At 60.9% G+C, this 54,001-nt stretch carries 50 protein-coding genes and 6 tRNA genes (1 of these 56 only partly in view); 28 read left to right on the plus strand and 28 right to left on the minus strand.

The window, feature by feature from the left end:
- The 7 genes from PRZ01_RS14130 to pbpG form a co-directional block, all read left to right on the plus strand.
- A protein-coding gene (locus PRZ01_RS14130; RefSeq protein WP_273597444.1) for an acetolactate synthase 3 catalytic subunit crosses the window boundary here: on the plus strand, positions 1–1,742 show its 3' portion. 52 nt of this gene lie to the left of the window's left edge; only the last 1,742 of its 1,794 coding nucleotides appear in the window; the start codon falls outside the window, past its left edge; the stop codon is at positions 1,740–1,742.
- A 165-nt stretch (positions 1,743–1,907) separates the two neighbouring features.
- Positions 1,908–2,399 carry an acetolactate synthase small subunit gene (ilvN, locus tag PRZ01_RS14135; RefSeq protein WP_273597445.1) on the plus strand — a complete coding sequence of 164 codons (492 nt, stop codon included), beginning with the start codon at positions 1,908–1,910 and terminating at the stop codon, positions 2,397–2,399.
- A gap of 57 nt (positions 2,400–2,456) precedes the next feature.
- Entirely contained in the window at positions 2,457–3,473 is a 1,017-nt protein-coding gene (gene ilvC, locus PRZ01_RS14140; protein WP_273597446.1) for a ketol-acid reductoisomerase, read from the plus strand.
- A gap of 97 nt (positions 3,474–3,570) precedes the next feature.
- Positions 3,571–4,410, plus strand: a complete 840-nt coding sequence (gene pssA / locus PRZ01_RS14145) for a CDP-diacylglycerol--serine O-phosphatidyltransferase (RefSeq protein WP_273597447.1) — start codon at positions 3,571–3,573, stop codon at positions 4,408–4,410.
- Between the two features lie 203 nt (positions 4,411–4,613).
- On the plus strand, positions 4,614–6,335 hold the full coding sequence (gene leuA / locus PRZ01_RS14150) for a 2-isopropylmalate synthase (RefSeq protein WP_273597448.1): 1,722 nt from the start codon (positions 4,614–4,616) through the stop codon (positions 6,333–6,335).
- Positions 6,336–6,378: 43 nt separating this feature from the next.
- A complete protein-coding gene (locus PRZ01_RS14155; RefSeq protein ID WP_273597449.1) occupies positions 6,379–7,920 on the plus strand; it encodes a 2-isopropylmalate synthase in 1,542 nt (513 codons plus the stop codon).
- A 162-nt stretch (positions 7,921–8,082) separates the two neighbouring features.
- On the plus strand, positions 8,083–9,192 hold the full coding sequence (pbpG, locus tag PRZ01_RS14160; protein ID WP_276598319.1) for a D-alanyl-D-alanine endopeptidase: 1,110 nt from the start codon (positions 8,083–8,085) through the stop codon (positions 9,190–9,192).
- Between the two features lie 87 nt (positions 9,193–9,279).
- Here pbpG and PRZ01_RS14165 read toward each other — a convergent pair whose 3' ends face one another.
- A complete protein-coding gene (locus PRZ01_RS14165) occupies positions 9,280–10,050 on the minus strand; it encodes an IclR family transcriptional regulator (RefSeq protein ID WP_273597450.1) in 771 nt (256 codons plus the stop codon).
- 147 nt (positions 10,051–10,197) lie between these two features.
- Here PRZ01_RS14165 and PRZ01_RS14170 point away from each other — a divergent pair, with 147 nt between their 5' ends.
- On the plus strand, positions 10,198–11,292 hold the full coding sequence (locus PRZ01_RS14170; protein WP_273597451.1) for a TIGR03790 family protein: 1,095 nt from the start codon (positions 10,198–10,200) through the stop codon (positions 11,290–11,292).
- Positions 11,293–11,320: 28 nt separating this feature from the next.
- Here the strand turns inward: PRZ01_RS14170 and hpnE are convergent, their stop codons facing one another.
- The 3 genes from hpnE to hpnC are packed head-to-tail and all read right to left on the minus strand — an operon-like array spanning position 11,321 to position 14,318.
- Positions 11,321–12,592, minus strand: coding sequence for a hydroxysqualene dehydroxylase HpnE (gene hpnE / locus PRZ01_RS14175; protein WP_338111474.1), 1,272 nt, complete (start codon positions 12,590–12,592; stop codon positions 11,321–11,323).
- Positions 12,589–13,437 (minus strand): presqualene diphosphate synthase HpnD, encoded by an 849-nt coding sequence (hpnD, locus tag PRZ01_RS14180; RefSeq protein ID WP_273597453.1) that lies wholly within the window; start codon positions 13,435–13,437, stop codon positions 12,589–12,591. The genes hpnE and hpnD overlap by 4 nt, the downstream gene beginning before the upstream one ends.
- Positions 13,434–14,318 (minus strand): squalene synthase HpnC, encoded by an 885-nt coding sequence (gene hpnC, locus PRZ01_RS14185; RefSeq protein WP_273597454.1) that lies wholly within the window; start codon positions 14,316–14,318, stop codon positions 13,434–13,436. The genes hpnD and hpnC overlap by 4 nt, the downstream gene beginning before the upstream one ends.
- A gap of 228 nt (positions 14,319–14,546) precedes the next feature.
- Here hpnC and PRZ01_RS14190 point away from each other — a divergent pair, with 228 nt between their 5' ends.
- The 12 genes from PRZ01_RS14190 to PRZ01_RS14245 all read left to right on the plus strand — a co-directional run bounded on the left by PRZ01_RS14190 (position 14,547) and on the right by PRZ01_RS14245 (position 26,046).
- Positions 14,547–15,656 carry an efflux RND transporter periplasmic adaptor subunit gene (locus PRZ01_RS14190; RefSeq protein WP_273597455.1) on the plus strand — a complete coding sequence of 370 codons (1,110 nt, stop codon included), beginning with the start codon at positions 14,547–14,549 and terminating at the stop codon, positions 15,654–15,656.
- Between the two features lie 13 nt (positions 15,657–15,669).
- Positions 15,670–18,828: an efflux RND transporter permease subunit gene (locus tag PRZ01_RS14195; protein WP_273597456.1), complete on the plus strand. Its 3,159-nt coding sequence runs from the start codon at positions 15,670–15,672 to the stop codon at positions 18,826–18,828.
- 201 nt (positions 18,829–19,029) lie between these two features.
- Positions 19,030–19,116, plus strand: a tRNA-Leu gene (locus tag PRZ01_RS14200).
- A 23-nt stretch (positions 19,117–19,139) separates the two neighbouring features.
- Positions 19,140–20,453 carry a trigger factor gene (tig, locus tag PRZ01_RS14205; protein ID WP_273597457.1) on the plus strand — a complete coding sequence of 438 codons (1,314 nt, stop codon included), beginning with the start codon at positions 19,140–19,142 and terminating at the stop codon, positions 20,451–20,453.
- A 160-nt stretch (positions 20,454–20,613) separates the two neighbouring features.
- Positions 20,614–21,222, plus strand: coding sequence for an ATP-dependent Clp endopeptidase proteolytic subunit ClpP (clpP, locus tag PRZ01_RS14210; RefSeq protein ID WP_273597458.1), 609 nt, complete (start codon positions 20,614–20,616; stop codon positions 21,220–21,222).
- Positions 21,223–21,370: 148 nt separating this feature from the next.
- Complete coding sequence (clpX, locus tag PRZ01_RS14215; RefSeq protein ID WP_273597459.1) at positions 21,371–22,639, plus strand: ATP-dependent Clp protease ATP-binding subunit ClpX; 1,269 nt, start codon at positions 21,371–21,373, stop codon at positions 22,637–22,639.
- 159 nt (positions 22,640–22,798) lie between these two features.
- The gene (lon, locus tag PRZ01_RS14220) at positions 22,799–25,207 is read left to right on the plus strand and encodes an endopeptidase La (protein WP_273597460.1); all 2,409 of its coding nucleotides are present in this window, start codon (positions 22,799–22,801) and stop codon (positions 25,205–25,207) included.
- Positions 25,208–25,375: 168 nt separating this feature from the next.
- Positions 25,376–25,451 (plus strand) — tRNA-Gly (locus PRZ01_RS14225).
- Between the two features lie 73 nt (positions 25,452–25,524).
- Positions 25,525–25,598 (plus strand) — tRNA-Cys (locus PRZ01_RS14230).
- Positions 25,599–25,608: 10 nt separating this feature from the next.
- Positions 25,609–25,684: transfer RNA gene (locus PRZ01_RS14235), tRNA-Gly, on the plus strand.
- 60 nt (positions 25,685–25,744) lie between these two features.
- Positions 25,745–25,820, plus strand: a tRNA-Gly gene (locus tag PRZ01_RS14240).
- 139 nt (positions 25,821–25,959) lie between these two features.
- Positions 25,960–26,046, plus strand: a tRNA-Leu gene (locus PRZ01_RS14245).
- Between the two features lie 31 nt (positions 26,047–26,077).
- On the opposite strand, the gene PRZ01_RS14250 is transcribed toward PRZ01_RS14245, so the two are convergent.
- Positions 26,078–27,103: an AraC family transcriptional regulator gene (locus PRZ01_RS14250; RefSeq protein WP_273597461.1), complete on the minus strand. Its 1,026-nt coding sequence runs from the start codon at positions 27,101–27,103 to the stop codon at positions 26,078–26,080.
- A 340-nt stretch (positions 27,104–27,443) separates the two neighbouring features.
- Between PRZ01_RS14250 and PRZ01_RS14255 the strand changes: the two genes are divergently transcribed.
- The 6 genes from PRZ01_RS14255 to PRZ01_RS14280 are packed head-to-tail and all read left to right on the plus strand — an operon-like array spanning position 27,444 to position 32,666.
- A complete protein-coding gene (locus tag PRZ01_RS14255) occupies positions 27,444–28,628 on the plus strand; it encodes a lipid-transfer protein (RefSeq protein WP_273597462.1) in 1,185 nt (394 codons plus the stop codon).
- Positions 28,629–28,661: 33 nt separating this feature from the next.
- Complete coding sequence (locus PRZ01_RS14260; RefSeq protein WP_273597463.1) at positions 28,662–29,102, plus strand: MaoC family dehydratase N-terminal domain-containing protein; 441 nt, start codon at positions 28,662–28,664, stop codon at positions 29,100–29,102.
- 21 nt (positions 29,103–29,123) lie between these two features.
- The gene (locus PRZ01_RS14265; RefSeq protein ID WP_409993856.1) at positions 29,124–29,546 is read left to right on the plus strand and encodes a MaoC/PaaZ C-terminal domain-containing protein; all 423 of its coding nucleotides are present in this window, start codon (positions 29,124–29,126) and stop codon (positions 29,544–29,546) included.
- A 33-nt stretch (positions 29,547–29,579) separates the two neighbouring features.
- On the plus strand, positions 29,580–30,410 hold the full coding sequence (locus PRZ01_RS14270; RefSeq protein WP_273597464.1) for an SDR family NAD(P)-dependent oxidoreductase: 831 nt from the start codon (positions 29,580–29,582) through the stop codon (positions 30,408–30,410).
- Positions 30,411–30,459: 49 nt separating this feature from the next.
- Complete coding sequence (locus PRZ01_RS14275; protein WP_273597465.1) at positions 30,460–31,623, plus strand: acyl-CoA dehydrogenase family protein; 1,164 nt, start codon at positions 30,460–30,462, stop codon at positions 31,621–31,623.
- The gene (locus PRZ01_RS14280; RefSeq protein WP_273597466.1) at positions 31,620–32,666 is read left to right on the plus strand and encodes a CaiB/BaiF CoA transferase family protein; all 1,047 of its coding nucleotides are present in this window, start codon (positions 31,620–31,622) and stop codon (positions 32,664–32,666) included. Before PRZ01_RS14275 ends, PRZ01_RS14280 begins: the two co-directional genes overlap by 4 nt.
- Here PRZ01_RS14280 and fliR read toward each other — a convergent pair.
- The 13 genes from fliR to fliF all read right to left on the minus strand — a co-directional run bounded on the left by fliR (position 32,663) and on the right by fliF (position 44,529).
- A complete protein-coding gene (fliR, locus tag PRZ01_RS14285) occupies positions 32,663–33,427 on the minus strand; it encodes a flagellar biosynthetic protein FliR (RefSeq protein ID WP_273597467.1) in 765 nt (254 codons plus the stop codon). The genes PRZ01_RS14280 and fliR overlap by 4 nt on opposite strands.
- A gap of 4 nt (positions 33,428–33,431) precedes the next feature.
- Positions 33,432–33,701 (minus strand): flagellar biosynthesis protein FliQ, encoded by a 270-nt coding sequence (fliQ, locus tag PRZ01_RS14290; protein ID WP_273597468.1) that lies wholly within the window; start codon positions 33,699–33,701, stop codon positions 33,432–33,434.
- A 100-nt stretch (positions 33,702–33,801) separates the two neighbouring features.
- On the minus strand, positions 33,802–34,524 hold the full coding sequence (gene fliP / locus PRZ01_RS14295) for a flagellar type III secretion system pore protein FliP (RefSeq protein WP_273597495.1): 723 nt from the start codon (positions 34,522–34,524) through the stop codon (positions 33,802–33,804).
- A 34-nt stretch (positions 34,525–34,558) separates the two neighbouring features.
- Positions 34,559–34,945: a flagellar biosynthetic protein FliO gene (fliO, locus tag PRZ01_RS14300; RefSeq protein WP_273597469.1), complete on the minus strand. Its 387-nt coding sequence runs from the start codon at positions 34,943–34,945 to the stop codon at positions 34,559–34,561.
- 169 nt (positions 34,946–35,114) lie between these two features.
- On the minus strand, positions 35,115–35,552 hold the full coding sequence (gene fliN, locus PRZ01_RS14305) for a flagellar motor switch protein FliN (RefSeq protein WP_273597470.1): 438 nt from the start codon (positions 35,550–35,552) through the stop codon (positions 35,115–35,117).
- Entirely contained in the window at positions 35,542–36,546 is a 1,005-nt protein-coding gene (gene fliM / locus PRZ01_RS14310; RefSeq protein WP_273597471.1) for a flagellar motor switch protein FliM, read from the minus strand. The genes fliN and fliM overlap by 11 nt, the downstream gene beginning before the upstream one ends.
- Positions 36,547–36,577: 31 nt before the next feature.
- Complete coding sequence (locus PRZ01_RS14315; protein ID WP_273597472.1) at positions 36,578–37,189, minus strand: flagellar basal body-associated FliL family protein; 612 nt, start codon at positions 37,187–37,189, stop codon at positions 36,578–36,580.
- A gap of 186 nt (positions 37,190–37,375) precedes the next feature.
- On the minus strand, positions 37,376–38,914 hold the full coding sequence (locus tag PRZ01_RS14320; RefSeq protein WP_273597473.1) for a flagellar hook-length control protein FliK: 1,539 nt from the start codon (positions 38,912–38,914) through the stop codon (positions 37,376–37,378).
- A gap of 10 nt (positions 38,915–38,924) precedes the next feature.
- Positions 38,925–39,395: a flagellar export protein FliJ gene (gene fliJ / locus PRZ01_RS14325; RefSeq protein ID WP_273597474.1), complete on the minus strand. Its 471-nt coding sequence runs from the start codon at positions 39,393–39,395 to the stop codon at positions 38,925–38,927.
- 70 nt (positions 39,396–39,465) lie between these two features.
- A complete protein-coding gene (gene fliI / locus PRZ01_RS14330; RefSeq protein ID WP_409993857.1) occupies positions 39,466–40,962 on the minus strand; it encodes a flagellar protein export ATPase FliI in 1,497 nt (498 codons plus the stop codon).
- The gene (locus PRZ01_RS14335) at positions 40,959–41,771 is read right to left on the minus strand and encodes a FliH/SctL family protein (protein WP_273597475.1); all 813 of its coding nucleotides are present in this window, start codon (positions 41,769–41,771) and stop codon (positions 40,959–40,961) included. The genes fliI and PRZ01_RS14335 overlap by 4 nt, the downstream gene beginning before the upstream one ends.
- Before the next feature lie 27 nt (positions 41,772–41,798).
- A complete protein-coding gene (gene fliG / locus PRZ01_RS14340) occupies positions 41,799–42,794 on the minus strand; it encodes a flagellar motor switch protein FliG (protein ID WP_273597476.1) in 996 nt (331 codons plus the stop codon).
- A 28-nt stretch (positions 42,795–42,822) separates the two neighbouring features.
- Positions 42,823–44,529 (minus strand): flagellar basal-body MS-ring/collar protein FliF, encoded by a 1,707-nt coding sequence (gene fliF / locus PRZ01_RS14345; protein ID WP_273597477.1) that lies wholly within the window; start codon positions 44,527–44,529, stop codon positions 42,823–42,825.
- A 302-nt stretch (positions 44,530–44,831) separates the two neighbouring features.
- Here fliF and fliE point away from each other — a divergent pair, with 302 nt between their 5' ends.
- Complete coding sequence (fliE, locus tag PRZ01_RS14350) at positions 44,832–45,155, plus strand: flagellar hook-basal body complex protein FliE (protein ID WP_273597478.1); 324 nt, start codon at positions 44,832–44,834, stop codon at positions 45,153–45,155.
- Between the two features lie 92 nt (positions 45,156–45,247).
- Here the strand turns inward: fliE and PRZ01_RS14355 are convergent, their stop codons facing one another.
- From PRZ01_RS14355 to PRZ01_RS14400, 10 genes are all read right to left on the minus strand, one after another.
- On the minus strand, positions 45,248–45,637 hold the full coding sequence (locus tag PRZ01_RS14355) for a type II toxin-antitoxin system VapC family toxin (protein WP_273597479.1): 390 nt from the start codon (positions 45,635–45,637) through the stop codon (positions 45,248–45,250).
- Positions 45,634–45,879: a type II toxin-antitoxin system Phd/YefM family antitoxin gene (locus PRZ01_RS14360; protein ID WP_273597480.1), complete on the minus strand. Its 246-nt coding sequence runs from the start codon at positions 45,877–45,879 to the stop codon at positions 45,634–45,636. Before PRZ01_RS14360 ends, PRZ01_RS14355 begins: the two co-directional genes overlap by 4 nt.
- Positions 45,880–46,002: 123 nt before the next feature.
- Positions 46,003–46,545 (minus strand): prepilin-type N-terminal cleavage/methylation domain-containing protein, encoded by a 543-nt coding sequence (locus PRZ01_RS14365; RefSeq protein ID WP_273597481.1) that lies wholly within the window; start codon positions 46,543–46,545, stop codon positions 46,003–46,005.
- A 16-nt stretch (positions 46,546–46,561) separates the two neighbouring features.
- The gene (locus tag PRZ01_RS14370; protein WP_273597482.1) at positions 46,562–47,335 is read right to left on the minus strand and encodes a flagellar brake protein; all 774 of its coding nucleotides are present in this window, start codon (positions 47,333–47,335) and stop codon (positions 46,562–46,564) included.
- 48 nt (positions 47,336–47,383) lie between these two features.
- Positions 47,384–47,683: a flagellar protein FliT gene (locus tag PRZ01_RS14375; RefSeq protein ID WP_273597483.1), complete on the minus strand. Its 300-nt coding sequence runs from the start codon at positions 47,681–47,683 to the stop codon at positions 47,384–47,386.
- A 49-nt stretch (positions 47,684–47,732) separates the two neighbouring features.
- Entirely contained in the window at positions 47,733–48,167 is a 435-nt protein-coding gene (fliS, locus tag PRZ01_RS14380) for a flagellar export chaperone FliS (protein WP_273597484.1), read from the minus strand.
- A gap of 235 nt (positions 48,168–48,402) precedes the next feature.
- Positions 48,403–49,836, minus strand: coding sequence for a flagellar filament capping protein FliD (fliD, locus tag PRZ01_RS14385; RefSeq protein ID WP_273597485.1), 1,434 nt, complete (start codon positions 49,834–49,836; stop codon positions 48,403–48,405).
- Between the two features lie 144 nt (positions 49,837–49,980).
- Positions 49,981–50,826: a flagellin N-terminal helical domain-containing protein gene (locus tag PRZ01_RS14390; protein ID WP_273597486.1), complete on the minus strand. Its 846-nt coding sequence runs from the start codon at positions 50,824–50,826 to the stop codon at positions 49,981–49,983.
- Positions 50,827–51,154: 328 nt separating this feature from the next.
- Positions 51,155–51,997 carry a flagellin N-terminal helical domain-containing protein gene (locus PRZ01_RS14395; protein WP_273597487.1) on the minus strand — a complete coding sequence of 281 codons (843 nt, stop codon included), beginning with the start codon at positions 51,995–51,997 and terminating at the stop codon, positions 51,155–51,157.
- 382 nt (positions 51,998–52,379) lie between these two features.
- On the minus strand, positions 52,380–53,216 hold the full coding sequence (locus PRZ01_RS14400; protein WP_273597488.1) for a flagellin N-terminal helical domain-containing protein: 837 nt from the start codon (positions 53,214–53,216) through the stop codon (positions 52,380–52,382).
- Between the two features lie 571 nt (positions 53,217–53,787).
- Between PRZ01_RS14400 and PRZ01_RS14405 the strand changes: the two genes are divergently transcribed.
- On the plus strand, positions 53,788–54,001 hold a 214-nt coding region (locus tag PRZ01_RS14405), incomplete at its 3' end, for a hypothetical protein (protein ID WP_273597489.1).

Here is a 54,001-nt window from a genome sequence, read left to right on the forward strand (position 1 = left end):
ATACCCCCCCCAATTTTTCGACCTCTGCTGAGCTGAACGGCTCGGATGTGCTGGTTCGTTGTCTGCAGTCCGAGGGTGTCAAATACCTTTGGGGCTATCCAGGTGGCGCAGTCTTGTACATCTACGACGCCTTGTTCAAGCAGGAGACGATCCAGCACGTTCTGGTGCGTCACGAGCAAGCTGCTGTGCATGCGGCGGATGGCTATGCCCGCGCCACTGGCGATGTGGGTGTGGCCCTGGTCACCTCGGGTCCGGGTGTCACCAATGCCATCACCGGCATCGCGACGGCCTATATGGACTCGATCCCCATGGTGATCGTGACGGGTCAGGTGCCAACGCCAGCCATCGGCCTGGATGCCTTCCAGGAATGCGACACCGTGGGCATCACCCGCCCCATCGTCAAGCACAACTTCCTGGTGAAGGATGTGCGCGATCTGGCGATGACCATGAAAAAGGCATTCCACATCGCCCGTACTGGCCGTCCTGGCCCTGTGGTGGTGGACATCCCCAAAGACATTTCGATGGCGAAGTTGCCCAACTTCAGCTATCCACAACACGTGGAGATGCGCTCGTACAACCCGGTGCGCAAGGGCCATTCCGGCCAGATCCGCAAGGCGGTGCAGTTGCTGTTGCAAGCCAAGCGCCCTTATATCTATTCGGGTGGCGGTGTCATTCTGGGTGAAGCTTGCGCCGAGTTGCGTGAACTGGCGCACCTGCTGGGCTATCCCATCACCAACACCTTGATGGGCCTGGGTGCCATGCCGGCCAGCGACCCGAAGTTCCTGGGTATGTTGGGCATGCACGGCACGTACGAAGCCAATATGACCATGCAGAACTGCGATGTTCTGCTGGCCGTGGGCGCGCGTTTCGACGACCGCGTGATTGGCAATCCGGCGCACTTCGCGTCCGTGGAGCGCAAGATCATTCACGTGGACATCGACCCGTCGTCCATCTCCAAGCGTGTGCGCGTGGACATCCCCATCGTGGGCGATGTCAAAGACGTGCTGCAAGAGTTGATCTTCCAGATCAAGGAAGCGCAAGCCAAGCCTGACAGCAACAGCATCAACGCCTGGTGGAGCCAGATCAATGAATGGCGCCGTAAGGACTGCCTGGCCATCAAGCCTTCCACCGAAGTGATCAAGCCGCAGATGGTGGTTGACACCCTGTGGAACCTCACCAAGGACCGTGATACTTACATCACCTCCGATGTGGGTCAGCACCAGATGTGGGCCGCGCAGTATTACCGCTTCGAGGAGCCGCGCCGCTGGATCAACTCCGGCGGTTTGGGCACCATGGGCGTGGGCCTGCCTTATGCCATGGGCATCAAGCTGGCCAAGCCGGAGTCCGATGTGTTCTGCGTGACGGGCGAAGGCTCGATCCAGATGTGCATCCAGGAGTTGTCCACCTGCCAGCAGTACAAGACGCCGGTGAAGATCGTCGCCTTGAACAACCGCTATCTCGGCATGGTACGTCAGTGGCAAGAGCTGGACTATGGCGGCCGTTACTCCCATAGCTATATGGAAGCTTTGCCCGACTTCGTCAAACTGGCCGAGGCCTATGGCCATGTCGGTTTGCTGGTGACGCGTCCCGAGGATGTAGAAGGGGCGCTGAAAGAGGCGATCCGCCTGAAAGATCGCACGGTGTTTTTGGACATCCGCACCGATCCTACCGAGAACGTCTGGCCCATGGTCCAGGCGGGCAAGGGCATTTCAGAGATGCGGCTGGGCTCCGAGGACCTCTGACGCTGGGCAGTCAGGCGGAGGTCGCAGCGTTACCGCGCGCGGCCGACGGCTTGATCAAGCAGCGGCAGAGCCTGGATCAACCCCTTCATCATTTTTCAATCGAAGAGCGTGGCCAAGCGCCGTCAGTTACCGCTGGCGGCTTGAAGAGCGCGCAGGACGAACACCATGAAACACATCATTGCATTGTTGATCGAGAACGAGCCGGGCGCGCTGTCGCGTGTGGTGGCCTTGTTCTCGGCTCGGGGCTACAACATTGAGAGCCTGACGGTGGCGCCGACTGAAGACGCCTCGCTCTCACGCATGACCATTGTCACCACCGGTTCCGACGAAGTGATTGAACAGATCACCAAGCACCTGAACCGCCTGATCGAAGTGGTCAAGGTGGTGGACCTCACCGAAGGCAACTTCACCGAGCGCGAGCTCATGTTGATCAAGGTGCGTGCTGTGGGTAAGGAGCGCGAAGAAATGAAGCGCACCGCCGACATCTTCCGCGGCCGCATCATCGACGTGACGGAAAAGACCTACACCATCGAGCTGACGGGCGACTCTTCCAAGCTCGACGCTTTCATCGATTCCATCGACCGAGCCTCGATTCTGGAGACCGTGCGTACGGGTTCCAGCGGCATCGGCCGTGGCGAGCGCATCTTGCGCCTCTGAACTTCTTTCCTACCCAATAACCTCAACGGTTTCACCGATTTACCCCTGGAGCATGACATGAACGTTTATTACGACAAGGACGCTGACCTGAGCCTGATCAAGGGCAAGAATGTCACCATCATCGGCTACGGCTCACAAGGCCATGCCCACGCACAGAACCTGAATGACAGCGGCGTCAAGGTCACCGTCGGTCTGCGCCGCAGCGGTGCTTCCTGGGCCAAGGCCGAGAACGCCGGCCTGAAGGTCGCTGAGATCGCCGATGCGGTCAAGGCTGCTGACGTGGTCATGATCTTGTTGCCCGACGAGCAAATCGCCGAGGTCTACAAGAACGAAGTCGAGCCCAATATCAAGCAAGGCGCCTCGCTGGCCTTTGCCCACGGTTTCAATGTGCATTACGGCCAAGTCACGCCCCGCGCTGACCTGGACGTCTGGATGGTGGCACCCAAGGCCCCCGGCCACACCGTGCGCGGCACTTACACGCAAGGTGGCGGTGTGCCGCACCTGATCGCCGTCTACGCCGACAAGACCGGCAAGGCGCGTGATCTGGCCTTGAGCTACGCCTCGGCCAACGGTGGCGGCAAGGCTGGCATCATCGAGACCAACTTCCGTGAAGAAACCGAAACCGACCTGTTCGGCGAGCAAGCCGTGCTGTGCGGCGGTGCCGTTGAGCTGATCAAGGCGGGTTTCGAAACGCTGACCGAAGCCGGTTATGCGCCCGAAATGGCCTACTTCGAGTGCCTGCACGAGTTGAAGCTGATCGTCGACCTGATCTATGAAGGCGGCATCGCCAACATGAACTACTCGATCTCCAACAACGCCGAGTATGGTGAGTACGTGACCGGCCCGCGCGTCGTGACCGAAGACACCAAGAATGCCATGCGTCAGTGCCTGAAGGACATCCAGACCGGCGAGTACGCCAAGAGCTTCATCCTGGAAAACAAGGCCGGCGCTCCCACGCTGCTGAGCCGCCGCCGCCTGACCGCTGAGCATCCCATCGAGCAAGTCGGTGAGAAGCTGCGCGCCATGATGCCTTGGATCCGCAAGAACCGCCTGGTGGACCAGTCCAAGAACTAATGCTTGAACTGATCGGTCTTTGATCGATCCCGAAAGCCGCGTGAGCCGCAAGGCCGCGCGGCTTTTTCAATGGTTTCGTGCTGTATCCTTGCGCCCCATGACTGACCCCAAGAACCCTCTCGTCGAATCAGACGACGACATTGAATTTCGCGAGCCGGTGCGCCCGCGCCGCAAGGGCATCTACATCCTGCCCAATCTGTTCACGCTGGCTGCCTTGTTCAGTGGCTTCTATGCCATCGTCATGGCCATGAATGGCCGCTTCGAGCAATCGGCCTACGGTATTTTCAGCGCCATGGTGCTGGACAGCCTGGACGGCCGCGTGGCACGCATGACGCACACGCAAAGCACCTTTGGCGAGCAGATGGACAGCTTGTCTGACATGGTGTCTTTCGGCGCCGCGCCGGCCTTGATCATGTACATCTGGGGCCTGCAGGGCCTGGGCAAGTGGGGCTGGTTTGCCTCCTTTGTCTATTGCGCTGCGGCGGCCTTGCGCCTGGCTCGCTTCAACACCAATCTTGCGGTGGTTGACAAGCGTTTCTTCCAGGGCGTACCCAGTCCAGCGGCAGCGGCCATTCTTGCCGGTTTGGTGTGGGTGATGGACGACGCAGGCTACAAAGACGTGTACACCCATTTGAATCAGGCTTGGTTGGCCTTTGGCGTCACGCTGTACGCCGGTTTAACCATGGTGACCAATGTGCCGTTCTACAGCTTCAAGGATGTAAGCTTCAAACGTTCGGTGCCTTTCATCGTGATTGTGGCAATCGCCTTGCTGATTGCGGTGATCAATATCGACCCGCCGCGGGTGCTGTTCTTCCTCTTCTGTGTCTATGGTTTGTCGGGTTATGCCGTGTACATCTACAAGAAGGTCAAGGGCCGGCCGGTCAGCGTGATTGCGACTTCCACCGACGAGCCTGACGAGAAGGGTTTGCACCATTGAAGAGGGTGCCAACTCTCATGCTATATTCGAGACTATGAATGCTTTGAACGTGCTCGGTCTACTACTAGGAACCCAACGGGTTCACTGATCGCGCACGTCCATCCAACGTTTGATCTTGTCGGCCCGTATGCAACCTGCAGCGGGCCTTTTTTGTTTTTTCAGCGTCTGTGGGTTGCAAATTTAAATCACCTGGAACCCTCACCATGTTGAAGCAAGCACAGACCAAGTACCGCGCCTTTGCACCCGTCGCCTTGTCCCAGCGGACCTGGCCCGACGCCCAACTGACCCAGGCACCGCAATGGCTTAGCACCGATTTGCGCGACGGCAATCAGGCCTTGATTGAGCCGATGGACCCGCAGCGTAAGCTGCGCATGTTCCAGATGCTGGTCAAGATTGGATTCAAAGAGATCGAGGTTGGATTCCCGTCGGCCTCGCAGGCGGATTTTGACTTCGTGCGCCTGCTTATCGAGCAAGATTTGATTCCGGCGGATGTGAGCATCCAGGTGTTGACGCAGGCACGTCAGCCTTTGATTGAGCGCACTTTTGAGTCCCTGCGCGGTGCCCGCCGTGTCATCGTCCACCTTTACAACGCGGTTGCGCCCGTGATGCGCCGCGTGGTGCTGGGCTTGGACGAAGACCAGATCGTTGATTTGGCGGTCCGTCACACGCGCATGGTGAAGGAATTGGCCGCGGCGCAAACCGGCACCGAATTCGTCTTTCAATATTCGCCCGAGATGTTCTCCGGCACCGAGTTGGTCTTCTCCAAGCGCGTGGTTGACGCCGTGACTGAAGCCTGGGGCGCGACACCTGAGCGCAAGTGCATCATCAACCTGCCTGCCACTGTGGAGCATTCAACGCCGAATATCTTCGCCGACATGATCGAGTGGATGCATCGGTATCTTGCGCGTCGTGATGCGATTGTTCTGTCGGTGCATCCCCACAATGACCGTGGCACGGGCACGGCAGCGGGCGAGTTCGCCCTGATGGCTGGCGCGGATCGCATCGAAGGCTGCTTGTTTGGCAATGGCGAGCGCACCGGCAATGTTGACTTGGTCAACATCGCCTTGAATCTGTACACGCAAGGGGTTCATCCGCAGCTGGATTTTTCAGACATCGACGAGGTGCGCCGCTGCGTCGAGCATTGCAACCAACTCAGCGTGCACCCGCGCCATCCGTATGTGGGTGATCTGGTCTACACATCCTTCTCGGGCTCCCACCAGGATGCGATCAAAAAGGCTTTTGCCGCCCGCAAGGAGGGCGAGATTTGGGATATGCCCTATCTGCCCATTGACCCCAAGGACCTGGGGCGCAGCTATGACGCGGTGATTCGCGTCAACAGCCAGTCAGGCAAGGGGGGGATTTCTTATCTGCTGGAGGCCGAATATGGCATCGAACTGCCGCGCCGTTTGCAGATCGAATTCAGCCAGGTGGTGCAGGCGGTCATGGACGATGCCGGCAAAGAGCTGTCAGCCGCCGATCTGTGGGGTATTTTTGAGAACGAATACGGGCTTGCCGAAGCGCAAGCCGGCGCGCCCGTTCAGGCAGCCGTGTCGGAACACAGCGGCGGCCAAGTCGCCGTGCATGCGTTGGTGCAGATCGGCGGGGCTCGCTTGGACGTTCGCGGCCAGGGCATCGGCCCGATCGATGCTTTTGTCGATGGCCTGAGCCGCCATTTGTCCGACGACCTGCGGGTACTTGATTACCACGAGCACGCCATTGGCAGCGGCGCGAATGCCCGCGCTGCGGCCTATCTGGAGTTGCGCGTTGGCGAAACCCAGACCTTGTTCGGCGTGGGCCTGGATGCGAACATCGTGTCCGCCTCGCTCAAGGCCATTGTCTCTGGCCTGAATCGTGCCACCCGGCAGGGGCGCCTGACGCTGCGGGCGAAACCGGTAGAGTCCGCGGCGCCGGTGGCAGCGGTCTGAAGACTGAAACCCGATCCTTGAAAAGATAAAGAGAGAGTCCCTCATGAGCCAGCAACTGATCATTTTTGACACCACCTTGCGCGACGGCGAGCAAAGCCCCGGCGCCTCTATGACCAAGGATGAAAAACTGCGCATTGCCCGCCAACTTGAGCGGCTGCGCGTTGATGTGATCGAGGCAGGTTTTGCGGCATCCAGCAATGGCGATTTCGAGGCCGTCAAGGCGATTGCTGATGCCGTGCGCGAGAGCACCATTTGCTCCCTGGCGCGTGCCAACGACCGCGACATCTCCCGCGCGGCCGAGGCCTTGAAAGGCGCTGCCCGCTCGCGCATCCACACCTTCATCGCCACCAGTGAACTCCATATGGAGAAAAAGCTGCGCATGACCCGCGAGCAGGTGCTGGAGCAAGCCATTCAGGCTGTGCGATTCGCCCGCAACCTGACTGACGATGTTGAGTTCTCGCCCGAAGACGGCTACCGCTCGGACCCGGAGTTCTTGGCGCAAGTGGTTGAGGCCGTCATCAAGGCTGGCGCGCGCACCATCAACATCCCCGACACCGTGGGCTATGCCATCCCGGAGCTGTACGGCAACTTCATCAAAACCTTGCGCGAGCGGGTGCCCAACTCTGACCAAGCCATCTGGTCAGTGCACTGCCATAACGACTTGGGCATGGCGGTGGCGAACTCCCTGGCCGGCGTGCAGATTGGCGGCGCCCGCCAGATCGAATGCACCATCAACGGCCTGGGCGAGCGTGCCGGCAATTGCTCGCTCGAAGAAGTCGTGATGGCGGTCAAGACCCGCCGCGACTACTTTGGGCTGGATCTCAATATCGACGCCACCCAGATCGTGCCGGCCTCGCGCATGGTCTCTCAAACCACTGGTTTCGTGGTGCAGCCCAACAAGGCGGTGGTGGGTGCCAACGCCTTCGCCCACGCTTCAGGCATTCACCAAGACGGCGTACTCAAGGCGCGCGATACCTATGAAATCATGCGTGCCGAAGACGTGGGCTGGGCGGCCAACAAGATCGTGCTGGGCAAGCTGAGCGGGCGCAATGCCTTCAAGCAGCGTTTGCAAGAGTTGGGCATTTCGCTGGAGTCTGAGGCGGAAGTCAACGCCGCCTTTGTGCGCTTCAAAGACCTGGCTGACCGCAAGAACGAAATCTTTGACGAAGATATTCTGGCCCTGGTGATGGACGAATCGGTCACCACCGAGCATGAGCACTATCGCCTGGTGGCCTTGTCTCAGCGCTCGGAAACCGGGGAGCGCCCGCACGCGCAGGTGGTTTTTGCCGCCGGCGACGTGGAGCACCGCACCGAGAGCGAGGGCAACGGCCCCGTTGACGCTGTGTTGAAGGCGATCGAGTCCGCGGCTCAAAGTGGTGTCGAGATGCTGCTCTATTCGGTCAATGCCATCACCAGTGGCAGCACAGAATCACAAGGCGAAGTGACAGTTCGCTTGCAACTCGCCGGACGAGTGGTGAATGGCGTGGGTGCCGACCCCGATATCGTGGTCGCGTCAGCCAAAGCCTATCTGAGCGCGTTAAACAAGTTGCACAGCAAGATCGAACGCGTTGCCGCGCAAGGCTGAGTGGCCGCATCCCGCACCGAAAACCGGTGTTTTGGCTTGCAGACCGCCCGGACATGCGTGAGTATCAAGGCGAGGCTCAGCTTTAAGAGCCTGCTTTAAGTTTTTGATCTTGCGTGTGTTTTTCTGATCACTTAAACTGAGTGACAGTCGCCGGGGACCGAATTGAAGAACATTTACTCATTGTTACCGCGTATCGCCCTGTGTGCAGCCTTGGCTGCCGCAGGCTTCTCCGCGCATGCGCAAGGGACCGACACGGCCCCAAGCAAGACCGCTGCGGCCAAGTCCAGCGCGAAAAAGCCGAGCGAGGGGCGCAACGCCAGTGCCAGTACGACGGTGCGCAAAGCCAAGTCGAGCGCGCAGGGCACCGAGAAGTCGGCAGTCAAGGCTGTGCGCGGTGCACGCAATGGCCGCAAGCTTGCTGCCGCAGGGGCCGGCGCCACCATCGTGGCGGCCAAGCCCACGTATGGTCAGCTTTATGGCCTGCATTCGGTGGAAGACCCGCTGGCGCTGAAGTCCAGTGTCGCCTTGGTCTTGGATCAAGACACCAACGAAGTGCTGTTTTCCAAGAATTCCTCCGCGGTGCTGCCCATCGCTTCGATCACCAAGCTGATGACGGCCTTGGTGGTGGTGGATGCCGGCCAGTCGATGGATGAAAAATTGACCATCACCGACGAAGACATTGACTCTGAAAAGGGCACCCATTCGCGCTTGGTCGTCGGCACGACGCTGACCCGTGGTGAGATGATGCACCTGGCACTGATGGCGTCTGAGAATCGTGCGGCCAATGCCATGGGACGCCACTATCCCGGCGGTTTGAATGCGTTTGTGGCGGCCATGAACCAGAAGGCGCAGTCTCTGGGCATGAAGGACACGCACTACGTGGAGCCTACGGGCCTGAACAGCCACAACCAGTCCAGCGCCAAGGATTTGGCCGCGCTGGTGAAGGTGGCTCACGAGGTGCCGTTGCTTCGCGAGCTGTCCACCTCGCGTGAATATCAGGTGGCGCTGGGCCACCGGCAAGTTCAGTTCCACAGCACCAATGGGCTATTGAGCAACCCGGGCTGGGACATTGGTTTGCAGAAAACCGGTTTCATCAATGAGGCCGGCCGTTGCCTGGTGATGCAGGCGCGCATGGCGGGTCGCAAACTCATCATGGTGTTTTTGGACTCCACGGGCAAGTATTCGCGGATCGGTGATGCCGAGCGGGTGCGCAAGTGGATCACCAGCAACCAATTCGAGATCAATCACGCCAAGACCAAGGTTGGCGACTGATGTGTCGCTTGGGCTTGAAACAGAAAAACGCGCCTCGGCGCGTTTTTTACGGCCCGCTGGGGGCCTAGATTGCGTTGAGGCCGGCGCTCAGACGCCCCGGTAGCCCAATTCGGCAGAAATTTGGGCCGCAGTGTCTTTCAAACGGGCCAGCCAGGATTCTTCAAGACGGTCCGCCGGGGCGGAAATCGACAGGCCGGCAATCAACTTGGCCTGATCGTCATAGATGCCCGCCGCCATGCAGCGCACCCCCAGTTCCAGCTCTTCGTCGTCTCGCGCCACGCCGCGCTGGCGCACTAGCGCCATTTCACGCTCCAGGGCCTGGATGTCGGTGAGGCTGTTTCGCGTGTGTCCGGCCAAGCCTGTGCGGGCGGCATAACTGCGAACTCGTGCGGGGTCTTCGCTGGCCAGGAACAGTTTGCCCACCGATGTCAGATGCAGCGGCGCACGGCCACCCACAGCACGAACCACCTGCATGCCCGAGCGCTCGCTGTATGTGCGCTCGATGTAGACGATTTCGTCCCCCTGGCGAACCGACAGGTTCACAGGCTGATGGGTAAATTTGTGCAATTCGCGCATGGGCGCCAGGGCTGCATCACGCACATCCAGGCGGGCTTTGACCAGGTTTCCCAGTTCCAGCATGCGCATACCCAGTCGGTAGCTACCCGCCTCAGGCCGGTCAACCAACCGGCCCAGCGCCAGATCGTTGAGAATGCGGTGCGCAGTGGACGGGTGCAGGCCAGTGCTGGCACTGATTTCTTTCAACGAGACAGGATCTTGATGGCTGGCCAATACGTCCAGCAGCGCAAACATGCGCTCAAGCACCTGAATCGCAGGCGTTTTGACCTCTGTATTCTTCATGAGCAGATTGTGCGGGAGTTTTCCTTGTTTTGCATTGCGAAAAATAGATTCGCCCCTCGATATGGTTTCGTCCATGCAACAGCGTGTGGGCCGGTTGGACTTGCGGCCCATCGCCTGGCGCTGAGTTTCATCCTCCTGGCTGCGTTGATGATGGGCTTGCCCCTGTCGTTTGCCCGGGCACAGGAGCCGGTAGTGCCGGTGCCCGGTGCGGCAAGCGCTGCTCCGGTGTCCGCGTCGGCGCCCGCGCATGGCGGGGTGTTGCGCATCCAACGCCTGCAAGGGCGAATTACAGCGTCTGAACTGGGTCTGGTTGTCAATCTGGACGACCCCTATTCGGTCGCTGTAGGGGCTTACTACGCGCGCCAGCGTGGCATTCCTGACGCGCACATCGCCTATGTGCATCTGCCGGTACGCGCTAGCCTGTCGCCCAGCGAGTTTGAAGGCTTGCAGGCGCAGCTCAAGGCCAAGCTGGGTCTTGAAGTGCAAGCGCTGGCGCTGGCCTGGACCCAGCCCTATGCGGTGGCCTGCAATTCGATTACCGGGGCTTTGGCGCTTGGTTTTCAAGCGGAGTTGTGCAGCAACGGGTGCGCGGCCTCCAAGCCCTCGCCGTACCTGAGTTATGCCGGGGCCAAGCCCTTTACCGACCTGGGCTTGCGACCCTCCATGTTGCTGGCGGCACGCAGTGTACAAGCGGGGCGCGCCTTGATTGACCGGGGCATTGCGGCGGACCAAAGCTTGCCGGGTTTTGCGCCGGTCAATGCTTACTTTGTAGCAACTGCCGACGCGAATCGAAATGTGCGTGCAGCCTTGTTTCCGCCGCCCGGCAAGTTGCGGGCGCTGGGGGTCGATATGCGGCGCGAAAATCAGGCCACTTTGCCGCCCCTGCAGCGGGTGTTGATTTATCAAACCGGCTTGGCGAGTGTGCCCGGGCTTGATCAGGTGGATTGGATGCCGGGCGCTTTGGCAGACCATCTGACCTCGTTCGGCGGGCAATTGGAGCCCAAGCCAGAGGGCGGGCAGATGAGCGCGCTTGATTGGCTGGAGTCAGGTGCAACGGCGAGTTATGGCACGGTCAGCGAGCCGTGCAATCATCTGCAAAAATTTCCGCAACCGCAGCTGCTGTTGTTCAGCTATGTGCAGGGACTTTCGGCGTTAGAAGCTTATTGGCACAGCGTGGCTTGGCCTGGGCAGGGCGTGTTTGTGGGTGAACCGCTTGCAGCGCCGTTCGCGCCCCGATTTTGAGAACTTGACGACCTCAACGGCGCGCGTTTCAACCCAAGGCTGACGCGGCGGCTTGCCCAGCGCGCACAGCGCCTTCCAGCGTGGCGGGGTAGGGGCCGGCCACATAGTCGCCCGCGGCCAGCAAGCCGGGGGCGATGCGCATGGGCGGCCTTTGCAGCCCGGGCGTGCAGGCGAAGGTTGCGCGCTTTTCGGCCAACACGCGTGCCACCTCGGGGGGGCTGGCCCAGTCGAACTCTTGCTGGGCCTGGGCCAGGGTCCGGTTCGCCGTTTCATCCAGGCCCCGCGCGACCCAGGCTGACGCACCGCTGATCACCCAGGCGAACAAGCCGGGGTGGGTGCCCAACTGGCCCAGGTCGAAGACGAATTGGGCGGGTGCATCAGGGCCTTCCTGCAAGGCCACCATGGGGGCGGGCAGCGCCGAGCCCGGGCTTCGGATGTAGACGGTGACGATGGGCTCAAATTGCAAATTCTGGGCCATTGCCGACCAACCGGGGGCCAGGACTTGCGTCAGGCGCGCAGCCTCGCTCGAACTGCAGGCCAGTATGACTTGGTCGAAGCGGTGCTCGTTCACCCGCCATGCTGAGTCTTCGGCGGCAAGCGTCTGGACGCGTGTCCCCAGGTGAATGTGCACGCCTTGGGCGCTCAGGTGCTTCATCGCCGGTGTTGCCATCAGCGTACTCAGCCCTTGCCGGGGCACTAGCAGATCGGCACTACCGGCCCCACTGAACAGGGCGTCACGCAAGACCCGCAGGAAAACTTGGGCGCTGGCCTGAGCCGCTGGCGTATTGAGGGCCGCCACGCACAGCGGCTCGATCAGGTCTTGCCGGACGCACTTGGGCAAACCCGTGCATAGCGTTGAAACGCTGAGGCGGGCGTCTGCGCTGAATCCACGCGCCAGCCAGGTCGACGCGGCCAGCAGCAATTGCAGCCGTGCTTTGGCGGGCCAGCTTGGGTGGGCCCACACGCCTCGGGCAAAGCTGAGCAGTGGCGGACCCGGCGGCAATTGCAAGCCTTCATGCCGCGGGTAGCGAAGGCGCAATGGGGTGCGCAAAAAGGCCTGATCGATGTCGACCCCCAGGGCTGCCATCAACTTCAGGCTGTGGGTATAGGCGCCGATCAGGATGTGCTGGCCGTTGTCCAGCCCCGGCGTGAGTGCATCGCCGGGCAAGCTGCGGGCGCGCCCACCGAGCTGCCCCGCCATTTCGAAAAGACTCACCTTCGCCCCGCGCTGGCTGGCTGCCACGGCACTCGCCAAGCCCGCCCACCCCCCGCCGATGACGGCGATTTGGCGGGTGCTCAACGCCCCGTCCATTGGGTGCGCAGGGCGATGAGCAGTTTGCGCAGTGGCGTCAGAGAGATGCGTTGTTCGAGCACACGAAAGTTTTCAGCCTCGATTTCCCGCAGCAGGGCGCGGTAGATATTGGCCATCATCAAGCCGGGCTTCTGGGCGCGTCGGTCGGCGTCAGGCAGCAGGGCAAACGCCTCGTCGTAGAGCTGATGCGCACGCTGCGCCTGAAACTTCATCAGGGCCGAAAAACGCTCGCTATAGCCCCAGGGCCGGGTGCGAAGCAAGATCTCATGCGCTTTCACGTCGAACTGTTGAAGCTCCGAAATGGGCAGGTAGATCCGGCCACGCCGTGCGTCGTCACCCACGTCTCGAATGATATTGGTCAACTGCATGGCCTGACCCAGCTTGTGTGCATAGGCGGTGGTTTCAGGCTGTGTGTGGCCGAATATATTGGCCGCCACTTCCCCCACCACGCCCGCCACCAGGTGGCAATAGCGCTGCAGGCCGGGGTAGTCGAGGTAACGCGTTTGTTCCAGGTCCATTTGGCAGCCGTCGATGACGGCGTTCAAGTGCGACAGCCGAATATCAAACGTGGCGCAGTGCGGCAGCAAGGCTTGCATGACGGGGTGCTGCGGTTGGCCGGCAAAAGCGCCGGCGGCTTCCTTGCGCCACCAGGCCAGTTTCGTGGCAGCCACACCGGTGTCCTGGATTTCATCGACGACGTCGTCCACCTCGCGGCAAAACGCGTAGAACGCCGTGATCGCGGCGCGGCGTTGGGCGGGCAGGAATAAAAAGGCGTAATAAAAGCTGGAACCACTCTTGGCGGCCTTGTCCTGCACGTACTGCTCGGGGCTCACGAGGTCTCCTTGGTGGGTTGCGGGGCGCGCATGCGACAGGCGCGCAACAGCAAAAGCGGGGCGTCGAAGGCAGTGATTTTGGGGCGATGTGTGAGGCTGGCGAATTGCATGTGGCGGATTCTCTCAAGAATGCGCAGCCCGCCTTGCACAACGAGGCGCAACTCCCAGCCCGCGCGCCCGGGAATTTGATGCACCAGCGGGGCGCCGTCACGCATCAAGGCTTCGGCCCAGTTGCATAAATCGGCAATCAAGGCGCGGGCGGCGGGGCTGTCTTTGCATTGGCGTATCGCCTCCAGACCGAGGCCTTGACTTTGTAGATCGGTGAGGGGCGCATACACCCGGCCACGCGGCCCGTCCCGGCTGAAGTCTTGCCAGAAGTTGATCAACTGCAGGCTGGTGCAGATGGCGTCTGAGCGCTGCAAGGCCAGTGGGTCGGTGATGCCGTAGAGATGCAGCAGCAAACGACCCACGGGGTTGGCGGACCGGCGGCAGTAGTCCAGCAATTCGTCGCGGTCGACGTAGTGGGTCTTGTGCAAATCTTGCTCAAACGCGTCCAGCAAATCGTCAAGCAAACGCTGCGGCAGCCGATATTCGGTCAGTACAACGCTCAGTGGGTCAAAGACGGTTGTTGCCCAACGTGCGGAATACGGCGTGCCTTGGCAGGCCGCGTTGAGGTCGGCCCGGTAAGCGGCAAGGTCGGCCCGCCGTTGTGCGTTGGAGACATTGCCCTCATCGGCGAGGTCGTCAGCGGTGCGGGCGAAATAGTAGATCGCCGCGATGGCAGGGCGCAGGCGCTTGGGGCAGAGCCAGGACGCGACGGGAAAATTTTCATAGTGTTCGATGCTCACAGGCAGGATTGTGTGGGCGAAAGTGAGGCTCATGGTTTGCGCAGCGGTGCAATTTAGGGGCTGACGCACGCGGAGACAGTGTGGCTCAATCAGGCGCCCAGGCTTGACGGAGGCTGGTCATTTGAAGCTTGGTTTGACAGGTTCAGAGGCCTTGCATACATTACTGACCAGTTGGTCAATAATTTTGTCGCGCCTTGGATCAGGCCATGGCCTGTGCGGGGCGCGATGGCAATTCAGTAGTCAGATTGATTGAGGTTGTTCATGCCTTTTCGAATTTCCAGGGACTTGCTGTGGGCTCCGGCGCTCAGCCTTGTGGTGCTTTTGACTGCCTGTGGCAAGCAGGAGCAGGCGGCTGAACCCGAACGGGCCGTTCGCACGGTGCAGCTGAAGTCGGAGGCGGCGGGCATGACGTATGAGTACGCGGCCGAGGTGCGCGCACGGATCGAATCGCGCTTGTCCTTCCGCGTGGGCGGCAAGATTTTGTCGCGCAAGGTCAATCTCGGCGATGTGGTTCGACCGGGGCAGCTGTTGGCCCAATTGGACGAGCAAGACCTGCTGTTGGCCCGAACGGCCTCAGATGCGGCCGTGTTTGCCGCCCGTACCAACCGCGATCAGGCCGCGGCTGACTACAAGCGCTACATCGACTTGCAGCAGCAGGGCTTTATCAGTGCTGCCGAGCTGGAGCGGCGCAGCAATGTGTTCAAAGCGGCCCAGGCTCAGTTGGATCAAGCCAAGGCGCAGGGCAATGTGCAGGACAACCAGACGACCTACGCCCAATTGATGGCGGATGTTGCCGGCGTGGTCACCAGCGTGGACGCCGAACCTGGCATGGTCGTGAGCGCCGGGACGCCCATTGTGCGCATTGCGCAGAACGGTCCTCGCGACGTGGTGTTCTCGGTGCCGGAAGATCATCTGGACGCATTTCGGACCGCTGCGGCTCAGCCCGGCGCGTTGAAGTTCACCTTGTGGGGGCCTGGGCAATCGCCGCGTGACGCTGTGCTGCGAGAGGTGTCGGCCGCCGCTGACCCGGTGACGCGCACCTTTCTGGTCAAGGCCGATGTGGGCAGCTTGGACACCAAATTGGGGCAAACCGCCACGGTGACCCTGAAAGCGCCGCGTGCCGGGCCGGTGATCAAGCTGCCGCTTTCTGCGGTGATGCAAGAGCAGGGCAAGAACGCGGTGTGGGTGCTCGACCCCAAAACCATGATGCTGCAATCTCAAGCAGTGCAGATTGGCGGCGCGGATGGCAATGACGTCGTGATCAGCGGCGGCCTGCAGCCGGGCCTGGAGGTGGTGGTGGCGGGCGTGCATGTGCTCAAGGCCGGACAAAAAGTTCGGCGCTATGTGGCGCCGGATGCGGCGTCGCACTGAGCACGGAGCCAGCATGAGCAGTCAAGCAAGCAAGTCGCCCAAGGCCGTTAAGAGCGCCGGAGGCCGGCATTTCAATGTGTCGCGCTGGGCGTTGGAGCACCCATCGCTAACGCGTTACCTCATGGTTGTGCTGATGCTGATGGGCTTTGCCGCCTATTTTCAGCTGGGCCAGGATGAAGACCCGCCGTTTACTTTTCGGCTGATGGTGGTGCAGGCCTTCTGGCCGGGCGCCACGGCGCAGCAGGTGGCTGAACAGGTCACCGACAAGATCGAGAAGACCTTGCAGGAGGTTCCTCATGCCGATCGAATTCGCAGTTACACCAAGCCGGGTGAGTCACTCACGATTTTTCAGCTGAAAGAAAACGCACCGCCTAAAGAAGTCGGCGATGCCTGGTATCAAGTGCGCAAGCGCATTGGCGACATGGCCAATACGCTGCCGCAGGGCGTCATCGGGCCAGTTTTCAACGACCAGTTCGGGGACGTTTATGGCTCGATCTTCGCGTTGTCGGCTACGGGTTTCACGTTCGAGGAGTTGCGTCAGCACGCCGATCAGGTGCGTTCAGCCTTGTTGAAAGTGCCTGATGTGGCCAAAGTGGAGCAGTTTGGCGTTCAAGCCGAGAAGATTTTTGTCGAAATCTCGCAAAAGCGTGTGGCCACCTTGGGCCTGGATTTCAATCAGGTGATCAGCCAGCTGAGTGCGCAGAACGCCGTGGAAGGCGCTGGCGTGCTGAATGCCGGCAGCGGCAATCTGCAGCTGCGGGTGCAGGGCCAGTTCAACTCGGTTCAGGCACTCAAGGACTTCCCCATCCGCGCCGTCAATCCCAGCACGGGCCAGGCCAGCAGCTTGCATCTGTCGGATATTGCTGAAGTCACTCGGGCCTACGTTGACCCGCCCGCCATCATGGTGCGCCATCAGGGCAAGGACGTCATTGCCTTGGGCATTTCGATGGCCAAGGGCGGCGACATTGTCGCCATGGGCAAGTCATTGCAGGTGGCCGCCGCCGCCATCCGCAAACAACTGCCAGCGGGCATCGAATTTGAGCAGATTCAAGATCAGCCGGAGGCGGTGACCCGCTCGGTCAGCGAGTTCGTGCACGTGCTGGTCGAGGCGGTGGTGATTGTGCTGGCGGTCAGCTTCATTTCGCTGGGCCTGCACACCAAACCCCTGCGCATTGACATCTGGCCGGGCATGGTCGTGGCCATCACCATTCCGCTGGTGCTGGCCATTACGTTTGTGACCATGTTCTATTGGGGCGTGGGCCTGCACAAGATATCGCTAGGTTCTTTGATCATCGCGTTGGGGCTGCTGGTGGACGACGCCATCATTGCCGTGGAGATGATGGTGCGCAAGCTTGAAGAAGGCTACGACAAGATGCACGCGGCCACCTTTGCCTACGACGCCACGGCCATGCCCATGCTGACCGGCACCTTGATCACGGCCGTGGGTTTTCTGCCCATTGGCATGGCCAAGTCAACCACAGGCGAATACACCTTTGCCATCTTCGCGGTCACGGCTGCCGCCTTGATCATCAGCTGGCTGGTGTCGATCTACTTCGTGCCGTATCTCGGCGCCCTGTTGCTCAAGACGCATGCCTCGAACCACGGGGGTGAAGCCCATGAGCTGTTCGACACGCCGTTCTACAGCCGCTTCCGTGTGCTGGTGGGATGGTGCGTGACAAACCGCTGGAAAACCATTGGCATGACGCTGTTGATTTTTGCCTTGGGCCTGGTGGGCATGGGGCGCGTACAGCAGCAGTTCTTCCCGGACTCTAGCCGGCCTGAAATTCTGGTGGACCTGACGCTGCCTGAAGGCTCGACCATCCAGCAAAGCCGCGAGATTTCCAAGCGCTTTGAGGCCAGGATGATGAAGGAGTCGGGGGTGGCCACGGTCAGCAGCTGGATTGGCACCGGCGTGCCGCGCTTCTACCTGCCGCTGGATGTGATCTTCCCGCAGCCCAATGTCAGCCAGTCGATTTTGCTGACCCGCGATTTGCATCAGCGCGAGGAGTTGCGCAAGCGCCTGCCCGCCTTGGTAGCGGCCGAGTTTCCTGAGGTGCGGGCACGCGTCAAGCTGCTGCCCAACGGGCCACCGGTGCCGTATCCGGTGCAGTTCCGCGTGGCGGGCCCTAACGTAGATGAAGTGCGGCATTGGGGTGACGAGGCCAAGGCCCTGCTGGTGGCCAACGCCAATATGCGCGGTGTGAATGACAACTGGAACGAGTCCATCAAGGTCTTGAAGCTGGAGATTGATCAAGACAAGGCGCGCGCCCTGGGCGTCAGCAGCCAAGCCCTGGCGCAGTCGGCACGTACCTTGTTTTCGGGGAGCACCATTGGCCAGTACCGCGAAGGCAACAAGCTGATCGACATCGTGTTGCGCCAACCTTTGAATGAACGCGATGTCATCACCGACATCGGCAGTGCCTATGTGCCGACCAGCAGCGGGCGCGCCATTCCTTTGACGCAGATTGCCAAGGTTGGGTTTGCCTGGGAGCCTGGCGTGTTGTGGCGCGAGGCGCGCGACTACGCGGTGACCGTGCAGGGCGACGTGGCGGAAGGACTGCAAGGGGCGACGGTCACCGCGCAACTGTGGCCGCAAATGCAGGCGTTGCAAGCCAAGATGCCGCCGGGCTACACCATCGCGGTGGCCGGTGCTGTCGAAGAAAGCAGCAAGGGCCAGGGCTCGATCGCTGCGGGCATTCCGATGATGCTGTTCATCATCTTTACCTTGCTGATGTTGCAGCTACAGAGCTTCTCGCGCTCGATGTTGGTGTTCTTGACTGGCCCGCTGGGGATTGCCGGCGTTGCGGCTGCGCTGTTGCTGTTCAACCGTCCGTTCGGGTTTGTGGCCCTGCTGGGCGTGGTGGCGCTGATGGGCATGATCATGCGCAATTCAGTGATCCTGATCGACCAGATCGAGCAAGACCGGGCGCGAGGCGTTCCGGATAGCACGGCGATTGTGGAGTCGGCGGTGCGCCGCTTCAGGCCCATCGTGTTGACCGCCGCTGCCGCGGTGCTGGCCATGATCCCGCTGTCACGCAGCGTGTTCTGGGGGCCGATGGCGGTCGCCATCATGGGCGGGCTGATTGTGGCGACGGCGCTGACCTTGTTGGCTTTGCCGGCTATGTATGCAGCGTGGTTCCGCGTCAAGTCACCTCAGTCGGCGACACGATAGGGCGGCGCAGGCCTCGAGCGGCCTGATTTCCGCCTCGGGTTTTCCTGGGGCGTGGAATTGGGCTCTGCAAAATGGCTACAATCCACGGTTCTGCCGAAATGCCGCAGGTTTGCCGGGCTGAGGGTGCAGGGGAGCGAGGAGTCCGCAAGGGCATGCCGCCAATCCCTGTTTTCCAAAGCCTGGCGGGTCTGAAATCCTCCAGCGCGGGTGGCGAAATTGGTAGACGCACCAGGTTTAGGTCCTGACGCCTTCACCGGCGTGCCGGTTCGAGTCCGGCCCCGCGCACCAGATAACTTTGTATTGAGTCAAACATGGCTGTCACCGTCGAAACCCTCGAAAAGCTCGAACGCCGCATCACGCTCACGCTGGCGGCTGCAGACATCAACAGCGAAGTGGAGCTTCGTCTCAAGAAGCTCGCTCGTACCGTCAAGGCTGACGGCTTCCGCCCCGGCAAGGTGCCGATGAGCGTTGTCACCCAGCGTTATGGCTACTCCGTCCAGTACGAAGTCATGAACGACAAGCTGGGCGAAGCCTTCTCCAGCGCAGCCAATGAGGCGCAATTGCGCGTTGCTGGTGCCCCGAAGATCGCCCAAAAGGACGAGTCGCCTGAAGGCCAGATGGCTTTCGACGCCACCTTCGAGATCTACCCTGACGTCAAGATCAACGACCTGGCTACCGCCGCTGTTGAGCGTGTTGTCAGCGAAGTGACCGAAGAAGCCATTGACAAGACCGTTGAGATCCTGCGCAAGCAGCGTCGCAGCTTCGCCCAGCGCGGTGCGGCTGACGTGGCGGCTGAAGGTGATCGCGTCACCATCGACTTCGAAGGCAAGCTGGACGGCGAGCCTTTCCAAGGCGGTAAGGCCGATGGCTTCCAATTCATCATTGGCGAAGGCCAGATGCTGGAAGCTTTCGAGAAGGCCGTGCGCGGTATGAAGGCCGGCGACTCCAAGACCTTCCCGCTGGCTTTCCCTGAGGACTACCACGGCAAAGACGTGGCCGGCAAGGAAGCCGACTTCTTGGTGACGGTCACGAAGATCGAATCGCAGCACCTGCCTGAAGTGAACGAGGCCTTCGCCAAGTCGCTGGGCATCGCCGATGCCAGCGTTGAAGGCTTGCGCGCCGACATCAAGAAGAACCTTGAACGTGAAGTCAAGTTCCGCGTGCTGGCTCGCAACAAGGGCGCCGTGATGGACGCTCTGGTGGCTGCCGCTGAGCTCGACGTGCCCAACGCCCTGATCGCCGGTGAAACCGAGCGCATGGTGGCTGCCGCCCGTGAAGACCTGAAGAAGCGTGGCGTGAAGGATGCCGATAAGGCACCGATCCCCGAAGAAATCTTCCGTCCGCAAGCTGAGCGTCGCGTACGCCTGGGTCTGGTGGTGGGTGAGTTGGTTCGCTCCAATAACCTGCAAGCCAAGCCCGAGCAGTTGCAAGCTCACATTGAAGAGCTGGCCCAGAGCTATGAAAAGCCCGCTGAAGTGGTGCGTTGGTACCTGAGCGACCGCAATCGTCTGGCTGAAGTGGAAGCCGTTGTGGTTGAAAACAACGTCACCGACTTCGTGTTGTCCAAGGCGCAGGTCAGCGACAAGGCCTTGCCTTTCGATGAACTGATGGCGCAAGCCAACTGATTTTCATTCGAGCCCTCGAATGACGAAAGCGCCGTACCGCAAGGGCGGCGCTTTTTCTTTGCTTTTTCGCCCGCGTCGATGGGTCAGGCCTTGTGGCGACATAATCAGTCCCCATACCTGATTCACCACGGTCTACCTCGACTTTTCTCCAAGGAGCCTCATGAGCGCGCTGGAAATCAACAACCTGGGCATGGTGCCCATCGTGATCGAACAATCAGGCCGCGGCGAGCGTGCCTACGACATCTACAGCCGCTTGCTGCGTGAGCGCATCATCTTCTTGGTGGGCCCCGTCAATGACGCCGTGGCCAATCTGGTGGTGGCGCAGATGTTGTTCCTGGAGAGCGAGAACCCCGACAAGGACATCTACCTCTACATCAACTCCCCCGGCGGCAGTGTTTCTGCAGGCATGTCGATTTTTGACACCATGCAGTTCATCAAGCCGCAGGTCTCCACGCTGTGCATGGGCATGGCCGCCAGCATGGGCGCTTTCTTGCTCGCCGCCGGTGAAAAGGGCAAGCGTTTTGCACTGCCCAATGCGAAGGTGATGATTCACCAACCGCTGGGCGGCGCGCAGGGTCAAGCTACCGACATCGAAATTCACGCCCGCGAGATTCTCAAGACCCGCGAGCAGCTGAACCGCATTCTGGCCGAGCGCTCTGGCCAGAGCCTGGAGAAGATCCAGGCCGATACCGAGCGCGATTACTACATGTCCGCTGCCGAAGCGCAGACCTATGGTCTGATCGACGGTGTGCTCGAAAAGCGCCCGTAACTTGAAGAATGGATGGGCTGATACCGGCCTGTCCGCGTTTTTCAACGCCCAACAGGTGGCGTATTGGGGCCCTTATCAAGAAAAGGGCCCCTCGTGCGTTTGAACTATCATCACAGCAGGCATTAACGCCTGAAAGACAAGCAGATCCATGGCCGAGAAAAAAGGCAACTCCAGCGAAAAAGTCCTGTACTGCTCCTTCTGCGGCAAAAGCCAGCATGAAGTGAAGAAGTTGATTGCTGGCCCATCGGTGTTCATCTGTGATGAATGCATTGAGCTGTGCAACGACATCGTGCGCGACGAAGTGCCTGCCGAAACGCCGGCTGCGCGCGCCAGCAAATCAGACTTGCCCGTGCCCAGCGAGATCAAGGCCAGCCTTGATCAGTACGTGATCGGTCAAGACGTTGCCAAGCGCACCTTGTCCGTGGCGGTGTACAACCATTACAAGCGCCTGCGCCATATGGCGGGCAACAAAGACACGGTGGAATTGGCCAAGAGCAATATCTTGCTGATCGGCCCCACCGGCTCCGGCAAGACCTTGCTGGCCCAAACCCTGGCGCGTTTGTTGAACGTGCCCTTCGTGATTGCCGACGCCACCACCTTGACCGAAGCTGGTTATGTGGGTGAGGACGTCGAAAACATCATTCAAAAGCTGCTGCAGAACTGCAACTACGACGTCGAGCGGGCACAGCGCGGTATCGTCTACATCGACGAAATCGACAAGATCTCCCGCAAGGCCGACAACCCGTCCATCACCCGCGATGTGTCGGGCGAGGGTGTGCAGCAGGCCTTGTTGAAACTGGTTGAAGGCACGATGGCTTCAGTGCCTCCGCAGGGGGGGCGCAAGCATCCGAATCAGGACTTCTTGCAGATTGACACGACCAACATCTTGTTCATTTGCGGCGGTGCTTTTGATGGCCTTGAAAAGGTCATTCAAAACCGTTCTGAGAAAACCGGCATTGGCTTCGGTGCCACGGTGAAGAGCAAGGACGAGCGTCGTGTTTCGGAAATCTTCCGTGAAGTCGAGCCGGCCGACCTGATTAAATTCGGCATTATTCCTGAGTTGGTGGGCCGCCTGCCGGTGGTTGCCACCCTGGGCGAGTTGACCGAAGACGCGCTGATTCAGATCCTCACCGAACCCAAGAACGCCCTGGTCAAGCAGTACCAGCAGTTGTTCGCCATGGACGGCGTGGAGTTGGAAATCCGCCCCTCCGCGCTGACGGCCATCGCCAAGAAAGCCCTGGCCCGCAAAATTGGTGCGCGCGGCCTGCGCTCCATCATGGAGCTCTCGCTGATCGACACCATGTTCGAGTTGCCAGCCCTGGATGGGGTGGCCAAAGTGGTGTTGGACGAACACACGATTGAAGAAAGTGCCAAACCCTTGCTGGTCTACCGTGAGCAGGCGAAAGCCAGCGCCTGAAATCAACGTCTTTGAACACCAAGGCCTGAAGCCAGCGGCAAATTCAACGAATTCATCCCATTCCGAATGAGCTGGGTGTTCAAGGCCCAGTTCTCCTGATTTCGGTATCTTGCAATTGCCCGCTCAGCCCGCAGCTAGGGTTGAGAAAGAGAGGTTTACATGTCTGGTCATCCTGTTCTGCCCGCGGAACTCATCACGCTGCCGCTGCTGCCGTTGCGCGACGTGGTGGTCTTCCCGCATATGGTGATCCCGCTGTTTGTGGGGCGCCCCAAGTCCATCAAGGCCCTGGAAGCTGCGATGGAAGCCGGACGTCAAATCATGCTGGTCGCACAAAAGGCGGCCGGCAAGGATGAGCCCAAGTCGGACGATATGTTCGAGGTGGGTTGCGTCTCCAGCATCCTGCAAATGCTCAAGCTGCCCGACGGCACCGTCAAGGTGCTGGTGGAAGGCTTGCAGCGCGCCACCACGCACAGCATCACCGATGGCGAAGAGCATTTCGTCGCCGAAGTCATGCCCATCCCGCCCGAGGCTGACACCAAGCCCGAGGCCGAGGCCCTGCGCCGTGCGGTGACACAGCAGTTTGACCAGTACGTCAAGCTGAACAAGAAGATTCCGCCCGAGATCCTCACCAGCATTGCTGGCATCGATGACGCGGGCCGCCTGGCCGACACCATCGCCGCGCATCTGCCACTCAAGCTCGACGCCAAGCAGTCGGTGCTGAACCTCTCCGAGGTGGGCAAGCGGCTTGAGACGCTGCTCGACCTGCTGGAGCACGAGGTTGACATCCTGCAGGTGGAAAAGCGCATCCGTGGCCGCGTCAAGCGCCAGATGGAGAAGAGCCAGCGCGAGTACTACCTCAACGAGCAGGTCAAGGCCATCCAGAAAGAACTGGGCGACGGCGAAGACGGCGCGGACATGGAGGAGTTGGACAAGAAAATCCAGGCCGCCAAGATGCCCAAGGACGCCCGCAAGAAGGCCGACGGCGAGCTGAAGAAGCTCAAGCTGATGTCGCCTATGTCGGCCGAAGCCACCGTGGTGCGCAACTACATTGAGACCCTGGTTAATCTGCCCTGGAGCAAGAAGACCAAGATCAAGCACGACCTCTCCAACGCCGAGAACGTGCTGAACGAAGACCACTACGGCCTTGAAAAGGTCAAGGACCGTATTCTTGAGTATCTCGCGGTGCAAACGCGGGTCGACAAGGTCAAGGCACCCATTTTGTGCCTGGTGGGCCCTCCGGGTGTCGGCAAGACTTCCCTGGGCCAGTCGGTGGCACGCGCCACCGGCCGCAAGTTCGTTCGCATGGCCCTGGGTGGCGTGCGTGACGAGGCCGAGATCCGTGGCCATCGTCGCACCTATATCGGCTCCATGCCGGGCAAGGTGCTGCAGAGCTTGTCCAAGGTTGGCACGCGCAATCCCTTGTTCCTGCTGGACGAAATCGACAAGCTGGGCATGGACTTCCGTGGCGACCCGTCTTCGGCGCTGCTCGAAGTGCTGGACCCGGAGCAGAACCACACCTTTGGCGACCATTACGTTGAGGTCGATTTCGACCTGTCCGACGTGATGTTCATCGCCACCTCGAACTCCATGAACATTCCGCCGGCGCTGCTGGACCGGATGGAAGTGATCCGCCTGTCGGGTTACACCGAGGACGAGAAGGTCAATATCGCCCAGCGTTACCTGCTGCCCAAGCAGTGCAAGAACAACGGCGTGCTGGATTCGGAGATGGAAGTCACCGAATCCGCCATCCGCGGCATCATCCGTTACTACACGCGTGAAGCGGGTGTGCGCTCGCTGGAACGTGAAGTCTCCAAGATCTGCCGCAAGGTGGTGAAGGGCTTGGCGTTGAAGACTTTCGTCGGCAAGGCCGTCGTGACCGAGGACAACCTCAACGACTACCTGGGTGTGCGCAAGTACGACTTCGGCCGCGCTGAGAAGAAGAATCAGGTCGGCCAAGTGGTTGGGTTGGCTTGGACTGAAGTGGGCGGCGATCTGCTGACCATTGAAGCCACGGCCATGCCGGGCAAGGGCAACATCATCCGCACCGGCTCGCTCGGCGATGTGATGAAGGAGTCCGTCGAGGCTGCACGTACGGTAGTGCGTTCACGCGCCCGCCGCCTGGGCATCAAGGACGAACTGTTCGAGAAGCGTGACGTGCACGTTCACGTGCCCGATGGCGCCACGCCCAAGGACGGTCCCAGCGCGGGCGCAGCCATGACCACGGCCTTTGTGTCGGCGCTCACAGGCATCCCCGTGCGCGCCGATGTCGCTATGACGGGTGAAATCACCTTGCGTGGTGAAGTCACGGCCATCGGCGGCTTGAAGGAAAAGCTGCTGGCGGCGCACCGTGGCGGTATCAAGACAGTGATGATTCCCGAGGACAACGTCAAGGACCTCCAAGACATTCCCGAGAACGTCAAGAACCATCTTGAAATCGTGCCTGTGCGTTGGATTGACCGGGTGCTGGAAGTGGCACTTGAATCCATGCCCGTGCCCTTGCTGGACGAAGAGCCCGCTGTGGCCGCTAAACCTGAAGAGGTGAAGGTCGTGCCCGCAGCCACGCACTGAGACTGAGGCCGCGTATGCTGATTGATTGCGAAAAATTTGCGAAAAGCTTGCAAAGAGACTAAAAATCAGCATACAATCATTGTCTTGCTTCGATGTGCTGCAAGTTTTTACAGAGTCTCGGTTCGCCGGGGTGAAGTTTAAATACTGCACGCAGACAAGTGAGAATATGCGGGAATAGCTCAGTTGGTAGAGCGCAACCTTGCCAAGGTTGAGGTCGCGAGTTCGAGTCTCGTTTCCCGCTCCAAAATTTGAAAAGGAAGCTCAGGCTTCCTTTTTTGTCGAACCTTCACCAAAGGGTTTGGCAAAAAAGTTCTTAAGGCGCGATAGCAAAGCGGTTATGCCCCGGATTGCAAATCCGGTTAGTCCAGTTCGACTCTGGATCGCGCCTCCAAGAAATCACTGCGGGAATAGCTCAGTTGGTAGAGCGCAACCTTGCCAAGGTTGAGGTCGCGAGTTCGAGTCTCGTTTCCCGCTCCAGAGAAATCTGGAAACCCTACCAAATCAGGGATCAGGCTTTCGAGCCCGATGTCTGGCAATGCGGGAATAGCTCAGTTGGTAGAGCGCAACCTTGCCAAGGTTGAGGTCGCGAGTTCGAGTCTCGTTTCCCGCTCCAAAAGTAAAAAGGGAAGCCCTCAGGCTTCCCTTTTTTCATGGCTCAATCGTTCTTGTTTGCCCTTATTCGCTCCTTTGCTGCAGCGATAATCGTGCAAGTCAAACACCACTCCTGGGTGGCGATGAATGGTTGGGGTGATGCCGGCGTGGCGAAATAGGTATACGCAAGGGACTTAAAATCCCTCCTCTTCACGGAGATGCGGGTTCAAGTCCCGCCGCCGGCACCATAAGGACATTCAGGGTCGCGCCCCCGACCACCTACCGAGGCAGGCCCTTCACGGCTTCTTGACGCCGATACGTCCCCGGTGCGCAACCGGTCCAGTTTTTGAACGCGCGTTGAAATGACGCGCTGTCAGCAAATCCCAACTCCAGTGCCAGCGCTTCCAGCGGTATCGAGCTGGTGTTCAGTCGAACGATTGCCATGTCGCGCCGCAGCGAGTCTTTCAAGACCCGGAAGGTGGTCCCCTCCGCCGCCAAGCGTCTTTGCAGGGTTGCGCTTGAGATGTGCAGTGCCTCGGCCGTAGCGACCAGATCAGACCACTCGGGCAGGCGCCGTTGCAGGTGCCGGCGCACATCGGCACTCATTGCGTCGGTGCTCTTTTGAGGCATGAAGACGTTCTTCTGTGCGTTCGACAAGTAGTTGAAAAGCGACTGCTCGTCCTGCCTGACTCGGTTTTGCAAATACGAGGCATCGAACCAAAATCCCGACTGCTCGCAATTGAACGCCAATTTGCCTGGGAAGGCCTGCGCGTAGGTATCCGCGTAGTAGGGCGGGGCAAATGCAAAATCGAACCGCGCCACCCGCAACTTGCCGCCCGCCAGCCAAGCGATCAATTGCCAGAGAACGCGCAGCAATAATTCGGGCAAAAAGTTGGGCCATTTCGCGCTGGGGTCGGTGTAGTGCAGGGTGACGCCGGCCAGTGCGCCATCACGCACCGTTTTTATCAGCACGTCATCTTGCAGCAATCGGTAGGTGCGGGCGATGCGGCGTATGGCTACTTCAAGCGTGGGCGCGCCGATGGCAGAACGCGCCATCAACACAAAGCTGCCCCGTTTCAATGCGCGTGATTGCAGGCCCAGCAGGTCGTCGTCCAGGCGATTGACCAGCGACTTGAACAGCTCAATGTATTGCTCAACCGTGACGCGCGAACTGCTTTGCGCCAACAACTCCGGCACGATGCCCGCGTCAGCCAAGAAGCAGTCCAGTGCAATGCCTCGGGCACGCACGGCCTCCAGCATGGCGTGCACATAGGCGATGGGAATGGTCGTGGGTGGGCGAATCATCAAAGGAGCATGAAATTACAGGGTGCCGCACAGCCCCCGGCGGTCAATTTGATGCCAATTGTCATGTGGATGAGGAGTCTTGCAATGGTGGGTTCGCAGATGAATTTCTACGATCATTGCCAGACTTATTGTTCCGGCTCCAAAAAATCCTACAGGAGACAGCCGCATGTACATGACCCAGGCACTGCAAGTTGTCTCCCGTGGCTACCGTCAATCCCCCTTACTTTCACAGGGCTGAGGGGCGCACGTTGGGCAAGCTGCGCTCGGCTGGGTGGGCCGGCAAGGCGGCGTAAGTTCGACTTGCCCACTATTTTTCAATTCTTGACCTAAGGAGTTCACGATGAGCCATGACGTTTTGGTTGCCGGTGTCGGCATGATTCCTTTTGCCAAACCCGGCAACCATGAACCCTATCCCCAGATGGCGGCCAAGGCCACGCGCCAGGCACTTGCCGATGCGGGCATTGCCTATGAGCAAGTGCAGCAGGCCTATGTGGGCTATGTGTATGGCGACTCAACCGCGGGCCAGCGTGCCGTCTATGAGGTGGGCATGACAGGCATCCCCGTGGTCAATGTCAACAACAATTGTTCAACAGGGTCGACGGCGCTGTTCCTGGCCCGCCAGGCGGTGGCCAGTGGCGCGGCCGAGTGCGTGTTGGCGCTGGGCTTTGAGCACATGAGTCCCGGCGCTCTGGGGGCTCAATTCACGGATCGCCCCAGCCCTTTTGACCGTTTTGAAGCGGCCACCGAGCAAATCGTCGGTCACAGCGAAATTCCGTTGGCGCTGCGCTACTTCGGCGGTGCTGGGCTGGCCCATATGGAGCAATACGGCACCAAGCTGTCGACCTTTGCCAAGATCCGCGCCAAGGCCAGCCGCCACGCGGCCAACAATCCCCTGGCGCTGTTTCGCAACCTGGTCAGCGAAGAGGATGTGCTCAACGCCCCTGTGATGTGGCCTGGCGTCATGACCCGCTTGATGGCCTGCCCGCCCACTTGCGGCGCCGCGGCGGCCATTATTTGCTCGGCTGAGTTTGCCCAGCGTCATGGCCTGCGCAACGAAGTGCGTATCAAGGCCCAATCGATGACGACCGATCGCCCGGTGGCCTTCGAATCGCGCGATATGCGCGAGGTGGTGGGCTTCAGCATGGCCCAGGCCGCTGCGGAGCAGGTCTACGCAGCCGCTGGCGTTGGCCCCATGGACGTCGACGTGGTCGAACTCCACGATTGCTTTGCCCACAACGAGCTGATCACGTACGAGGCGCTGGGTCTGTGCCCGGTCGGCGGCGCGGAGAAGTTCGTTTGCGACGGTGCCAACACCTACGGCGGCCAAGTGGTCACCAACCCCTCTGGCGGGCTGCTGAGCAAAGGCCATCCCCTGGGTGCCACCGGCCTGGCCCAATGCTTTGAGCTAACTCACCAACTGCGCGGCACTGCCGAGCAGCGTCAAGTGCCGAACGCACGCCTAGCTTTGCAGCATAACCTTGGCCTGGGTGGTGCTTGCGTGGTGACCCTGTACGAGCGTGTTTGAGCCTGTTTTAGCGCGTTTTAGCGAGGTGACCCCATGATTGACAGAAAGTGGATCGGCCATCTGCTCCCGGCCTCAGTACTGCCGATTGAGCGCAGCCGCTTGCAATTCTTTGCCAAGGCCACCGGGGAGATGAACCCGATTTACACCGACCGCGAAGCCGCCAGAGCGGCGGGCTACGCCGACCTTCCCGCGCCGCCCACCTTTTTGTTTGCGGCGGAACTTGACTCTCAGGTCACCGACCAATTGCTGGTGGATCTGGGCATTCCGCTGTCCAAGCTCTTGCACGGCGAACAAAGCTTCACCTACCACCGAGTGGTGTGCGTCGGCGACACCGTGACGGTGCGCTCGCGCATCAGCGACATCTACGACAAGAAGAACGGCACGCTGGAATTCGCGGTGAAGGATTCGGTGGCTACCAATCAGCGAGGTGAAGCGGTGGCCGAAATGCGTACCGTGCTCGTCTGCCGCACCTGATGTTTTGACGCTGAGGAATACATGTTGGCCCCACCCATTTATGACAGCGTTCAGGTTGGCGACACGCTGCCTGTGCTGCAAATCCAAGCGGTTGACCGAACCACGCTGGCGCTTTTTGGCGGTGCCTCGGGCGACCACAATCCCATCCACCTTGACACCGACTTCGCACGCCGTGCGGGCATGCCTGATGTGTTCGCGCAGGGCATGCTGGGCATGGCCTGGTTGGGCCGAATGCTCACCCAATGGGCGCCGCAAAGTCAGTTGCGCCGCTTCGATGCACGCTTTCTCGGCATCACGCACCTTGGCAATGCCATGCGCTGTTGCGGTCGCGTGGTGGAGAAGTTCGAGCGCGGCGACGAGCGCTGCGTGCGCATCGAACTCTCCAGCGTCAACCAGTTCGGCCAAACCAAGATTGCAGGCGACGCCGTCGTTGCGCTGCCCTGATTGCTTCAACCTCATTCGCAAGGAGTTACCACCATGACACGCAAACTCGAAGGCAAGGTTGCCCTGATTACCGGCTCTGGCCGTGGCATCGGCCGCGCCATTGCTATGAAACTCGCCAGCGAAGGCGCCCGCATTGTGGTCAATGACCTCGACACGGAGCCAGCGCAGGAAACCGTGCAGGCCATCGTGGCCGCCGGCGGTCAGGCCGTGGCTTGTGTTGGTAGCGTGACGGCGCCCGACTTTGCCGAGCGATTCATTGGCACGGCAGTCAGTGAATTCAAGGGCTTGGACATCATCATCAACAACGCAGGCTATACCTGGGACAACGTGATCCAGAAAATGACCGACGAGCAGTGGTACGCCATGCTCGACTGCCACTTGACCGCCCCGTTTCGCATCCTGCGCGCCGCGCAACCGGTGATTCGCGCACTCAGCAAGGCTGAGACCGAGGCGGGCCAGCGCGTGGTGCGCAAGGTAGTCAACATCTCGTCCGTGGCCGGCGTATTCGGCAATGCCGGCCAAGCCAACTATTCGGCCGCTAAGGCCGGCATCGTGGGCATGACGCAAACACTGGCCAAAGAATGGGGCCGCATGAATGTTGCCGTCAACTGCGTGGCCTTCGGCTTGATCAAAACCCGCCTGACCGTGACGGCGGACGGTGCGGCCTCGGCCCATATTGACGGTCGAGACATCAAGGTGGGTGTCAATCCCGATTTGATGGCCACCATGGAGCGCAGCATCCCGCTGGGCCGTGGCGGTACCCCCGAGGAGGCTGCGGGCGCCGTTTACCTGCTGTGCACCCCTGAGTCAGACTACATCAGCGGCCAGACGCTGATGTGCACGGGGGGCCTGACGGGCATCTGAAGCGCGCTTTGCGCGGCGAGCCACCCCGATTTGAACTACAGGAGTTGCCATGTTTCCCCAACTTCACCGCCACGCCTGGATGGACGCGGACGTCGAAGCCTTTCGCGAGCAAGTTCGCCGTTATGTCGAAGGCGAATTGGTGCCGCACCTGGGCGCTTGGCGCCGCCAGGGCTACATCCCGCGCGAGGTCTGGCGCCCGTTTGGCGAGATGGGCTTCATGTTGCCCGAAATGTCCGAAGCCTATGGCGGCAGTGGCGTCAGCCTGGCCTATCAACTGGTGGTGCAGGACGAGTTGGCCAAAGCCGAGGTGCCGGCCAACACCGCCGTGCATACCATCGCGGCGCACTACATCCAAGACTACGGCACCGAAGCACAAAAGCAACGCTGGCTGCCTAAGCTGGCCAGCGGCGAAATGCTGGCGGGCATCGCATTGACCGAGCCTGGTTGTGGCTCCGACCTGAAGGCGCTGCGCACCCGCGCCCGGCGTGACACTGAAGGCCAAGGCGACCACTATGTGATCGACGGGGCCAAGACTTTCATCACCAATGGCTACACCGCCAATCTGCTGGTGATTGCCGTTCGTACGGGTGAGGCTGGCAGCCGTGGGGTCTCGCTGATGGTGGTCGAAACGCAAGACCAGCCGGGCTTTCGGGTGGGCCGCCGCTTGGAGAAGTTGGGGCAGCATGCCTCCGACACGGCCGAGTTGTTTTTCGACGAGATGCGTGTGCCGGCCAGCCATCTGTTGGGCGGGGTCGAGGGCAAAGGCTTTGCGCAACTGATGAGCCAGCTGCCCTACGAGCGCATGCTGCTGTGCGTGCCCGCTGCCGCCGTCATTGAGCGTGCCGTGGAAATGACGGTGGCGTACACCCAGCAGCGCAAGGCATTCGGGCAAACGGTGTTCGATTTTCAGAACACCCGCTTCAAGCTGGCCGAGTGCGCCACGCTGGCCCATGTGGTGCGCAGCTTCGTCAACGACTGCGTGCAGCGTATGCTCGATGGCACGCTCGACGACGAGGCCGCTTACATGGCCAAATGGTGGTGCACCGAGCAGCAGGGCAAGGTCACCGACGAGTGCCTGCAGCTGTTCGGTGGTTACGGCTATATGGTTGAATATCCCATTGCCCGCTTGTATGCCGATGCCCGCATCCAGCGCATTTACGGCGGTACGACTGAGATCATGAAAGACCTGATCGCTCGAAAGTTAGCCCTGTGAAGCCGCCACTTCACGGCGTCCGTATCGTCGAGTTCGAGGGCCTGGGCCCGGGCCCCTTGGCCGGCTGCATGCTGGCCGATATGGGCGCTGAGGTCACCGTGATCACACGCCCGCAAAAAGGCGCCGTGTTGATGCAACTGGGGGGCAATACCGCCAACCCGCTGCTGCGCGGCAAGACCGTGCTGGCCTTGGACCTGAAACAGGATGCCGGCCGAACCGAGGCGCTGCGCCTGGTGGCGGCCGCTGACGCTCTCATCGAAGGCAACCGGCCGGGCGTGATGGAGCGTCTGGGCCTGGGGCCCGCCGACGCTGCGGCCTTGAACCCCCGCCTGGTCTATGGCCGCATGACGGGCTGGGGCCAGAGCGGCCCCTGGGCCCACACTGCCGGCCATGATCTGAACTATGTGGCGCTCAGCGGCCTGCTCTCGCTCTCGGCACGGCGTGGCGAGCGGCCCATGGTGCCGCCCACGGTGCTGGGGGATGCAAGCGGGGCATTGGGGCTGGCCTTCGGCATCGCCTGCGCCTTGTTCGAGGCCCGCAGCAGCGGCCAGGGCCGCGTGGTGGACGGGGCGATCATCGACATACTCGCCATGCTGGGTGGCATTGCGCAGCTTGTGCGTGCAGGCGGCCAGCTTGACAGCCCAGCGCCCAGTCCCTTCCACGACTCCCCGTTCTACGACGTCTACGCCTGTGCCGATGGTAGCCACATCACCATTGGCGCGTTGGAGCCGCAGTTCTACGCGCTGCTGCTGAATAAACTGGGTCTTACCGATGTGGACCCGGCGCAGCAGTACGACACCCACACCTGGCCGGCCCTCAAGGCCCGCTTCAGCGACTTGTTTGCAAGCCAGCCCCGGGCCCATTGGGAGTCCTTGCTGGGCGGCACCGATGTTTGCTTCGCCCCCGTGCTCAGCTTGGGCGAGGCAGCGCTGCATCCGCACAACGCGGCGCGAGAGATCTACCGGGTTGACGCAAGCGGCATGATGCAGGCCCACGCCGCACCGCGCTTTCTACCGCTGGGCGACCCGCAGGATGAGCGCTAAGTGAACGCGGCTAGCATGCGCTCCAGCGCGACCATGAAGGGCGTTTGCATCAGCGGCAAGGTGGCGACCATGCCGATCAGGCCGATGCTCACGGTTAGCGGAAAGCCGACCGAGAACACGCCGATCTGAGGCGCCACCCGCGAAATCACGCCCAGCACCAGGTTCACAAACATCAGCATGGTGATCAAAGGCAGGGCGATCCACAAGCCCATGCGAAAAATCTCGGCGCCCCAGGTCTGCGGTTGAGCCACGCGCAAAAAGCGAAAGGGCTCATCCCCAATGGGGAAAACGTGAAAGCTCTGGATCAGTGCGTTGATCAATAGCAGATGTCCGTTGATCGCGATGAACAAGAACGCCACCATGCTGCCAAAGAAGCGCGCGGTACCCGTCCCCTGGCTGCCGGTGGCGGGGTCAAAGAAACCGGCGTAATTCAGGCCCATCTGCAGGCCGATCAACTCGCCCGCAAACTCCAGCGAGGCAAACACCAGACGCACCGCAAAACCCATCGACAAGCCGATGAGCAATTGCTGCGCGAGCAAGAGCAGCAGCGTGGGCAAGGAGTCCAGCGGCGTCAGCGGCATGTCCGGCAGCGAGGGCTGGGCGGCGATGGAAATGAACAGGGCCAGGCCGACGCGCGCGCGCATGGGCACATTGCGCTGGCTGAAGATGGGCATGCCACCAAACAGTGCCATCGTGCGGATGAAGGGCCACAGCAGCGGGTTCAGCCAGGCCAGCAACTGGGCTTCGGTGAAAGAGATCAAGGCGTCAGCCCACCGCTTGAGGAATGGCCAGTAAGGTGCGCTGGATGTACTCGACCAAGGTGGTCACCATCCACGGCCCGGTGATCGCCAGCACGAGCACCGCCGCAACCACCTTGGGCACGAAGCTCAGGGTAGCCTCATTGATCTGTGTGGCGGCCTGGAACACGCTGACCAGCACGCCGACCAGCAAAACCGTGAGCAAGACAGGCGCTGCCACCAACATCAGGATGTACAGGCCCTGCTGGCCAAAGGTGAAGACTTGTTGTGCGTCCATGATTGAATGAAGTTTTCTTGCGCTGGCGAGGGCGCGGGTGTTTCGGGCTAGAACGTGCGTCGATTGGGTGGTGACGGTGAGGTGGCGTCTACTTGTCGCGTTATGTCACGAACGACGCGGCCAGCGAACCCAGCAGCAGGTTCCAGCCGTCCGCCAGCACAAACAGCATCAGCTTGAAGGGCAGCGCCACCAGCACGGGTGACAACATCATCATGCCCAGGCTCATCAGCACGCTGCTGACAATCATGTCGATCACCAGAAACGGGATGAAGATCAGAAACGCGATCTGGAACGCACTCTTCAACTCGCTGGTCACGAAGGCCGGCACCAGCACCTTGAAGGGCACGTCTTCCGGTTTGATCGTGCTCTCCAGTTTCGCCAATCGCGTGAACAGCGCCATATCGGCTTGGCGAGTCTGCTTGAGCATGAAGTTACGCATCGGTGGATCGGCCTTTTTGAGGGCTTCTTCAAAGCCGATCTGACCTGCGCTATAGGGTTGGTAGGCCTCGGTGTACACCTTGTCCAGCGTTGGGCTCATGACGAAGAAGGTCAGAAACAGTGAGAGGCCGACAATCACCTGATTCGGCGGCGCAGCCTGCGTTCCCAGCGCCTGGCGCATCAGCGAGAGCACGATCACGATGCGCGTGAAACCCGTCATCATCAGCAGCACGGCGGGCAGAAAACCCAGCGCGGTGAAAAACAACAGGGTCTGGATCGGCACCGAATAGCTGTTGCCCCCGTTGCCCTGGCCGATCAGCAAGGGCAGGGTGGCGGGCGCGGCCCCTGCGCTTTGCGCCACGGCGGCGGCGGAGAGGGTGCTCATGGCCAGCAGGGCCAAGGCTTTCACGCAGCGAGCATCAAGACGCATCTTGTGCTCCGTCATTGCTGCCGCCGCGCAGGCGTTTGCCCAACATTTGCGCGAAGGAATTGCCGGAGTCACCCGGGCCACCGGTGCTATTGATGCCGCCACGTCCTGGCGCTTCGGCCTGCGGGGGCAACTCGTGCAGGGTGCTGATCTGTTGCGCCGTGACGCCCAGCACCAGCCAGCGCCGATGCTCACCTTGACCAACCTCCACCGTGAGGAGTTTTTGATTGGGCGACAAGGGAAGTTGTGCGACCACGCGCATCTGCCCTTGCGGGTTCAAGCTGCCGCCCATCGGTGTGCGCTTGAGCAGCCAAAGAGCCAGCGGAATCAGGCACAGAATGGCCAGAAACCAGACAAAGGGAAGCAGAGAGGAGTTCATGTGCCTGATTGTCACCAGCGATGCTGTGTGGCAAACCGCACAAATGAGGCCGATTGAGGCCGTAAACACCGCCGGCTGCGTGCGCGGCCAGCCGGCAGTTGCGTTGAGGCTCTGCCTCGTGCTCGTCTTGCTTATTTGCGGATAAGTTCTTAGCGAGCGGCTGCGTGCCTCAAGCCTTCGACAAGCGTCGCATGCGCTCAGACGGGGTGACGATGTCGGTCAGTCGGATACCGAACTTGTCATTCACCACCACCACCTCGCCTTGGGCGATCAGGTAACCGTTGACCAGTACGTCCATGGGCTCGCCGGCGAGGGCGTCGAGTTCTACCACGGAGCCTTGCGCCAATTGCAGGATGTTCTTGATGGGGATGCGGGTGCGGCCTAACTCCACAGTCAGCTGGACGGGGATGTCCAGAATCATGTTGATGTCGCCGCTGGGCAGGTTGCTCGGCGTGGGCGAGAAGTTGGCGAAGCTCGCCGGCGCCACCTGCTCGGAGGCTTGCTGCACCTCTTCGGCCACGTCATTGGGCTTGGCTTCGGCCAGGGCAGCGGCCCATTCGGCCGCCATTGCGTCTTGTTCGTCGGAGGAGGGGGTATCAGGTGACATTGCGTGCTCCCAGCCAGCCCTGGTCGGGGCTGGTCAGCATTTTTTCAACTTTGATTGCGTATTTGCCGTTGGAGGTGCCGTAGTGGCAGTCGTAAACGGGCACGCCGTCAATCTTGGCCTTGATCATGGTTTCCAGGTCCAGCTCGATGAAGTCACCGGGCTTGAAGGCCAGCAGCTGTTCTACCGTGGCGGGTGCGGTGCCGAGTTCGGCCACCAATTCCACTTTGGCGTCTTGAATTTGGTGTTTGAGCAGATTCACCCAGCGGCGGTCGGGCTCGGTGGAGTCGCCCACGGTGGTGGAATACAGCACATCGCGAATCGGCTCCAGCGTGGCATAGGGAATACAGAAATACACCGTGCCGCTCGTCTCGCCGATTTCCAGCGTAAACGAAGTGGACACCACAATCTCGCTGGGTGTGGCGATGTTGGCGAACTGTGGCTGCATCTCCGAGCGCTGAAATTCCAGCTCCAGCGGATAGATGCCTTTCCAGGCCTTGTGGTACTCGGCCGTGATGACCTCGACCAGGCGCAGGATCACGCGCTGCTCGGTGGCCGAGAAGTCGCGGCCTTCGATACGCGCATGGAATTTGCCGATGCCGCCGAACAGCGAGTCGATGACAGCGAACACCAGCGTCGGGTCGCAGACGATCAGGCCGGAGCCGCGCAGCGGCTTGACCGAGACAATATTGAAATTGGTCGGCACCACGATTTCACGCAGAAAGGCGCTGTACTTCTGCACCTTGATGCCGCCGATGGCGACTTCCGGGCTCTTGCGGATGAAGTTGAACAGGCCGACGCGGATGTTGCGGGCAAAGCGCTCGTTGATGATCTCCATCGTGGGCATGCGCCCACGCACGATGCGTTCCTGGCTGGCCAGGTTGTATTCGCGGATGCCACCAACCTGTTCCTCTTCGGCATCGAGCTTTTGGCTCTCACCGGTAATGCCTTGCAGGAGGGCGTCAACTTCGTCTTGCGAGAGAATTTGCTGATTCATTTTGAATCACTGGCCGCGTTCAGCAGCAGGCTCACTGGACGATGAAGGTGGAGAACAACACATTGGTCACCGGGCTTTCGACCTGGTGCTTTTTCTTTTTCTTTTTCTTTTTGACGGGGGCGTCGGCAGCGGCGGGCGCCTCGTCTTCGTCTTCGTCATCCAGTTCAATGCCCATGGGGCGAACGGATTCACGGCGAATTTCTCGTGCCAACTTTTCCTTGCCTTCAATCGTCAGCAACTCGACGGACGATTTGTGCGACAGCAGCATCAGCACATTGCTGCGGATGGCGGGCAGGTAGGCTTTGATTTGGTCTGCGGTGTGGGCATCCACCACCTCAAGGGTGATGCCAATCTGCGCAAAGCGGTCCACTTCCTTGTCAGACAAATTGACGGTGAAGGGGTCCAGCGGTACGAATGTGGGAGGCGCGCCTGGTTTGGCGTGCGCTGCGGGGGCCGGGGCGGCTTCATGCGTGTCTTCGGCGCCATCTTCGCCTTCGGCCGGGGCTTTTTTCTTGAGCAGCATCACGGCCGCACCACCACCGATCAAGACCAGAAGCAGAACGGCTGCAATGATGATGATCAGCTTTTTCTTGCCACCGCCTTTGGGGGCGGCGTCTGCGGCTGGCGCGGCGGCTGTGGCCATGAAGAGAACTCCTGTGATGTCGGTCGCTGCCCCATTGGGGCTTGGGCCTGATTATTGAGCGAGCGATGCTTGAGCAAGCCGTGAAAAGAAGGGCATGGCCTTGTCTAATCCCACTTCAAGCGTGAACGCTGACCCCAATCGGGTGGATTCAAGCCCTCAACGCCTGAATGCGTCAAGTATCAGGCGTCAGGCGTACAAGTCCACCACACCCTGCGTTGCGCGTGCCACGGGGCGAGTTGCTGCCGGCACACCGTTGTCATTCATGCTCAAAATACTTCGATCAGCCTGGCGAACGCCGCTGCCGCTACTTTGGCCGTCGTTTGCCTGATTTTGGCTGGTTTGGCTTTGTTGATTCATTTGCTGAAACACACCGCCACCGCTGAGCGTGAGTCCGTTGTCGCGCAGGGCGGCAGCGAGATCCGGCAAGCCGCGCTCCAGCACTTCGCGCGTTTGCGCGTTGTCCGCGTGGAATGAAATCTGCGCCTGTTGACCGTCCACCACGATTTGCACGGCTACTGGGCCCATTTCTGCCGGGTTGAGGTGCAAATGCGCTTCCTGCACGCCTTGCGAGGCCAGCACGCTCAGGCGCGCCGCCATTTCAGGTACAAATGCTGCACTGTGCAGTGGCTGCGGGAGGCTGATGTTGGTGCTGGTTGCTGCGCCGTTAGGTGGCGCGTCAGAGGGGGCTTGTGAGGCTTGGGCATGGGCCACCATAGTGGCGGACAGCCCTTCCGGCTTGCTCGCGGCGGTGGCGAGGGCCTCGGCGCCTTGCCCGGCCGTTTGACTGGCGGCTTGGCCTGCACTGTTTGTTGTGGCGTCTGGCGCTTGCCCTGCGGACTGCAATTGCGCGGCAAACGAGCCAACAGATTTGTCCTTGCCATCGGCAACGGTTGCGTTGGCGTCCGTGCTTGGGTTGGCGCCGGGCTGTGCGTTCAAGGCCAAACTGCCAGGCTTGCCATGCAGATCAGCGCGGCCAGGTGCACCCAAGCTGCCTCGCTTTGCGGTGGCGCCTGCGGAGGGGGCTGTGCCGAAAGTATCTGTTGCGCCATCGGCTTGCGCGTCGGCGGCACTCGCATTTCCGATCAGAGAACTGGTGGCGTTGGCAGGGGTTGCCGCGGACTGTTGTGCCGCGGCTGCTGTCGCTGCAACTGTGGCGGCATCTGTCGCCGTCGTGTCGCTGCGCGATGCTGTGCCAGGAGCGTCTTTGTCGGAGGGGGCGGCCGAGGGCGCGCGTGCGGCCCGGGCTTGCGCGCAAGCCGTGGAGCCGCCGTCTGCGGCGAGGTTGGGCGCAGCGGCATCTGCGGCGGCACTGGCGGGCCGGGCCGTCAAGGCCAAGCGCCCTGGCAGATTGAGTTTGCTGGCGCTTGCGTTGCTTTGCGCCTGCGCGCCGCTTTCGCTGACGCTTTGGCTGGTGCTGCCGCTTGAAGGCTTCAGCGCTTGGCGATTGTTCTCCTGGCGCTGGCTTTCAGCCCGTTGGCTGAGGCTGTGTTCGGTCTCTTGCGCGCGCGCCTGATTGCCGCTGATCAGCTTGTCTTGCTCCTGCTGACTGCTGTTGAGGCTGGCTGCGGTGGGTGTCGGGCTGGGCGGGGGTGTGAACTGGCTCAGCAGGGCAGAGAATTGGTGGGTGTTGGCATCCGTCGAGGACGACTGCGAACTGGCCAAAACGGCGCCCTGGCTTGCCCAGGGGCTGTCAACCCGGCTCACGCTATTGAAGGCTGTGCTCATGGGTGTGGTCTCAGGCGCTCAGGCGAACAAATGGGTTGTAGGCGGACGCGGCGCTGCGGGCGGCCTGTTCGTCGCAGGCTTTTTGTTCCTGGCGTTGGGCGGCGCGGCTTGACTCCAGGCGGCGGCGCTCAATCAATTTGGCGATGGAGGCGACCCGCATTTCTGCCTCGCGCAGTTTGTCTCGGGCCACGTTCATGCGTTGGTCGGCGTGCTGTGCCACATGGCCCTGGCTGGTGATGGCCTCATCCAGCTTGCCGCCAAAGGTCTGATAGCAGGTGACGATGTCCATGGTGCCGCGGGTGGCAAATTGCTGGCTCCAACGTTGCTGGTAGTCGCTGCGGTATTGGTTCAGTTCGCCGTGCTGATTGCGCGCGTGGGCGGCGCGTTTGTCCGCTTCCTGGAAGAGGCGCAGGGCTTCGTCGCGCTCGCTCTCGGCGCGCTCCAGCAAAATGTTGAGGACCTGCAGATTGCTCGAACTCATGATGCTTTGCTCCGGAAGAGAGGCAAGGGCCGGGTCAGCGAGCCTTGCCTTTCGGGTTTATCGGCCGATCTCAGGCGTCCTTGATGACCGATGTCAGTTGTTTGATGCTGTCGGACAGCGAGGCCGGGCTGTGCATGTCTTGCTGCAGCAGGCGGTTGATGTCCGGGTGACAGCGCACGGCCGCGTCCAACTCGAAGTCGTTGCCAGGGACATAGGCACCGAGTTGAATCAAGTCGCGCGCCTTGTTGTATTTGGCGAGCAGCTGGCGGCAACGCCGTGCAGCTTCGATGTGTGATTGGGGTGCAACGTTCGTCATCACCCGCGAAATGGAGCGTTCGATGTCGATGGCGGGATAGTGGCCGGCTTCGGCCAGCTCCCGGCTCAACACGATATGGCCGTCCAAAATGCCGCGCGCGGCGTCGGCAATGGGGTCTTGCTGATCGTCGCCTTCGCTCAGCACGGTGTAGAAGGCGGTGATGGAACCTTCGCCCGGCAAGCCGTTGCCGCTGCGCTCGACCAGTTGCGGCAGTTTTGCGAAGCAGCTGGGTGGGTAGCCCTTGGTGGCAGGGGGTTCGCCAATGGCCAGGGCGATTTCACGCTGGGCCATGGCGTAACGGGTCAGCGAGTCCATCAGCAGCAGCACGTGCTGGCCGCGGTCGCGAAAATTTTCGGCAATGGCAGTGGCGTAGTGCGCGCCCTGCATGCGCACCAGGGGTGGTGCATCGGCGGGGGCGGCGACGACGACTGAGCGTTGCAAGCCTTCGGTACCCAGGATGTCTTCGATGAATTCTTTAACTTCCCGGCCGCGCTCGCCGATCAGCCCGACCACGATCACGTCGGCCTGGGTGTAGCGGGCCATCATGCCCAGCAACACCGATTTGCCCACGCCGGTGCCGGCGAACAGGCCCAGGCGCTGGCCACGGCCAACGGTCAGCATGCTGTTAATGGCACGCACACCGGTGTCCAGCGGTTTGCGCACCGGGTCGCGGTCCATGGCGTTGATGGGGCGGCGCACCATCGGCTCGGAATGGACCGTTTGCAGCGGGCCGCGGCGGTCCAGCGGGTGGCCATGCGAGTCCACCACGCGGCCCAGCAGGCCGTCCCCCATGGGCAGGTGCAGGCCGCGGTCTTCGCCACGGCGCCAGGGGTGCAAGGGCTTGCCCAGTTGGGGGGCGATCAGGGGTAGGGCGCGCGGCAGCACCATGGCGCCGCTGGAGAGACCTTGAATCTCGTCCGTCGGCATCAGATAGGCGCGGTCGCCGGAGAAGCCCACCACCTCGGCGTTCACCGGACGCAGGCCGCGTTGGGGGTTGGCGCCGGAGCTGGGCATTTGAATTTCGCAGACCGAGCCCACCGGCACTTTCACGCCAGTAGCTTCAAGCACCAGGCCGGCCACGCGTACCAGCTTGCCTTGGGACTCCAGCGGCACAGGGTTGCCGGCAAACGCCTGCATGTCTTTCAGGTACTGCTGCCAGCGGCCCGTGCGGGTGCTGTAGCGTTCGGGGCCGGGTTCGGCGTCGTTGTCGCTGCTGGGGATGGCCAAGTCCAGATCGTCAAAACCGCTCATGGCTGCACCTCCGTACCGTCGTCAACGGGCCCGCGGGCGTCTGACGAGCCCTGGCCACGCCGGTCTTCCCACAGCGAGGCCTGCCCCATGGCGGCGGCGGCTTGCTGCCAGCGGGCAGCGAGGGAGGCATCCACGCTGCTGATGTCGGAGTCCACCTTGCAACCGCCGCGCGCCACATCGGGGTCGGGCAGCAGCTGGGCTTCGCGGGCACGCAGTTCTTCACCGGCGCCGTCCATCACCAGGGGATAGTCGGCGGGGTTCACGCGCACACGCACGTGTTTGGCGGACAGCTGCAGGGCTTCCACCGCGTCGTGTGCCACTTTGGCGATGTGCTCGGGGCGTTGCGTGATCTCGCTGCGCACCACCTGACGGGCCAGTTCGACGGCACAACGGGCCAGCGCCTGCGCCATATCACCTTCCAGGGCGAGCAGGTCGGCGTCGAAATTCTTGACCAGGCTACCGATCTGGGTGGCCATCTGCTTGGCAAAGCTTTGCTTGAAGGCGTCCAATGCGGCCATGCCGTCGCGGTATCCGTCTTGGTAGCCCGACTGACGTGCTTCATGCAGCAACTCGGACACATCGGGTTCCGGCGGTGCGGCCGGAGCCGTAGCAGGGGCCGCAGCTGGCGGCTGGTTGGGGGCGTTGACGGGCGGGCGCTTTTCGTTCATTGCGCCATGCAGTGCGTCCGGATTCCACGCAGCAAAGCCTTGCAACTCTTCACGTGGAATGAAGCGGCTGTAGCTGCTGGTGCGCGCCGCGCTGCCTTCGCGTTGCGGCGGCGGAACTTGGCGGGGAGGGACTCTAGTCATGATGTGTTGCGCGTATCAGTTCATGGTTCAGACGAACTGATCGTCGCCACCGCCGGCCAGCACGATGGTGCCTTCGTCCACCAGGCGGCGGACGATCTTGAGCATTTCCTTCTGTTCCGACTCCACTTCGGACAAGCGCACCGGGCCGCGCGACTCCAGGTCTTCGCGCAGTGTTTCGGCCGCTCGCGTGGACATATTGCGCAGCACCTTTTCGCGCAACTCGGCGCTGGCACCCTTCAGGGCGACGATCAGCGATTCGCTCTGCACTTCCTTCAGCACGGCTTGGATGCCCTTGTCGTCGACTTTCTCCAGATCGTCGAAGGTGAACATGTTGTCCATGATCTTCTGGGCCAGATCGGCGTCGGCCTCGCGGATGTAGTCCAACACCGAGGCTTCCACGCTGGAGCCCAGCATGTTGATGATTTCGGCCGCGGTCTTGACCCCGCCGAGATTGGATTTCTTCATGCGCTCGCCGCCAGCCAGCACCTGGCTGAGCACCTCGTTGAGATCCTTCAAGGCCAGCGGCTGGATGCCGTCGAGGGTGGCGATTCGCACCAGCACTTCATTGCGCTGGCGCTCGGTGAAGACGCGCAGCACCGAACTGGTCTGGTCAAAGTCCAGATGAGCGAGGATGGCGGCAATGATTTGCGGATGCTCGTTGCGCAGCAACTCGGCGACCGAGGCCGCATCCATCCATTTCAGGCTTTCGATGCTGGACACATCGCTGCCTTGCAGAATGCGGTCCAGCAGCAGATTGGCCTTGTCGTCGCCCAGCGCCTTGCGCAGCACCGAACGCACATACTCATCGGTATCCGTCACCAGCGTGCTTTGGGTAGCGGCTACGGCGTCAAAGCGCACCAGTACCTGCTCTACCTTGTCGCGCGCCACCACCTTGAGCTTGGCGATGGTTTCGCCCAAGGCTTGCACTTCCTTGGGTTGCAAATGCTTGAAGACCTCGGAGGCTTCTTCTTCGCCGAGGGACATCAGCAGGATGGCGGCGTCTTCGAGTCCGGAATCGTCCATGATATTTTTGCTTCTCTGGGGTCCGGGGTCAGGCGGCTTCGCCGGTCATCCAGCTGCGCATGATGTTGGCCACCGCCACTGGGTTCTCGCGGGCCAGCAGGCGGGCTCGCTCCAGCTTGTCGTTGGAGACCGGTGCTTCCAGCGCCGGCAGTCCGTTGGCGCCGAGTACGGCTGGCAGATGGTTTTCTTCGTCGACGATGGCGCTGAGTTCTTGTGCGCCTTCAGCCTTGTCCTCGTCTTTCACCTCAGGTGGCGGAGGGTTCACGGCGCGGATGGCCGGGCGCACCATGCCGAACACGGCAATCAGGGCCACCAGCACTAGCGCCAGTGGCACCGCGGCAGCACGCACGATGTCCAGCACCATGGGTTGCTTCCACAGCGGCAGCTCGATGCTTTCGGGCTTTTCGTTCATGAAGGGTGCGGTGATGACCTTCAGCGAATCGCCACGCTCCTGGCTGAAGCCCATCGTCTCCTTGACCAAGGCTGTCAGCTTGTCGAGCTCTTCTTGGGGGACGGGCACCGAGTTGACTTTGCCCTTGGGGTCAGTGCTGCTGCGGTGGTTGAGCACCACGGCCACGTTCAGGCGCCGGACCTGGCCGGTAGCGTTGCGCACCACGCGCACCGTTTTGTCCAGCTCGAAATTGGTCACGGCTTCGCGACGCGAGCTGTTGCTGGCGTTGCCGCCCGTGACTTGCAAGGGGGCGGAGGCGCCGTTGATGGGCGCAGTGGCGGGCACTGGGGGCTGATTGGTTGCTGCACCGGGGACGCCGGTGGGCAGGGCGGGCGTGCCGTTGGTGGATTCGTTGGTTTGCGAGCTGCGCACGGCGGCGCTGGCGTTCTGGCCTTGGTTGGGCTTGAACTCCTCAGCGGTGGACTCCACCTGCGAGAAATCAACGTCTGCGGTGACGGTGGCGCGCAGGTTTTCACGGCCCACCACCGGCTCCAGCAATTCATAGATGCGCTTGGTGGTGTTGGCTTCGATCTGCTGCTTGTATTGCAGTTGCTGGGTGTCCAAGCCGTTGCCGCTACCGTCGTTGCCGGGGTTGGACAAGAGCGCGCCGGTCTGGTCCAACACGCTCACGGCCTTGGGCGACAACTCGGGCACGCTGGCAGAAACGAGGTGCACGATGCCCGCGATCTGGCCGCGGTCCAGCGTGTGGCCACCGCGCAGCGTCAACATCACCGAAGCGCTCGGCTTTTGCTGCTCGCGGAAGAAGCCATTCTGCTGCGGCATGGCCAAATGCACGCGGGCGTCGGCCACATCCGCCAAGGCGGTGATGGTGCGAACGAGTTCGCCCTCCAGGCCGCGCTGAAAGTTCAAGCGTTCATTGAATTGAGTTTGTCCGATGGAGCTTTTGTCCATCAGCTCAAAACCCACCGTGCTTCCCTTGGGCAGACCCGCAGAGGCCAGCTTCATGCGCACGTCGTAGACCTGGCCAGCCGGCACCAAAATGGTGCCGCCGGGTTCATTGCGATAGGGTACGCCCAAGGTGGTCAGCTGTGCGATGACGGCGCCGCCGTCTTTGTCTGACAAACCGGTGAACACCGGGCGGAAGTCGCCTTGGTTGGTCCACAGCGTCATCGCCAGCACGGCGCCGGCCAGCACCGCCAAGCCACCGGCCATCATCACCTTGCTGCGGGTGGGCATGGCCGCCAGGCGGGTGCCAAAGCTCTCGCCGCCCGGGGTGACGGTGAGGGGCAGGTTGGCTGCGGTGGGGCTGATTGCGTTGTCCATGAGCTGACGGCTGGCGGTGAGGGTGAGAATGGGCTGGTGTGCGGTGTTGAAAAGTGCCGTACTTGACGTGGGTTCTGTGCGTTAGTTCACGGCGACACGGGAAAGTGCCGCGATAGATGAATTATTCGGATTTGCCCCCTCAAGAAAGCCGGGAACAAGCCGAGGAAGGGCGCTCTTCTCGTTTCTTCAAGAAGGCAGTGACGGCCTAGACTTCGTCCCATCGCCACAGTTGCGCCCTGATGCTGGGAGCCCGGAACTCTTCCGAGTCCTTCTCAAAACCGGGGTGCACACGAAAATCCGTCATGGACCTGAAGCTCAAACCGTTTGATTTCGCTCAAGCCACCGCACGTGCGGGCTTGGCCGTCAACGGCCAGCCCCTGGCGAAAGCCAAGGCCGCAGGCGGCGCCAGCTTTGGCGATGCCATGGCGCAGGCCATGAAGGGCGTCAGCCAGACGCAGAACGAAGCGGTGCGCCTGCAACGTGAAGTGCAGCTCGACAACCCCACCGTCAGCCTGGAAGAAACCATGGTCGCCATGCAAAAGGCGCAAATCGGCTTCCAAGCCACCCTGCAGGTACGCAACCGGCTGGTCTCGGCTTACAGTGAAATCATGAACATGCAGGTGTAGGTTTTTGCCGGCATGTTCATTGAGTTGCTGAGTACGCGACACAAATAAAAAAGCCACCCAGTAGGTGGCTTTTGTATTGCTGCTGGCGGGCTTTAAACTTGAATGAGCTTCACATTGGGATATTGAAGAATCAGCGCATCGCGGGTCACCAGATGGTAATTCTCAACTTGGGCTTGCGCAATCATCATTCGATCAAATGGATCGTTGTGGATTGCAGGCAATCCTGGGGCGGCGATTGCATGAGCGCCGGAAATTGAGAGCAATTTATAGCCCGCTGCGGTGAAGAATGTCATCGCATTGGCTGCGTTGATAGGCATTCCCGCAGGATTCTTTGCATTCTTAATGCCAATTTCCCATATCGCAGCGGAGCTCACCCAAATATCATTGGCGGGCGAAGCGATCATGGCGTTGGTCGCGGCGGAAAGCGTCGGGTTTGCCGTAATCGCCCAAAGGGCAACATGGGTATCAAGCAGCAGATTCAACGGCCATCACCCAAAAAGGTTGCGGCAATCTCTGCATTGTCTGAATCAATATCGTCGGGCACCACAAACAAACCTTTGGCAATACCAATGCGCTTGTTTGTTGCCTCGCTTTTGATGGGCACAAGCTTTGCAATTGGAATGCCTTGCTTTGTGACGATGATTTCGCTTTCTTCGCCGGCGTTGATCGACTCAAGCAAAGTCGTGATGGATGCTAGTGCTTGTGCGTAGGTCACTGTGGACATGATGCACCTCCGTTCGGTGAGTCTAGCGTGATCAGGACCCTCCTGGCCATCAAGATGGATTGGGCGACCTCGGCGCTGGCTTGGCGATCAGAATGACGTGATGAGATCTGGCGCCTGATCGATTCAACAACGCAGGGCGCCTACAGCGTCAGGTCCGCAGATGTGGGTACGCCCCATGGGGTTGAGCACCACCCGCAGGTTTTGGCCGGCCTCGGTGCGCAGGGCGGCCGCGCCGCTTTGGGCCACCTGGCCCAGGCCGGGTGAAAAGGCGGCATCTTGTGCCGCGTCCAGCAGCACATGGGGATAGTGTGTGTTGTCCATGTGGCTGAGTTCGCAGCGCCCCTGCGGGCTGGTGCCGGCGCAATCGCAGGGCTTGGCGCGGCTTAAGCCCCAGCACCATTGTTTGCCGGCGTTGTAGTTGATGAAAATGGCCGAGTTCTCGCTAACGCTCAATTCACGGGCATGGCGCAGGTCCAAGGCCAGCAACTCGGCAACCTGGCGCAATTGCCGGCGCTGCAGCATGTGCTGGTAACTGGGTATGGCGACGGCAAGAAGAATGCCCGTGATGGCGATCACGATGGCCATTTCAAGCAAGGTGAAACCGCAGCTTTTGCCGCGGCGTTTACTGTTGCGTGTGCGAGCAAGCCGGGGGGGGAGGGCGTTCATGGCGCTCTCATGCGCTTCAGGCGGGCGCGGATTTGCGCAGCAGTCGGCCCAGTTTTTGCGTCTGGTCGATGTAGCGTTGCAGGTTGCGCTCCGCCTCGTTGTCGATGCTGGAAAACGTCAGCCCCACGTGCTGGCCGCCTTCGAGGCTGGGCCGTGCGTTCTGCAGGCGAAGGCCGGTTTCAAACCGGGTTTCGCGGTCCAGTTCTACCTGCACCCCTGGGATCAGGCTGCCCGGCGCCATATCGGGTTGGTCGGCGGGCAGCAGCAGTGCCAAGCCGCCCAGGCTGAGGTCGATGATACGCAGGCGCAGCTGCAGTTCAGGATGCTGTGGATGAGTCAGGCGAACCTGGGGCGTGCGTGTGTTGGGTTGCACCCGAAAGGTCTGCCGGCGCTGAAAACGGTACAACTGGCTGGGCAGCTGAGCCTGCAAGACCAGGCCGTTGCTGAGATCCGGGCTGTTCAGTCGCATCAACCCGTCGACTTCGAACTGGATCTTGATCTGGTCCAGATAGACCACCGCCGTGACCTCGTCGGCGCTGAGCAGGGCTTGCAAGTCGGGACTGCGCGGGTCGGCGTCGAACCCGATCGCACCGCGTTGGCCGTCGATGGCGCTCAGGCGCGTGGGCATGGTCGCCCCGTTGGCGCCGCTGAGCGTGATGCGGCTTTGCTGCTGCAGCAGGCTTTGCAGCCAAGCCAGAACTTCCGCAGGGGACTGAATACGAAAATCGCCCGCGGCGACCTGATTTGGCGCGGCGGGCGAGAAATTCAAAGAGGAAAGGCTGCTGCTCATCAATGCATTTTCACTGCGGCAAGCCGGCGTCAGTCCGGTGAATTGGGGTCAATGCAGGGTCTTGCTCTTGCCGGTCATCACGCGGTCGAGATCGTCCAGCCAAGGCTCAGCCAAGTGGCGGATCTCAGCATCGTTGACCAAGATGCGCTGCATGATGCGGGTCTTCAGCTTCGACTCTTCAGGGGCCAGCGGGTTGCTGGATGCGGCGTGCTTCAGCTGAGAAATCAGCAAGACGCAGGCGCCTTCCAGCTTGACCACTTCGTCCCAGTTGCCGGAGCGGGCGGCGTTCAGCATGTCAGCGCTGGCTTGTTCAATGGCTTCGTAGTAGCTCAGGAGTTGAGTGTTCATCACAGGTTCCGCTCGAGACAAAAAGTTGGGGTGGTGCTTTGCCATCGGTTCAGGCCGCACGAGACATCTCGCCCGGGGCGCCAATCGCCGTCCAAGCTTCACGCACCGGGGTGAGGATGCGTTGGCACTCTTCAATGGCAGCGGCGTCGTTGTGCAAGTTAGCCCGAGTCAGGCGCATGCACACATAGGCGTACAAATCATTCAAATCGGTGGCCAGGGGGCCGGCATCCAGGTTCAGGCCCGCTTTCAGGCCCTCGTCGAGGATGCGCACGGCACGGGTCAGGGTGCGGTGCTTGAGTTCGGTGTTCTGGGTCTGGATCGCGACGCGGGCCTGATTCATGGCTTCAAACAGGCCGTCGAAGAGCATGGCGATCAGACGATGCGGGCTGGCGCCGTGCACGTCGGTTTCCAGACCCACCTTGCTGTACATCGACGCCCGTTGCGTGCGAGGTCCGAAGGGGGATGAGGTGTTGCCATACATCATTTGCTTCCCAAGTTGTGCAGTGTTGAATTGTTTTCGACCGCTGAGCCTGAAACTTGAGATGTCTGCCTTGCAGTTTTGATGCGAGATGAGGTGTGAAGAGTGCGGCTTAATGCACAAAAAAAGGCACAAAAGAATGCACAAAGAATCCACCAAATACAGCGCCCCGCGGGCCAGGGGATGGCGCGCGGGGCGTGGGGTGTCGCGGGCGGCAACGAGGCCGCTTTGACCCGGCAGGTCAGCCGAACTGCTTGCTGACGTAGCTTTGCAGGGTGGTCATCTTCGCCATTGTGGTGTCCAGGGCCTGGTAGCTGGCGCGCATGCGGGCCTCGACCAGCGTCAGGCGCTGGTTCATTTTGTCCTGGTCATCGGCGTTGTGGTTGATGGAGCTGCGCAACGAAGTCTGCTTGCTGTTCAAGGCGCCGTCGAAACTCAAGGCCGAATCGGCCAGGGCGCGGATGCGCTGGATGATGCCGCTGTTGCTGTCGTTGGACGTGTCCAGTCCTGACAGCACTTTTTTCATGGCGTCGACATTGGTCACCGCTGCGTCTAGCTTGGTGCTGTTGACTTTCAAGCTGCCATCGGCCTGAGGGTCCAGGCCAATGTCGCTCAGGCGGCTCAGGCTCCCGCCCAAGGTGGTTGAACTGCCGATCAGGTTGCGCAATTGGCCCTGCAGGCTGATGGCCGTGCTGTCGCCTTGAAGCGGACCGGCCGAGGCCGCCGTGGTGCCGGACTTGGGCACGTACTTCGTCTGGTCTTTCATGAAGGAGGCGAGCGCGTTGTAGGCGGTCGCGAAGTCGTTGACGGCCTTTTTGATGCTGTCCTTGTCAGGGCCCACGGTGACGCTCACATCAGCCGTTGTGATCTTGTTGAAGTTCACGGTCAGGCCGTCGATCACATTGGCGACGGTGTTGCTTTCGGAGACTACGTCAATGCCGTTGATCTTGCCGACAGCACTCTGCGCGGCTTGTGCCTGGGTGGCGGTGGTGACGCCGTTGCTCGGATCGAAGGCCAGTGCAGCCAAGCCGGGCCCGCCATTCGAATCTTGCGTCGTGACGGTGGACGACACCCTGAAACCGTTGCTGGCACCGGTGTTGGCTGAGCGCAGCACCAGGCGCGAACCCTGGCTGTCGGTCACCACCGAGGCCACTACGCCTGCGCCGGACGCGTTGATCTTGTCGCGGGCGGCGCTCAGGCTGTCGTCGCCCGCGCCGATGTTGATGGTGACTGCTGACTTTCCGCTGGTGGGCGTGAAGCTGGATTGATCGCTGCTCCATGCCCCGAGTTCGATGGTCAGCGAGCCCTGGCCGATTGAGGTTGTGTTGGCAGGAAATGCCGCCGTGGTGATGGTTTGCGCACTCGCTAATTTGGTAATGGACACCGCATAGGTGCCCGCCACTGAGCCATCGGTGGTGGTGGCCGTGGCCGAGGTTGAGTCGGATGACGAGGTGAGGTTGGCGCCCCAGGTGCTGGGGTTGTTGAGCTTGGCCGCGGCGTCGCGCAGCGTGCTGATATTGCTCTGCAGCTTGCCGTACGACGACAGCTTGGTCTGCATCGTCGTGGCGCGCGTCTGCAAGTCGGTCACCGGCTGACGCTCGATCGACATCAGTTTGGTGACGATGCTTTCAACGTCGAGTCCGCTGCCTATGCCTGTCGAGGTGATGCTGGCCATGATGATCTCCGGAACCCGCAGTCATCGCTGCCCGTGGGGCAGCTGACGATGCTTGATGCCGCTATGTCGGCAGATGTAGAAAAAACTGAAGGCGGTCAAGCCAAAGCCGAACCGCCTTTTTTGCAAGATCAAGCCAGGGCGGCTTCAGCCTTTTAGCAGCGCCAACACTTGCTGCGGCATTTGGTTGGCCTGCGCCACCATTGCGTTACCGGCCTGTTGCAGGATTTGCGTGCGGCTGAGATTGGAGGTTTCTGCGGCGTAGTCGGCATCCATGATGCGGCTGCGGGCGGCGCTTTGGTTCTCAACTGACACCTGCAGGTTTGAGATCACCGCGTCGAAGCGATTCTGTGATGCACCCAAGGTGGCGCGCTGGCTGCTGACGGTATTGATTGCCGCATCGATGGCATCAATCGACGTTTTCAAGGTGGCCGAGGTGTCGGCGTTCGTGATGGAGGAGGCCGTCACCAGTGTGATCGTCGGGTCCACCGTCATGTCAGAAGTGGTCACCGTGATGACATCCTCGGGTCCCGTATTGGGGCCGACCTGGAAGTCTTGCGGTGTGGCGGCGTCTGCGCCCAAAATTTTCTTACCGTTGAAGGTGGTTCCGCCCAGCACCCGGGTGATTTCCGAGGCCAGTTGCGTGTACTCCTTGCCGATGGAGTCGAGGTCGGCTGTCGTGTTGGTGGCATTGCGAGCCTGTACCGCCAACTCACGCATGCGCTGCAAGCTGTCGCCCACTTTGGACAACGCGCCTTCAGCCGTCTGCGCCAGTGAGATGCCGTCATTGGCATTGCGGATTGCCACGTTCATGCCGCGAACCTGGGAGTTCATGCGCTCGGCAATGGCCAGCCCCGCCGCATCGTCCTTGGCCGAATTCACCCGCATTCCTGATGACAGGCGTTGCATGGAGATGGCCAGGGAGCCTTGTGAACTGGCCAGATTGCGTTGGGCGTTCAGCGAGGCAATATTGGTATTGATGGTTTGGGGCATTTGAGCACTCCTTCAAATCTGCTAACTCCGGTTTCGAGCGTTGTGCGCAGCTGCCCGACTGTGTGGGGTCTTGTGCCGCGTCAATTGCTTCGATTCATGCCGACAACCTGAGTTGCCTGCCTGTTCCGGACCTCGGGTTGCATTCACGGCAACCCGATGGACAAATTCTCTGTGCGCTTAAATTTTTCAAAAGCCCGAAAAGGACGCAAAACCACACCCATAAAAAAACTCCGGCCGCCCTACCAAGGCAAGGACCGGAGTGTTCTCTTTATGCGGCGCCGTGATTCAAAGGGGCGTTGGCGCGTGCCCCTCATCCAGCCTGTGTGGATCAGCCGCCACGCAGCAGCGACAACACCTGCTGGGGCAACTGGTTGGCCTGCGAAATCATCGCATTGCCAGCCTGCTGGAGGATCTGTGCACGGCTGAGGTTGGCGGTTTCCGTCGCGTAGTCGGCGTCCGTGATGCGGCTGCGTGCGGCGCTTTGGTTTTCGACGGAAATCTGCAAGTTGGAGATCACCGCATCGAAACGGTTTTGTACCGCGCCAAAGGTTGCCCGCTGGTCACTGACGGTGGTGAGTGCGGTGTCAATGTTGTCGATGACCGTCTTCAAGGTAGCGGCCGTGTCGGTGTTGCTGATGGTGGCGCCGGTGATGGCGGTGATCGTGGTGTCGGTGGTCAGATCGTTGGTTGTGACGTCCACCGAGTCATTGGCCGTCGTGTTTGCGCCAATCTGGAAGGTGGAGGTGCCCGACGTGGCCAAAATCGCCTTGCCGTTGAAGGTGGTGCCGCCCAGCACGCGGGTGATTTCAGAGCCCAGCTGGGCGAATTCCTTGCCGATGGAATCCAGGTCGGTGGTGGTGTTGGTGGCGTTGCGGGCCTGCACGCTCAGTTCACGCATGCGCTGCAGCGAGTCGGTCACCTTGGCCAGCGCGCCGTCGGCAGTTTGCGCCATTGAGATGCCGTCATTGGCATTGCGAACGGCCACATTCATGCCGCGAACCTGGCTGGTCATGCGGTCCGAGATGGCCAAGCCGGCAGCGTCGTCCTTGGCAGAATTGATGCGCATGCCGGACGACAGGCGCTGCATCGAAATGGCGAGCGAACCCTGCGATGTCGCCTGATTGCGTTGAGCGTTCAGAGACATCAAGTTGGTGTTGATAATTTGGCTCATTTTTCAATCCTTTGGTGTTTAAAGACTTGCCGGAAATCCGGTCTTCACGGTCGATGAAAGCACACCTCGAAAGGTGACTTTTGCCAGCAGCCATCGGGCTTTCGCCTGATCACCGCACCGTCCGCGTCCTGCTCAAAAAGCTGAGCGGGCTGACCGGACCACGTAGTCCACTTCATTCCTCGGACCCGTTGTTTTGCTTATCGACGACACCAGGGATTGACTTAAATCCTTTTTGCGAAAAAGCGCCGCGTGTCACTGACCTGCGGCGTATTTTTCTGAAATGGAGGGAGTGAGAAGACGCCGCGTTGCGCATGCGCCAGCGCCTCTGCGTTTCAGGCTTCAGGCCAGAACCAGGCGCCAAGGCCTGGTCCTGCCTGCGCGATCAACGCAGCAGGGTCAAGACTTGCTGCGGCAACTGGTTGGCCTGCGCAATCATCGCGTTACCGGCCTGCTGCAGGATCTGCGAGCGGCTCAGGTTGGCGGTTTCCGTCGCGTAGTCGGCATCCGTGATGCGGCTGCGAGCGGCGCTCTGGTTTTCCACCGAGATCTGCAAGTTCGACGTGATCGCATCAAACCGGTTTTGCACCGCACCGTAGGTGGCGCGCTGGCTGCTGACCGTGGTCAGCGCGGTGTCGATGTTGTCGATGACCGTTTTCAGGGATGCGGCCGTGTCGGTGTTGCTGATGGTGGCACCGGTCACTGCGGTCAGGGTTGTATCGGCGGTCAGGTCAGTGGTGGTGACGTCCACCGAGTCATTGGTGGTCGTGTTGGCGCCAATCTGGAAGGTCGATGTACCGGCTGTGGCCAGGATCGCCTTGCCGTTGAAGGTGGTGCCACCCACGACACGGGTGATTTCAGCGCCCAGCTGAGCGAATTCCTTGCCGATGGAATCCAGGTCGGTGGTGGTGTTGGTGGCGTTACGGGCTTGCACACCCAACTCACGCATACGCTGCAGTGAGTCGGTCACCTTGCTCAGCGCGCCGTCAGCGGTTTGCGCCATCGAGATGCCGTCATTGGCATTGCGGATGGCCACATTCATGCCGCGAACCTGGCTGGTCATGCGGTCGGAAATGGCCAAGCCGGCAGCGTCGTCCTTGGCGGAATTGATGCGCAGACCCGAAGACAAGCGCTGCATGGACACAGACAGCGAGCCTTGCGAGGTGGATGTGTTGCGCTGTGCATTCAGCGACAGCAAGTTGGTGTTAATGACTGCGGGCATGATTCACTCCTGTTTCAGCTACAAGTTTTTCCGGCAGAGCGCCGACGTGTTGCGAACACCCCGGAGGGCATCCGTTACGCGGAGGTTTGTTCACTTGAACAAGCCCCCCGCCTCGCCCGGCGCAGTCAACCGATGCAGCTGTCAGCTCCCCGGGTTTGGGGGCGTTGGTTGCGGCCTTCTTACCGGACCACGTGTCTGTTTCCAGACCCGTTGAAATGTGTATCGGACGGCACGCCATAGAACTTTAGAACTGTTTGTCAATAGCTTGGGTCGTCGGATAAACATGCCTTGGGGCGGTCAGTTCTTCGGATCAAATATTTTTGGCTGTATGGCGGGTGGTGCCTGACCTGCCGGGCAGGGGGGCGACTGGCTGGCACGGGCGGCGAGCGTGAGTACGTTGCGACCAGTCGCACTTGATTCATGGGACAAATGGCGTGCAAATGATGCGCTGGGGCTGCAGCCTGGGACTTTTTACCTTTATCAGCGTCGCAGGCATCTATGGTGGGTAGTTCCCATGCAAGTCAGTTGTTCGGCCTTGCAGGTCCACAACCCAGCTGATATGCCACCCACCATGCCTCCCCCTCCCACCCGCTACAGCGCTGCCGAACTGGCCGTGCGCATTAAAGAGACGCTGCAGGCTGGCGGCACTGGCATGGCGGGCGCGGCCCAAGTCGGCCTGGAGTTAGGCCCCGACCACCCCCTGCTTCACATCACCCACTGGCACTACCGCCAAACCCTGCACGAGCCCTGGCGCCTAGACCTTAGGGCCAGCGGCGGCAACATCC

The organism is Roseateles koreensis (genome assembly GCF_028595305.1).
Classification (GTDB): Bacteria; Pseudomonadota; Gammaproteobacteria; order Burkholderiales; family Burkholderiaceae_C; genus Paucibacter_A; species Paucibacter_A koreensis.

What these genes read in the sequence shown, in the direction of transcription:
- ilvN (WP_273597445.1), top strand. Translation starts at nt 1,908, where the DNA reads ATGAAACACATCATTGCATTGTTGATCGAGAACGAGCCGGGCGCGCTG.
- ilvC (WP_273597446.1), top strand. Translation starts at nt 2,457, where the DNA reads ATGAACGTTTATTACGACAAGGACGCTGACCTGAGCCTGATCAAGGGC.
- pssA (WP_273597447.1), top strand. Translation starts at nt 3,571, where the DNA reads ATGACTGACCCCAAGAACCCTCTCGTCGAATCAGACGACGACATTGAA.
- leuA (WP_273597448.1), top strand. Translation starts at nt 4,614, where the DNA reads ATGTTGAAGCAAGCACAGACCAAGTACCGCGCCTTTGCACCCGTCGCC.
- PRZ01_RS14155 (WP_273597449.1), top strand. Translation starts at nt 6,379, where the DNA reads ATGAGCCAGCAACTGATCATTTTTGACACCACCTTGCGCGACGGCGAG.
- PRZ01_RS14165 (WP_273597450.1), bottom strand. Translation starts at nt 10,050, where the DNA reads ATGAAGAATACAGAGGTCAAAACGCCTGCGATTCAGGTGCTTGAGCGC.
- PRZ01_RS14170 (WP_273597451.1), top strand. Translation starts at nt 10,198, where the DNA reads ATGATGGGCTTGCCCCTGTCGTTTGCCCGGGCACAGGAGCCGGTAGTG.
- hpnC (WP_273597454.1), bottom strand. Translation starts at nt 14,318, where the DNA reads ATGAGCCTCACTTTCGCCCACACAATCCTGCCTGTGAGCATCGAACAC.
- PRZ01_RS14190 (WP_273597455.1), top strand. Translation starts at nt 14,547, where the DNA reads ATGCCTTTTCGAATTTCCAGGGACTTGCTGTGGGCTCCGGCGCTCAGC.
- PRZ01_RS14195 (WP_273597456.1), top strand. Translation starts at nt 15,670, where the DNA reads ATGAGCAGTCAAGCAAGCAAGTCGCCCAAGGCCGTTAAGAGCGCCGGA.
- tig (WP_273597457.1), top strand. Translation starts at nt 19,140, where the DNA reads ATGGCTGTCACCGTCGAAACCCTCGAAAAGCTCGAACGCCGCATCACG.
- clpP (WP_273597458.1), top strand. Translation starts at nt 20,614, where the DNA reads ATGAGCGCGCTGGAAATCAACAACCTGGGCATGGTGCCCATCGTGATC.
- clpX (WP_273597459.1), top strand. Translation starts at nt 21,371, where the DNA reads ATGGCCGAGAAAAAAGGCAACTCCAGCGAAAAAGTCCTGTACTGCTCC.
- lon (WP_273597460.1), top strand. Translation starts at nt 22,799, where the DNA reads ATGTCTGGTCATCCTGTTCTGCCCGCGGAACTCATCACGCTGCCGCTG.
- PRZ01_RS14250 (WP_273597461.1), bottom strand. Translation starts at nt 27,103, where the DNA reads ATGATTCGCCCACCCACGACCATTCCCATCGCCTATGTGCACGCCATG.
- PRZ01_RS14255 (WP_273597462.1), top strand. Translation starts at nt 27,444, where the DNA reads ATGAGCCATGACGTTTTGGTTGCCGGTGTCGGCATGATTCCTTTTGCC.
- PRZ01_RS14260 (WP_273597463.1), top strand. Translation starts at nt 28,662, where the DNA reads ATGATTGACAGAAAGTGGATCGGCCATCTGCTCCCGGCCTCAGTACTG.
- PRZ01_RS14265 (WP_409993856.1), top strand. Translation starts at nt 29,124, where the DNA reads ATGTTGGCCCCACCCATTTATGACAGCGTTCAGGTTGGCGACACGCTG.
- PRZ01_RS14270 (WP_273597464.1), top strand. Translation starts at nt 29,580, where the DNA reads ATGACACGCAAACTCGAAGGCAAGGTTGCCCTGATTACCGGCTCTGGC.
- PRZ01_RS14275 (WP_273597465.1), top strand. Translation starts at nt 30,460, where the DNA reads ATGTTTCCCCAACTTCACCGCCACGCCTGGATGGACGCGGACGTCGAA.
- fliQ (WP_273597468.1), bottom strand. Translation starts at nt 33,701, where the DNA reads ATGGACGCACAACAAGTCTTCACCTTTGGCCAGCAGGGCCTGTACATC.
- fliP (WP_273597495.1), bottom strand. Translation starts at nt 34,524, where the DNA reads ATGAGCACCCTCTCCGCCGCCGCCGTGGCGCAAAGCGCAGGGGCCGCG.
- fliO (WP_273597469.1), bottom strand. Translation starts at nt 34,945, where the DNA reads ATGAACTCCTCTCTGCTTCCCTTTGTCTGGTTTCTGGCCATTCTGTGC.
- fliN (WP_273597470.1), bottom strand. Translation starts at nt 35,552, where the DNA reads ATGTCACCTGATACCCCCTCCTCCGACGAACAAGACGCAATGGCGGCC.
- fliM (WP_273597471.1), bottom strand. Translation starts at nt 36,546, where the DNA reads ATGAATCAGCAAATTCTCTCGCAAGACGAAGTTGACGCCCTCCTGCAA.
- PRZ01_RS14315 (WP_273597472.1), bottom strand. Translation starts at nt 37,189, where the DNA reads ATGGCCACAGCCGCCGCGCCAGCCGCAGACGCCGCCCCCAAAGGCGGT.
- PRZ01_RS14320 (WP_273597473.1), bottom strand. Translation starts at nt 38,914, where the DNA reads ATGAGCACAGCCTTCAATAGCGTGAGCCGGGTTGACAGCCCCTGGGCA.
- fliJ (WP_273597474.1), bottom strand. Translation starts at nt 39,395, where the DNA reads ATGAGTTCGAGCAATCTGCAGGTCCTCAACATTTTGCTGGAGCGCGCC.
- fliI (WP_409993857.1), bottom strand. Translation starts at nt 40,962, where the DNA reads ATGAGCGGTTTTGACGATCTGGACTTGGCCATCCCCAGCAGCGACAAC.
- PRZ01_RS14335 (WP_273597475.1), bottom strand. Translation starts at nt 41,771, where the DNA reads ATGACTAGAGTCCCTCCCCGCCAAGTTCCGCCGCCGCAACGCGAAGGC.
- fliG (WP_273597476.1), bottom strand. Translation starts at nt 42,794, where the DNA reads ATGGACGATTCCGGACTCGAAGACGCCGCCATCCTGCTGATGTCCCTC.
- fliF (WP_273597477.1), bottom strand. Translation starts at nt 44,529, where the DNA reads ATGGACAACGCAATCAGCCCCACCGCAGCCAACCTGCCCCTCACCGTC.
- fliE (WP_273597478.1), top strand. Translation starts at nt 44,832, where the DNA reads ATGGACCTGAAGCTCAAACCGTTTGATTTCGCTCAAGCCACCGCACGT.
- PRZ01_RS14360 (WP_273597480.1), bottom strand. Translation starts at nt 45,879, where the DNA reads ATGTCCACAGTGACCTACGCACAAGCACTAGCATCCATCACGACTTTG.
- PRZ01_RS14365 (WP_273597481.1), bottom strand. Translation starts at nt 46,545, where the DNA reads ATGAACGCCCTCCCCCCCCGGCTTGCTCGCACACGCAACAGTAAACGC.
- PRZ01_RS14370 (WP_273597482.1), bottom strand. Translation starts at nt 47,335, where the DNA reads ATGAGCAGCAGCCTTTCCTCTTTGAATTTCTCGCCCGCCGCGCCAAAT.
- PRZ01_RS14375 (WP_273597483.1), bottom strand. Translation starts at nt 47,683, where the DNA reads ATGAACACTCAACTCCTGAGCTACTACGAAGCCATTGAACAAGCCAGC.
- fliS (WP_273597484.1), bottom strand. Translation starts at nt 48,167, where the DNA reads ATGATGTATGGCAACACCTCATCCCCCTTCGGACCTCGCACGCAACGG.
- fliD (WP_273597485.1), bottom strand. Translation starts at nt 49,836, where the DNA reads ATGGCCAGCATCACCTCGACAGGCATAGGCAGCGGACTCGACGTTGAA.
- PRZ01_RS14390 (WP_273597486.1), bottom strand. Translation starts at nt 50,826, where the DNA reads ATGCCCCAAACCATCAATACCAATATTGCCTCGCTGAACGCCCAACGC.
- PRZ01_RS14395 (WP_273597487.1), bottom strand. Translation starts at nt 51,997, where the DNA reads ATGAGCCAAATTATCAACACCAACTTGATGTCTCTGAACGCTCAACGC.
- PRZ01_RS14400 (WP_273597488.1), bottom strand. Translation starts at nt 53,216, where the DNA reads ATGCCCGCAGTCATTAACACCAACTTGCTGTCGCTGAATGCACAGCGC.